Genomic DNA, 48867 nt, shown 5'->3' with positions numbered 1-48867 from the left:
ACCTGCTGGGACGATCTGCTGTCGCCTGCACTGGCAGGGCAGATTGTGATGGCAACTCCGAAAAGCTCGGGTACCTCGTATACTACGCTGGCAACGCTTGTGCAGATGCGCGGCGAGGACAAGGCATGGGAGTATCTCAAAAAGTTAGATCAGAATGTCGGAGCATATTATACTGCATCGAGTACAGAACTGGTTAAACAGGTTAGCACCGGCGATTATGCTGTTGCGATCGTGTTTTATCACGATGGCCGCCGTGCGGTATTGGATGGCTATCCCATTGAGGTGCGCAGTCCGGCAGACGGCACCGGCTATGAGATCGGCGCGTGCGCGCTTGTGCGCAATGCACCTGCAGGAGAACGCGAAAATGCATGTACTTTTCTTGATTGGATGACTTCGGCACGCGGACAGGAGTGCTACATCGAAGCCAAAAGCTGTCGCCTTCCGGCAAACAGCACCGCCCGTGCAGCAGATGGACTGCCGTCGTTGGATGAGCTCAATCTCATTTCCTATGATGCAGAATGGGCAGGAGGAAATCGCAGCCGTCTGGTTCGTTATTTTACAGAGAATATTATAAACCAATATTGAATGCACACCGGCCCACCGGTTCGCAGATAAACTGATTGACGAAGGAGGAATATCAAGGAGTAAAGAATAAGAAAGAAAAAAGAGAGGAGAAATGAAAAAATGAAAAAACTACTTAAGCGTTTATGCTCTGCTATGGTCGCAGCTGTTATGGTCATGACCATGGCGCCGGCTGCATTTGCGGCTGACGGCGGCGCACAGTTCCAGAACGGCCCCTACCTTCTGGCACCAAAGACCAACAGCATGGTCGTCGTATGGGAAAGCACGGAGAAGGTCTCCGCGACCATCGCATACGGCACCGACGAGAGCAAGCTCTGTGACCCGATCAAGGTGGAGATCGACGCAGACGCACCCGACTTCAAGGGCAGCAAGATGAACCTGTTCCACTACAAGCTGGACAACCTGACCCCCGGTACCCGCTACTACTACGAGGTAAAGCTCGAGGGCGGCGCGACCTGCAAGGCCAGCTTCAAGACCCTGAGCGAAAAACCGGATCAGATCCGTCTGATCACCCTGTCGGACTCGCACATTTTTGCGACCCGCGCAGAACTCGATCAGGCCATCAAGGAATTTGACCCCGACCTGCTGCTGCACTGCGGCGACCTTGTAGAAGGCACCGGCGCACAGGCAGAGCAGTTCAGCTTCTGGTTCCAGGGCAAGGTGGAGAACGACTACATCCACTCCTATCCGGTTGTCTATTCCTCCGGCAACCACGATCAGGGCGGTGTATACTTCAACACCTATGTATACTCCATTCAGGATAAAGAATACGGCGCAGAGGTCGAGGGCGACAGCTCCTTCAATTACGCCGGTCTGCACATCGTTACTATGAACAGCAACCCGTGGGGCCTGTTCCAGATGAACTCCGAGGCGACCGGCCAGCAGGCTGACGCAGCCACCATCAAGACCATCGACAACGCGATGAACTGGCTGAAGAAGGATCTGGCGACCGACGCTGCAAAGAACGCCGAGTTCCGCATGATCTTCATGCACCATCCGGTATCGGATGCGTACACCAAGCGTTACATTCCGGCAGTCATTGAGCCGGGCAAGGTAGACCTGCTGCTGTCCGGCCATACACACAGCTATGCGCGCGCGGTATCCAGCGATCCGTCTGTCGGCGCTGGCACCATTTACCTGACCCATCAGGACGCGCGTACCTACAACAAGAAGGGCGACTTCTTCTACATCACCAGCACTCCCGGTTCCGGCGTTCTCGATGTCAAGAACTACGGCGCAACAGCAGCCGGTCAGGACTCCAAGGTAGCCAACGAGACGCTGGTAGCCAAGGACAAGCAGCAGCTTTCGTGGTCGGATATCTCCATCACCCCGAGCGAAGTGCTGTACAACGGCGAAGTCACCGTTACCGCCAAGGTAACGAACAACGGCAAGGGTCTGGCGGCGGCTGTTATCCCGGTCGTGGACAACGGCACCACCCGTTACCTCTACAAGTTCGAGGACGGCATCGTAACGCTCGATCCCGGCAAGTCCGCAACGCTGACCGGCACGCTCCGCATGGAGACGCTGGGCACGCACACCCTCAAGCTGGCGGACAAGACTGTCTCCGTCAACGTAAAGTACCGCCCCGCAACCTTTGACTACACCAACATCCGCACCCAGCAGGGTAACGGCAAGACCAGTGACATGAACAGCAACATCCTGCACATCAAGGCTGATGTCGTCAACATCGGCAACGATGCAGGCACCGGCACCGCTGAGTTCAAGGTAAACGGCGTGACCGTCGGCACCCGCCAGTACACCCTCAAGTCCGGCGAATCCCAGACTGCGGAATTTGCCTACACCTTTGACAAGGCCGGTAAATACGAAGTCACCATCGGCAACGCAAAGCCGGAGACCGTTTACATCGAAGGCTCTATCCAGGGCATGCCGATCGTCAAGGACAAGTCCGGCAATGGCAACAATGCATATATTCACGGTCAGCCGGAATTCGGCACCGATGACAAAGGCAAGCAGACTCTCGTACTCGATGGCAAGCGCGACTATATCGAGATCCCCGACAACGGCGGCTACACCCCCAAGGATGCCATGACCGGTATGATCTGGGCAAACCTGCCGAGCGCAGGCACCACCAAGGGCGGCGTTTCCGAGCTGACCGAGCAGTATGTTGATCTGGACGGCAAGGGCGCTATCCCGGATCACAACCCACTGATGGTCAAGGGCATCGGCCTCGGCTGGGGCACCCCGTATATGTTCCGCATGGCAGTCCGTGAGACCGGCAAGGTGACTTACGGTGTCTGCCTGCTCGACGACAACGGCGAGTTCAGCTGGAACGACGGCAGTGATGACAGCTTCGGCATCAAGAAGGACCAGTGGGTTCAGTACACCAGCGCATTTGATTTTACGACCGGTGGCGACTCCTACGAGAACGAGCTGCACAGCGCACATGTAGACAAGCCCGCTTTTGAGAATGCCCCCATCAAGACTTGGGAAGGCGAGCCGATGTACATCGGTCTGGGCTTCAAAAATACGCTCCAGACCAAGCGCAACCGCGGCATGTATCACACCATGCTGCCGGGCGCAGTATCGCAGGTACGCTTCTACACCTCCAAACTGAGCGAGAACGAAGTGACCGCAGTCCGCAATAATCCGACTTCCGCAGGCGCTTCCAAGAACAGCCTGAAGATCTGGCTGGACTTCGAGGACAGCAATATCGAGACCAGCGGTTCGCACACCACCGAGTGGGTAGAAGCGACCGCCGCACCGACTGCACTGAGCTATAATGCTGCCTTCGCGGGCAAGGCTTCCATCACCGCGACCGTACAGACCTCGGACGACGGCAAGACTGTTAAGGAGGAGAAGTCCGCAGCGCTGACCTCCGGCACCGGCAAGATCGATCTGACCGGCATGGCAGATGCCAAGTATGTCCGCGTTAAGACCGCGTTTGTTTCTGATCTGAACAGCACAGAATCCAGCGTTCCGGTACTCAATGAGTACGCGCTGACCGCTGGTAAGACCAAGATCTGGAATACCCTGACCGACTGGGAAAAGGGCACGTTTGAGGGCGCGGCAGGCCATCAGCCCGGTCACGTTTATCGCAACTATGCCAAGGATTTTGACAACTACGGCACCATCGGTGACGTAGAGGACAGCTCCAAGGCCGGTTTCACCGACGTTGCCAACCACTGGGCCAAGGATGCCATCAACTATGTGATCGACAAGGGCCTGATGAACGGCACCGGCAGCAATACGTTCTCCCCGAATGCGTCCACCACCCGCGGCATGTTGATGACCGTTCTCGCTCGCTATGCAGGCGAGGACACCGCCGGCGGCGCTACTTGGTACGAGAAGGGCATGAACTGGGCGAAGGCCAAGGGCGTTTCCGACGGCACCAACCCGACTGTGAAGATCACCCGCGAGCAGCTTGTCACCATGCTGTATCGCTACGCAGGCTCTCCGAAGGCAGACGGCAAGCTCGACAGCTTCTCCGACGCTGCAAGCGTAAACAGCTACGCTGCAAACGCAATGCAGTGGGCGGTCGCGAACGGCATTGTCAACGGCTTGAACGGCAAGCTGAATCCGCAGAATAACGCAACCCGCGCACAGGTTGCCGCAATCCTCATGCGTTTCTGCGAGATGAGCAAGTAAACCTCATACAGACAAAAAGCACAGCTTCGGCTGTGCTTTTTCTGTTTTTTCTCCATTTTAAGCTATACATTATAAAGGTAGAAGCTCCTGGGATATTCTCAGGAGCTTGCTTTTTGTCCGAAAGGAGAAGCAAAATGCTCAACAATCAAAAATTTCTGACGCGCGGGATAGAAAGCGAGATTCCCGCATGGCTTGTTCATCTTATGTGGCACATGGTCCTGATGATGGAAGTATCCGAGAAGGATTACTTGCAGGTATTCACGCTGACGAAAACACCGACTGGCCAACACATCGTCCACGAGCAGGAGCAGCCGCCGTACCGTTACGAGCTCGATGTACCGTGTGATGATGCAGTAAACGCGAAGGTGTTCGTCATCGACGATTTGACGCATTCTACTATGCTACTCGCTGAAGAATATTAAGATTTACTATACGAAATGGAGGAACAGACAATGAGCGAAACAAGAATTTGTGCAAACTGCGGTGCAGAATACCCAATCGACGAAATGTTCCAAGCGGAAAATGACTGGCTCTGCGAGGATTGCACCGACCGCCTGACCGTAATCTGCGACCACTGCGCCGAGCGGGTCTACGAGGAAAACGCCGTCGAGGACGATACCCACACACTCTGCGACCGCTGCTTTGATGAATACTACGTCCGCTGCGAAGACTGCAACCGCATTATTCATCGTGACCGCGCGTATTGGGATAATGACGACAACGCCTACTGCGCATCCTGCTGGGATGAGCATTGTAACATTATTCACGAGTACAATTACACACCGGATCTTGTATTTCACGGCAAAGGCCTTCGCCATTTCGGCGTTGAGCTTGAAATCGATGACGGCGGCACGGTAAACAGCAATGCGCAGAAGTTGCTTGATATTGCGAACAAGAATGCTGAAAATCTCTACATCAAGACGGACGGCAGTCTGGATGAAGGCTTGGAACTTGTCACTCATCCGATGACGCTTGAGTACCATTTGACTGAAATGCCGTGGGCAGAAGTTCTCCGCAAGGCCCGGAGCATGAATTACCTCAGTCATGCCGCTGGCACCTGCGGACTGCACGTACATATTTCTCGCTTGGCCTTTGGCTGCACCTACGAACAGCAGGAAGCCGCGATTGCCCGTTTACTGTATTTCGTCGAAAAATTCTGGGCAGAATTGCTGCGGTTCAGCCGCCGTACGCAGTCCCAGATGAACCGCTGGGCAGCGCGGTACGGCATCCGCCTCACCCCGTCCGAACAGATGAACCACGCGAAGAATTCCTGTGCCGGACGTTACACGGCGGTCAACCTTACGAACGCGGATACGGTTGAAATCCGTATGTTCCGCGGCACTTTGAAACTCAATACTTTGAAAGCCACCTTGCAGATGGTCAACCATCTCGTCGAGGTGGCTGTTTCTATGTCCGACACTACGGTGCAGGACATGAGCTGGTTTGATTTTCTGGACAACATCACCGAACCCGAACTCATTCAGTATCTCAAAGAACGTCGTCTTTACGTTAACGAACCTGTTAATGCCAATACGGAGGAGGCTTAAAATATGTGCAGTTTATTCGGTTTAATTGATTTCAAAGAGTGCCTCAGCACCCATACGAAGAACAAAATTTTGAATACTCTGGCAAGAGAATGCCAGGTGCGCGGTACGGACGCGACAGGTATTGCCTACAGCTTCAACGGCCGTCTGCGCATTTATAAGCGCCCCCTTCCCGCTCGGAAAATGAAGATTCACATTCCGCACGGCGTAAATATCGTGATGGGTCACACTCGCATGACGACTCAGGGCAATGCACAGTTTAACCAGAATAACCATCCGTTCCTTGGTCATGTTGACAGCGGTACTTTTGCCCTTGCACATAATGGCGTTCTCTGGAACGACAAAGAGCTCCGTATGACGGAAAATATTCCCCAGACGAGCGTAGAAACGGACAGCTATGTTGCCGTTCAACTCTTAGAGAAAAACAAAGCCCTCGACTTCGGCAGCCTGAAATCTATGGCTGAAGCAGTCGAGGGTTCCTTTGTCTTTACGGTTCTGGATAAGAACGATGCTATCTGGTTTGTGGTTGGCGATAACCCGCTGTGCATCATGTTTTACGACGGCTACCTGCTCTACGCTTCCACACAGGAAATCCTGTGCAAGACCATCAAGAAGTTAAAGCTGACCGCACCCTCTGACATTCTGGAGCCAAAGGAGGGCAAGATTATGAAAATTGACCGCAACGGCCGTATCACTACCGGGACCTTCACACCCCACACGACATTCGAGCACTGGTGGCGAAAGTCCCCGTTCTACCGCAGCTATTATGAGGACACGCCGACCAGTTATGACGACCTGTTCAGCGTGGCGAAGGCGTTCGGCGTTACCACGGATGAGGTGCAGGCACTTCTGGACTATGGCTGTTCTGAAGAGGAAATCGAGGAAATGCTGTACGACCCGACCTTGCTCCACGAGATGACCGGCGAACTGCTGTACGCATATTAAGGAAAGGAGATGTTGCTTATGATTCCATTAGGCCCAATTTTCCAGGCTGTAGGCGCGGTGGTCGACTTGATTATCGAGGCCGTTGAAAATTTCTCGGACAGTTGAGGAGGTGAAAAAGTGAACGCAGGAAAAGTCATTCTCGGTGCGCTGACTATTATCGGTCTGCTGGCCGATATCATTGACGATGACTAAACACAAAAATACCGACTCATCAAGAGCCGGTATTTTTTGAGCGTGTCGTTAGGGTATACCCATCTGAAACAACGAAAAACTATGTCAATAGGGTCGCTTTCGGACTTTTGCAATATGTCAGAATGTGCGGCGATCCTATTGACATAAATGAGTTTCAAAGGTATTTTGCATTGATCTTATGCAGGCAATCCTGTAAAGTTGTGCTGCCGTTATAGATAGCAAGGCACATTGCCCGTATTTCATCGGTCATCGGTTGCCCTTACAAAATTGATACAATCACACGATTTCCCCTTTTGTACTCGTGAACGATGAACACTATGTGCATTATGAACGATACGCACAGTGTGCAAGGTGTGTGCATAATCGAATGATAGCTTTTGTGCGCATATCGGCAGGTCTCCTTTCCTAGGATTTAGATATTGTAAACTGGAATTTATCGTTCCTGTATTTCCTTACCGCTGAGGTACTCCACTTCTATTTCAAAAATTTGCACAGCCTTTCCTGCGTGGGCAATTTCCTCATCAACTAACTGCTCGCTGGGATAGTATTTCATTGCAAATCGTTTTAACAGAGTTGTTGCTCTTGCGCCGGATTCTACGAGGTGACATCTGCCGAATACCACAACGCTCTGCACAAACGGTGCCCAATCTTCTTCTTTGATGGTTTCATTTCCATATACCGTGAAACATACTTTGTCACAGGCACGCAGTGCATCTACTTTATGGCCTGCACGTGCTCCATGAAAATAAATTTTCTGCGCATCGTCATCGTAGACATAGTTGATAGGAATTGCATAGGGATATCCGTCATCTCCATTTACGGCAAGAACGCCACGTCGGCTGAACTGCAAAAGAGTCTTTGCCGTGTCGATGCTGATTTCATTTTTCTTTTTACGAATTGTTCTGAACATGACATTGCTCTCCTTCTTACGCTGATGCAAATTCCGATTGAGATTTCACCTGTTTTAAGAGATTTAATAACTGTTATATTTTGTTATTCAATTCTCCGCAAACCCTTGAAAACACTGGATTTGTCGCAGGTGAGCTTTCCCTTATTTTTTCCCTTGTGTTATATCGTCCCATCAGTGTTTATGAACTCTGATAAAGGCAAATACAAGGGCAAAAAAATTATATAAAACAGTATAACATAAAATAAAAAAGTTATAAAATGCAAGCAGCCTGTATGCTTCATTACACACAGGCTGCTTAATCAAATTTATTATAATTGATGAAAAATCGGTTGCATTTTGTCAAAAGTACAAAACTTTTTGAAGCCAAGTGCTTTTAATTCCTGTTATGATACTGAGGATATCCCAGCAATACCTGCTATCCCTGATACCTGATTCTTTCTACCAACGTTTCCTTTTTCAGATTACTGCTTAAAACACAGGAAAGCACAATTTGTAGAATACCAACCAGAAGAATCATAACAAGAATCGGGATAAGAGGAACGTGATAAACGTTCATTCCAAAAATCCCATTATGCTTCGCATAGGAAAACAGTGCATAGCCAAGGGGCAGACCGGCAGCAAGTGCGACGCAGATGGTGCCAACCGTAAAAATCAAGCCCTGTATTTGTAAGCTCAGATTCAACTGCTTATTGGTCATGCCTACCGCTTGCAGCACACCGTATTCCTGCTTCTTCGTGGTGATATTGATGATCATGGTGTTTGCCAGATTCATAAACCCAATGAGACCGACAATTGCCATGAACAGATAGCAGCCAAGCTTCATCATACGGCTTGCGTATTCTGCAGATTGTAACTGTGCATGATAGGTATCCATTTTTATATGCGAAGTATTAGAAATCAAAGTATTCAGACTCTGTTCCACAGATGCAACATCTTTTTTATCACAGTCCACCCACAGATAGCCATAGGCTGTTCCCCTCGGATTCATGGAACGGTATACACCTTCCGGAATGACAAGATAATTGTCCGCGCTTACAAAGGAGCCTGCGATTTTTCCATGATAGGTATAGGTTCCGCTTCCGTTATCAAAGTTGAATGTAATCGGTGCACCCACAGAATACCCGTCAGCTTCCATCCACATGGACCAGCCAAAGAAAACATCCCCGTTTTTGACAGCCTGTGCATAGTCCATGGAACCGATATCGCCATCCCCGCGCATCATTTCAAAATCCTCTTGATTTACGATTGCAACCGGAAATTTTGTTCCGTTCAAATCTGCAGAGACGATTTCTCTCGTCAGTACATCCGTTACACCGGGGATGGATTTGATTTCTTTAATCAAAGAATCATTCAGTGGGTCGTTCTGTAGGATTGTGTCCAGATTATTCTCCGAATAGGCTTCATCATAATTCTGGGAATAATCCAGCTGCAGTTCAAATTGTCCATGATTAACGGAAAGACGTGCTTCATGCTCCGTGTCAATATTCCCAACATAATTAGCGATAATTACAAACAATACACAGGAAAGCCCCATGGTAAGAATCGTAGCGATGGTTCTTTTCGGATTGCCTGTCACATTTGCCATTGCCATGGAGAAAACGGTGACATCTTTTCTGCCTTTTCGTCTGCCCCGTTTTTGCGTTTTGGAGCCGCCAAGATACCGTGTCGCTTCGATGGGTGAAATCCGGGAAACAATTTTCATGGGTTTGCGCAGAGCCAAAACGACCGTAAGAAACGATACAAAAATGCAGATGAGCATAATTGTCAGTGAAAACAGAGGCACCTGATGGTTCTTGATTCCGGACGATACCAGATTTCCCTGCTCCACCAGCCAGTTGAAGCTGACTTTTGCAATCAGGAAACCAAACAGCAGCCCCAGCGGTATCGAAGGAACCGCCAGAAGAAGACCCTCACGAAAGATCAGCTGCTTCATCTGCTTTCTGGTTGCACCCAGCGCCTTGATTTTTCCGTACTCCTGAACCTTCTGGGCGATCCCGACCTGGAAGATATTATAAATGACTACAACGGAAAACAGCACGATTCCGAGGATCAGGGTTCCACAAACCACAATCATTTCATAGCTCGGCTGCAATACCCACTGCAGGTAGAGGTCATTGATGGTCACGTTTTTCTGGTCAATGCCGCAGGAATCCGCGATTTCTTTTATAACAGGCGCAACATTATTCATAGATACATTTGCAGAATCGCTCAAGGTAAAATAGATATTATATTGCCTGTCACCCTCCGCAACACGCTCATTATAAAAATCCTGCGAACCGAATACAACATAGGAAGCCTCGATGGTATATTCATCCCGGTCATATAAAATCCCGCTGACAGTAAATTCCACCGGTGCGTATTCCGACTGCATACCGGAACGGTACTCCAATGTTACGGTGTCTCCGACCTTTACATCATGGTATCCCACTGCATCAAAGAAAGCGCGTCCTGCGGCAATTTCCTGCGCCTTTTCCGGATAGGTACCTTCCTTCAACACATATTCCTGATTATAGGGAAGCATTTTCCTGACCGTTTCATCCGCACTGACAAAGCCGCCATTTTCATTTCCTTTCAGGATGCCCTCCGTACACATGGTGCCGATATCAGATATCTCAGCTCTGCGTTCCACTTCTTTTAATTGCGTATCATCTGCGGCGATAAACAGGCCGTAGTTGCTTCCGTATGAGCTTGCAGCCTGATCCTTCTGTAAGAGGATCAGGCCATTTCCAATTGTACTGATAACGACCAGAAGCATGGTAGTCAGGCAAATCGCCGTCATAATGAGGACACTTCTTGTGCGATTTCTTTTGTCGTTGCTGAATGCGATTTTGCTGATCGTCCTCAATTAAAATCCACCACCTGTCCATCCTCGATGACTAAAATACGGTCAGCAACCTGCGCAATCTCATCATCATGGGTAATCATTACAATCGTCTGTCCATATTTTTTTGCGCTCATTTTCAGCAGCGCGATCACCTCGTCACTTGTCTTGGAATCAAGATTTCCGGTTGGCTCGTCCGCAAGCAAAATCTCCGGTCTGTTTACCAAGGCTCTTGCAATCGCAACGCGCTGCTGCTGTCCTCCGGAGAGGGTATTCGGAAGATTATGAATCCGGTGTTCAAGACCCAGTGTGGTGATAATATCATTGACATAAGCTTTATCCACTTTTTTTCCGTCAAGCCCCAACGGAAGAACGATATTTTCCCACACATTGATGGAGGATACCAGATTGAATGCCTGAAATACAAATCCGATCTTTCTTCTCCGGAAAACGGCAAGCTGATCCTCCTTCATGGAATACAGGTCCTTGTCAGACAAGATCACGCTGCCGCTGGTTGGTGTATCCAGCCCGCCCAGCATATGCAGCAGGGTACTTTTTCCGGAGCCGGATTTTCCGACAATGGCGACAAATTCTCCCTGCTCAATCTGGATATTCACATGATTGACGGCTTTGACCTGATTTTCCCCCGTCCCATAAAATTTGCAAAGCTGATTCGTTTCTAATATCACGCCCACTCCAATGGCCTCCTTTTCTTATTTACCAGCATTGTATCAAAGGAACCTTTCATTTCACTTTCAAAAAGAGAGCAGAAGTCTTACAGATTTGAAAGACTTCTGCTCATCATCTCTACGAAAGTCCATTCTCCGGCAGCTGAATCAAAAAGGTACTTCCTTTTCTGACTTTGCCGGAGGCTACCGTGATTGTCCCACCATGCTGTTCAATAATCTGTCTGGACAGATACAGACCGATACCAGTTCCGCTCTTTTCGCGGACTTCCGGCGCAGTCCCTCTATAAAACCGCTGGAATATTTTATGGTATTCACTCTGCGGGATTCCGATTCCCTGATCCTCGATCTCAATTCTCACAAAGCCGGTTCTTTTTTGTAGACGGATCGTGATTTTTGAATGTTCTGGGCTGTATTTGATGGCATTGTCCAAAACGTTAATGATTGCTTCTCCAAGCCAACGTTTATCCTGCATGAGTGCACAATGCTCCAGTGATTCGTTGCAGTCGAAAATAAGTTCTATCCCTTTCTCCGCTGCCTTTGGATACGTTCGATTTACTGCGGAGATGATCGTATTCATAATGGGAAGTGTTTTCTGATCAAGCTGAATCAAACCTGTCTCCAGTTTGGATATTTCCAGCAGAGACTGCAACAATGTTTCCAATCCGTCCAATGCACTCCGGCAGCGGATGCGAAATTCCTGTTGCTCCGTCTCACTCAGATTGTTCCGCAGCAATATGCTAAAGCAGGTATCCAAGGCTGCAACCGGGGTTTTCAGCTGATGGGAAATGTCGGATACCATTTCCTTTGTGCTTTCCTTCTCCGCTCTGGCTTCCTCTTGCAGCAGCTGGATATGATGTCCGATTGCTTCAAGCTGAAATTTCAGTCTTTCCTGCCCGACAGGATCTTCTGTGTCCGGCACTACCTCAAAGTGATTTTCCCGAAATGCAATCAGGATTTGCTCTAGCTGCTCCAATCGTTTCCGACTTTCTTTCGCCTCAGCTTTCTTCCGGTAAAACAGGAACGTTAGCAAAGACAGACATAGCACTGCACTTGTACAGCCGGTTATCATGATATTCTGCCGGAAGCGTACATAAAACGAAGTCCCTTTGTTTTCCCAGTACCCGTATTGCTCTAATAATTGCTTACCTTGTTCATTGGCTTGATGGTCGTTGCCTTTCAGCCATCCTGCGGCAACATCCATGCCGGTGGTCTCTGCGCCCGCCGCAACTTCTGTCAGGATATCCATTTTACATTGATAATCCTGATAATATAAATAGGTGGTAAAGCAGTTCAATACCGCAAAAAAGAGTAGAACCGGCAGCACCAGTGACAAGGCATCAACCCACTTTTTACGATGTCGTTTCGTCACTGACTTACCTCCTGATTCCATATATACCCAAGCCCGCGGATGTTTTTAATATAAACCGGAGCCGCCGGATCCTCTTCGATTTTCTCCCGAAGCCTTCTGATGTTCACAGCTACCGTATTTTCATCCATAAAATCACCATCCAGATCAAACACGTTTTCTAACAGCTGTGTTTTTGAAAGAATCTGTTTCGGGTTTTGAAGAAAAAAGGACAGCATTTTCAGTTCATTCTTCGTAAGGCTTATTTCTCTTTCCTTTACGAACGCCCTCATCTCTCCGGGGATAAATACGATATCCTTTGAATGAATTTTTGGAGTTCCGGGTTCATTCTTTCTGCGGCGGAAATGAGCCTCGATTTTCAGAAGAAGTACGGAAAGGCTGAACGGTTTCGTCATATAATCGTCCGCACCGGCTTCATATCCCATGACCTGATCTGTCTCCTGATCCAACGCGGTAAGACAGATAATATATACATTTTGACAATTCCGCATCCATCTGACAAGCTCTAATCCGTTTCCATCCGGAAGATTCACATCACAAATGGCAACATCCACATTATTATTACTTGCAATTCTTTTCGCTTTTTTCACTGATTCTGCTGAAAAAACCTCATATCCGGATTTTTTCAGTGAAAATGTAATTCCACGATTTAAATTTTCATCATCTTCAACCACGAGTATACCTGGCACAGCATATGCACCTCTCTTTATTAACTATATATATCAGCTGGGAGATGACTCCCACCTCTATAGGTGGTGAGAATGTATTGATGATTACTCTGCGCTTTTTCCACTGGCTATCCATTCATCAAGTTCAGAACGCTTAAACTTCCAGAGTTTCCCTACACGATGTGCTGGAATGTCTGGTTTTTTCTTTATCCAGTTGCGCAAAGTGACTGTCTTTATTCCTAAATACGCCGCAGCATCATCAATACTTATGTAATTGTCATCCATTAAATTATTATCAATCATATAATCACCTCTGCGGTTTGTGAAATAAACGCAAGTATACATATTATATTATATTTCTTTCTGAATCAATTTTCAAGTAGTTTTCTGATATTTTATAATTTTATTTATTATTTCATTATATTTGTTGATACTTGTTAATTGCGCACACCGAACGATACATAACACCCTTTACACGATAGCTCACCTTGAACGATTACTCTTTTCTGCTATCGTTCATTGTTTGCACCCACTCGTTCTTCCACCTGCTATTTGCTGCTCGTCAAACATCGCAAAAAAGGCAAAAAAAGAAAGCTTCTGAAATCCAGCATTTCAAAAAGCCTTCTATCAAGCGGTTTTAAGCATATTCTGTTGCCTATGCGTATCGTATCTTTGTATCAATCCAATGGTCTTTATTTCTCCAGTCCTTCCATGCGGCAGGACATGGCAATGTTATTAAGAATTTCGGTAATCTTAGTCTGTTGTATATTCGGCATAGTAAGCAATGCGGCATCGGTGTGTTCGCTGACAAACACCAGATCAACCGAATACAGCGAGTCCAGATCATTTTCGACAGCATCGCTGAATTGCGCACGCTGCTGCGCTGTGCAGTCCCAGACCGCAAAATCGTAGTCGCTACGGGCGCGATAATCGCCGCGGGCACGCGAACCGAATAATATCAGTTTCGGCACTCCACAACGGTGCGCTAACTGTTTTACCTGTTCGATTGTCTTATCCATCAGCGTCACCGCCCTTATTATTTCCATTATACCATATATTAAAGGAGAGATACACCATGAAGATTGGCTATATCCGTGTCTGCACCGAGGAACAGAACACAGCTCGGCAGGAAGTCCTGCTGCGCGAACTCGATGTTGACGAGTTATTCATCGATAAGGCAAGCGGTAAGAATGCCGACCGCCCGGAACTGACACGTATGATGAACTATGTCCGGCGCGGCGACACGGTTATTGTCGAGTCCATCAGCCGATTTGCGAGAAACGCGCGCGACCTGCTTGATCTCGTGGAACGACTGACCGAGAAACAAGTAGAATTCGTCAGCCGCAAAGAGGCCATCGACACGACCACGCCCACCGGCAAGTTTATGCTCACCGTGTTCGCCGCAGTCGCGGAACTTGAGCGGGAGTACATCTTGCAGCGCCAACGCGAGGGAATCGCTATTGCTAAGGAACAGGGCAAGTACACCGGCCGCAAGCCGCGGCCCTTGCTGGACAACTTCGAGCGGGTGGTTGCCCGCTGACGGGAAGGAGAGATTACCGCAGTCGAGGCCATGCGGCAAACCGGTCTCAAGCCAAATACTTTCTATCGTCGGTGCTCACGGACTTCTCTGTGCGCAAAATCCACATAACACAACAGCCGGGGCTCTCATAATTGAGAGGCCCGGCTGTCTTTATGCCGAAAAATTTATTTTTTACTTGCTCATCTCGCAGAAGCGCATGAGGATTGCAGCAACTTCTGCGCGGGTTGCGTTATTCTGCGGGTTCAGCTTGCCATTAGAGCCATTGACAATGCCGTTAGCTACTGCCCACTGCATTGCATTTTCAGCGTAGCTGCTGACGCTTGCAGAGTCAGAGAAGTTATCCAGCTTACCGTTTGCGGTTGGAGAACCGGCGTAGCGGTACAGCATGGTGACGAGCTGCTCACGGGTGATGTTGGCGTTCGGGTTCGTGCCGTCGGACACGCCGTTGGTCTTTGCCCACTCCATACCCTTCTCGTACCAGGGCGTGCTGCCAGTTGTATCTTTGCCAGCATAGCGAGCCAGAACCGTCATCAGCATACCACGAGTGGCGGATGTGTTCGGTGCAAAAGAGGTATCCGTTACACCGGAGAACAGACCCTCTGCAACAGTATTTTCAATCGCATTCTGTGCCCAATGGCCTTTGGCATCCGCAAATACTGCGTTTCGCTTTACCTGAACGCCGTCGTAGCTGCGGCTGCCATCTGCATTCAGACTGAAATGCGAGAAGAAATCATTCCAGACCATTTCGGATACTTCAGGCATGTAGGAATGCGGCGAATCTTCAATTACAGTATAGCGGAACAGGGGAATATTCTGATTGTTGTCATATTCGTGCGTGGTGAAACGTCCGTCTACCGTATCTTTTGCCTTACGCGAGGTACCGTTGTAGGTCGTCTAGTAGTTCAGTGCATCATAGGTTTCGGTCGTCGTATCAGCGGCTCACTATTCATGTGCAGCGTTCCGACACCCGGTTCAGCGTCAGCAAGACCGCGATGGCGAATAAAACGACTCGGAACGTACTGACGGTCTGGCTGAAGAACAAGCTGTCCGGTATGGCAGGGCACAAGGTCCTTGTGGTTACATACAAAGGCTACGCGAAAGAGCTTTGGGATGCCCTGAGCGAGTTCCACGATCGTCTGATTCCGCTTCAAGCGGATGACAACAGTGGACCCAAAGAGAGTCTGCCGTATTTCGGAGGCATGAACGGATCGAATCGATACAATGAAGCGGATTGCGTGATTTGTGCCGGTTTGGGCCGTTTCGACTCGGAAGAATATTTCAATCGGGCGCTGGCATTCGATTTCGACGGCAGTGCGTGGGGCGAATTCGAGCAGGCGTGTCTCGATCCGAGTTTCCGGAATACAGACGATCTGGCGTGCGTACAGAAAATGAGAAATCTAACGATGGCGCGCGATCTGGTTCAGCTTGTATTCCGCAGTACGCTGCGCAATCATGGCGGTAAAGAACCAGTTTCTCTGTGGCTGATTCAGCCGCCCGAAGAGGTTGTCATGCGTGTTCGTGAATCGTTCGGAGACTGCCAGCATGACGAGATTGCCGAATTACCGTTCGAATGCTTGTCCGAACTGGCAGTCGGCCGAACCTTTCAAGGAAAACCGACCCATGCCTCAAAGCTGCTCAAATGGCTCGCGGATTGGGACGGTTCCCCAATCTTGATTGCAGAGGTTCAGGGACAGCTCGGTATGAAGCCGGGGCAATGGAAAGAAGCTCGGAAGAACGCGGCTGTCAAGGAAGCGTTCAAGCATATCGAAACCGATGGTTCGGGCAAAAACTGCAAAATCAAGCGTTCTGAAAACGTTGAATGAGCGGCTATATATTATAGCAATGAAGCAGTATAAACCTGTATTGAATTTGGAACAATGCACCTGTAGGAGGGGTAATTATGCAAACCAAAATCCACGAACCGACCCAAATCGTTGAAGTCATGCTCACCCACGCCGAGCAGGCAGACGAGGCGGTCAAGAAGCAGCTCAAGGAGCTGTACGCACAGTACAAGGGCACCAAATACACCGTTGCGGTATTCCTGTCCGGCAAGCGGGATCTGTATGAGGATACGCGCGACCTGCTGCTGTTCAATCGCCGCCGTGCTGCCGAGCGGGCAGTGCAGGCACGCAAGGCGGCAGGTCAGTGAGCACGGTCAGGCAGAGGAGGTTCCGCTTCCTCCTCTGCCAAATTTTTTGCCGCTTGCAATGATGAATGAACTGATATACAATATTATCTACAAAGATATATTTGGATGCAGATATATATGGCGATGGAAATGGCATGACCGGTATGGTTATGGGAAGAAAATAAATGAAAGATATCGAAAATGACGCGATTCAGCTTTTTGAAGATTAAAAAATTCGAGTAGCATGGGACGAACAGCAGGAGAAGCTGAAACAGGCCGTCCTGTGGTTACATCGCAGAACGCCAATGTTTTTCGACAGCAGGTAACGGACATTGTAGTCGATGCGGTAGCTTTGCCGGAACGGAATAAGGAGAAAGATAAGAATGAGTCACGATATCGCCAATCGCGGCGAGATTCTGCTGTACAGCGATGAAAATGGCAGAGAATTTGTCAATGTTATATTCAAAGATGAGACATTCTGGCTGACGCAGAAAGCCATGTCTGAACTGTTTGATTGTACGACAGATAATATCTCACGGCACCTCAAAAACATATTTACGGATGGTGAACTGGACAAGGATTCAGTTACCGAGAAATTCTCGGTAACTGCCGCAGACGGTAAAAACTATCAGACACAGCATTATAACCTTAATGCCATTATCGCAGTCGGCTACCGGGTCAATTCCAAGAAAGCGACTCGATTCCGCCAGTGGGCGACTAAAACGCTCAAGGAGTACATCCAGAAAGGCTTTGTGCTTGAAAAGAACGATGCACAGATGCTTCCTCTGTTCCGAAACTGGAACGATTTTGATTATCACATTGACCTTTCCACCTGCACAAATATTCCGAATGGTCTGCAGAATGCCACATTGACGATCCGAGACCCTAAAAGCAAAAAAATCGTATGGACGCTATCCATATAATCAGCCTCACCGGCAAAGGAGCCACACCATGACCGAAACCTTTAACATAGCGGGCTACACCCGCATTTCCGTCGATGACGAGCTCGACCGTGACAACGTATCTATCGAGAACCAGAAAGCCATCATCGAGGACTTCGTAAAAACGCAGTTCCCGGGCAGCAGCCTGACCTTTTTCGAGGACCGCGACCGCTCAGGCTACACGTTTGAGCAGCGCGAGGGATATCAGAAAATGAGAGAAGGCTTGATGAGCCACAAGTACGACATCCTTATCATCAAGGACTTTTCTCGATTTTCTCGCCGCAACAGCCGCGGATTAGTGGAACTCGAAGACTTGCGCGATGCAGGGGTCCGCATCATCTCCATCGGCGACGGCATTGACTTTCCAAACGACGATGACTGGCTGAAAATCCAGTTTCAGTTCCTCGTCAACGAAATGCCGGTCACGGATACCTCGCGCAAGGTGCGAAACGTCATCAAACGGCGGCAGGCGGACGGCAAATGGCTGTGCGCCGCACCGTACGGCTACATCATCAACAATCAGCAGCAGTTTGAGATTGTACCGACCGAGGCGGACATTGTGCGCCGGATTTACGATCACTACAACAATGATGGCTGGGGCTACAAGAAGATTGCCAACTACCTGACCGAGCAGGGTGTGCCCACACCGCGCATGTCCGAGCAGATGCGCAGGCAGGCTGAGGGCAAGACAACCAAGCGGGAAGTTAAGGCTGCATGGGCGCTTGTGACCGTGCAGGGTATCCTCGATAACGATTTCTACATCGGCACACTGCGCCAGGGCAAGTTTACACGGGCAAAGATCAACGGCAAGGATGTGCGGCGAGACGAGGACGAGCAGATCGTCATCGAGAACCACCATCAGCCGATCATCGACTACCGCACGTTTGCAACCACCCGTGCTCTGCGGGAGAAGCGCACGCGCTCGAACTACCGTGGTATCAAGAAGTACGATAACGTCTACTCGGGCTTCCTTGAGTGCGGCGACTGCGGCGCACCGATGTTCTCGATGAGCCGTTCGGACATCGCTCCGGCGTATACCTGCGGCACCTACCATCGCCGCGGACGAGCGGGCTGCACTAGCCATCATATCCGCGTGGACAAGCTGGACGAGCTTATGCGTCTGTACATCCGCCGTGTGATGGACGGCTCTGCGGAGATGCTCGACAGGCTGAACGCGGAACTGGCCTGCGAGGATAATCAGATCGTGGAAACCGAGCAGTCGGCGGACAATCTGGCCGAGGTGCTGGATGACCTGACAGCAGAACTCAAGGCTACCAAGCGCCAGCGTATCCGCGACATTATGAAGCACCCGGAGAACGAGGAAACACTGGGCGATCTTTATGATGAAATGGAAGCCGAGCTGCAAAGCAAGATCAACGGCCTGAATCACCAGATCGAACTGCTGTCCAACAAGCGCAACACGATCATCGAGGTCAACCGCACGGCCAAGACCGCGCTTGAAGTATTCGATGATCTGCTGCACAAGCCCAAGATGGAGCGCAATGATCTGGAACTCATGATAGACAAGATCACGGTTTACGAGGATCATCTGGAAGTACATCTGCAAAGTGACATTGACGCGCTGCTGCAGAGCACGAGAGAGGAGAACGTCGTAAATTTTAATTCAGGCATCGAAAACAGCGAAAAATGCCGTATTGTCCAGCGTTCGCGCAACCAGAAGGACAAGGTTTTCGATGTCAATGTTATCAGCGGCGGTGACCCCTTGGAAATCTACACCGATCGCGACGGCGAAGTGATTTTCAAGAAATACTCCCCGATGGGAGAGATGGGCGCGGTATCCGCCGAACTGGCGGAGGCTTTGGCGCGTACAGCGGGCATGAGCTGTGCTATCTGCGACAGGGATGCGGTGATTGCGGCAGCAGGCGGTGTGAAAAAGGATATTCTGGAGCGGAGTATCTCATCCGAGCTGGAACAGCTGATGGAACGCCGCGAATGTTACGAGCGCGGTGCGGACGAGCAGCTGGAGGTGCTTATCTCCTCGCAGGACGGCTGCGCGGTGGTTGCGGAGGCGCCGATCATTACAGACGGCGATGTCAGCGGCTGTGTCGCGTTTGTCAGCGAAAAAGAGGACGAAAAGGCGGATGAGGTGCTGCTCAAGCTGTGTCAGTCGGCGGCGCAGTTTTTATCCAAACGCATTGCAGTGTGAAAGGAGCGTTCTCTATATGCACAGGCACGATCACAAAGAGCGTGAGCCAAAGGCCTTCCCGCAGTACGACGATGCGGCGCATATTGACTCGGCAGCAGTGGCCGAGCTGCCGCCGTGGGAGCAGACACGCGAGCCGAAAGGCGATCCCAAAGCAACGGCCTACACGGAGAAATACTGCGAGGAGCAGCACAAATAACAAACGGCGGAACGATACAAATCGTTCCGCCGTTTGGCGTTAAATCATGTATTCGATGGTATTCTCTGCCGTTAGGCGCGTCCGGTCATTAAACAGGAGAATGGCTTCGCGGGTGTCAATCTCGCCAAGCGCGTAAACCTCGTGGGTCTCACGCTCGAAGCAGGGGCGCGGCACGAGCCGGTTGTATTCGCATGGGTGGTCGTACACCATCTGCACGCCGTCCGTATCGAGCGGCTGATCAAGGTAATACGGGTCGAACACGCGCACTATGTCGTTCTCATCAATGCCGGTGAGCGTCACATAGTGCTCTCCGTCGAAGTGCAGGCGCACCACGGCAGCGCCGCCGCAGCGGAGTGCATCGCGCAGACGGCTGTTCTGCCCGAAATTCACCGCCGGACCGGACAGATACTGCGTGGAGATGTGAAGGCGGCCGATCTTGCCGAAGCCGTTCAGCCAGTTGCTGAGGAACATCATCGCTGCACAGGAGGTGCCGCTTTTGCCGCTTACGCCGTCCGAGCCGTAGCAGTCCAGACAGTACAGCATGATGTTGCGGACAGCCTCCGGCGGGATATCCTCGCGCTCAAACAGGAATGCGAGCGCGTTGAGCATGGAGGTTGGACCGCAGTCATATTCGGAAAGCTGGTAGCGCAGCGGATTTTTCATAGGGGAACCTTCTTTCGTGTGGCGTATTCCTACCGGATTACTATATAATAGTAAGGTCAATGCCGATCAATGTCAATACAAATTTGCGGAAAGCGCATATTCATGGTATGATAAGTATGCTTCCCGCCAAAGATAGGGTGGGAAGGAGTGAATCGGCATTGCTAAAACTGATTCATGCGAGTAAAATATATGCTAAGAACGGCATTTGTGCGCTCAATGCGGTCGATCTGACCGTGCAGGACGGTGACTACATTTCGGTGACCGGCGCATCCGGCTCGGGCAAAAGCACACTCATGCACATTCTGGGTCTGCTGGACAGCCTGACCGACGGCGAATACCTGCTCGACGGAGCAGCGGTCGCGCATTTGCCGGCAAAACAGCGGGCGCGTCTGCGCAGTGAGAAGATCGGCTTTGTGTTTCAGCAGTTCCGGCTGCTGACGGGCATGACAGCACTGGAAAATGTCGCGCTGCCGCTGGCGCTGCAGGGCGTTCCGCGGCATGAGCGGAGCGAACGCGCACTGGCGGTTCTGGAGCGCGTTGGCCTGTCTGATCGGGCGAATCACCGGCCGCACCAGCTTTCCGGCGGACAGCAGCAGCGGGTGGCAATCGCACGGGCGGTCGTGACAGAACCGTGCGTGATTCTGGCGGATGAGCCGACCGCAGGACTGGATCCTGCCGCAGCAGACAGCGTGCTGGAGCTGTTTGACCGATTGCATCGGTCGGGGCATACGCTGGTGCTCATCACACACGATGAGCGGGCAGCGCAGTGCGCCGCAAGGCGGATGCATCTTGAAAACGGATGCCTTTTCGGGTGAGATTATCCGGCACCGGATAATCGGGGCACTTGAACCGCACAGGCGGTTCACTCTGTCTGGGCGGAGAGTTCTTCTCTTGAATTAAGCAGAGAGTTGCGCGCTGCGGAGCGCGGGAGATTGCCGCGCCCGCGGTTTCCCTTCCTCTTTGAACTCCTGCCGTTCCCTTATAGTCTCAGTTCTGCAAATTTCGCCGTGCTATCCCAAAGGGAAACGGGAGTTAAGAGGGTAAAAACCGTAGGTGTCTACCCTCTTGCCTCACCGCCGTGGGTACGGCGAATCGCCTGCCGTCCGCAGACGGCAAACTCTTCGCCCGGAAAGACCGTACCGCTTGCGCGGATCGTGTACCCCGCAAAGCCGGTGTGTGAAAATAACACAATCAAACCTAACAGGTTTTCCTATATAGAAGGAGGAAACAAAAATGGACCGTCGGGACAAAACAAACTACTACCTCGACATGGCGCAGGTTGCACTCGAGCGCGGCACCTGTCTGCGCCGCAACTTTGGCGCGGTCATCGTCAAGAACGACGTCATCGTATCCACCGGCTACAACGGTGCGCCGAGAGGTCGTGCCAACTGCATCGACATCGGCACCTGCATTCGTCAGAAGATGGGCATTCCGCGCGGCGAAAGATACGAGTTCTGCCGCTCGGTGCATGCGGAGATGAACGCCATTATTGCCGCTCCGCGTGACCAGATGATCGGCGCGACGCTGTACCTGGTCGGCCGCGATATGTCCACCGGAAAGATCATGTCGGACGCAAACTCCTGCACGATGTGCAAGCGCCTCATCATCAACGCGGGCATTGAGAAGGTGGTTATCCGCCGTGATGTGGATACATACGACACTGTGAACGTGCACGACTGGGTGGAGAATGACGACACGCTCGGCAGCAGCATGGCATACTAAACAGACATCGGAGAGAGAAAAATATGTCAATATTCGATATTTTTAAGAAGTTGGATGAAGAAAAAGCCGCAAAGGCATCCCAGCCGATCGAGTGGATTGTGGTCGGACTGGGCAATCCGGGCGCGAAGTACGACAACACTCGTCACAATGCGGGTTTCCGTGCGCTTGAGGGTTACTGCGCCCGCAGCGGCCAGAAGATCGACCGCATGAAGTTCAAGGCACTGGCGGGTGAGGGTATGCTCGGCGGCAAGCGCGTGCTGTTTCTCAAGCCGCAGACCTTTATGAATCTGTCCGGCGAGGCAGTTCGTGATGCGGCCTCGTTCTACAAAATCCCGCCGGAGCACGTTATTGTGCTGTCGGACGATGTATCGCTCGATGTTGGCACGCTGCGCGTGCGCGCAAAAGGCTCGGCAGGCGGACAGAACGGCCTGAAAAACATTATCTATCATCTGAACAGCGAGGACTTCCCGCGCGTGAAGATCGGCGTCGGCAAAAAGCCGCGTCCGGATTACGACCTTGCAGCGTGGGTGCTCGGCAAGTTCCCGGCGGAGGATCAGAAGGCTATCGACAAGGCGTGCGAGGACGCGGTGAACGCGGCTGCCTGCATCATCGCGGAGGACTGTGCCGCTGCCGCGCAGAAATTCAACGGAAAACGCATCTAAGGAGTTGGTTTTGATGAAAACCGCAGTAGCATATTACTCGCTCGGCGGCACAACGCGGTCGTACGCCCGCGCGGAAGCCAAGGCGCGGAACGCTGATTTGATCGAGCTTACGCCGAAAACGCCGTACAACCGATTCACCGCGTTTGTGCGCGGCTGTTTGGAGGCTGTCAAGCAGAAGGCGGTCGCGCTGGACGGCATGCCGCTGTTTGTCGGCTATGACAGAGTGGTGCTGATGGCGCCGGTCTGGGCGGGCTATCCCGCGCCGCCGTTCAACAGCGCGGTGGAACTGCTGCCGCCCGGTACGGAGGTCGAAGTAATACTGGTTTCCGGCAGCGGAAACAGTGAAAAGAGCAGGGCGAAGGTGCGCCTGCAGATCAAAAAACGCGGCTGTACGCTCACGGCGCAGCGTGACATCCGGGCCAGCCGATGAGCGGAAAGGATATGCGATGAAAGGATATACCTATGTGCTCCGCTGTGCGGATGATACGCTGTACTGCGGCTGGACGAACGATCTGACGGCTCGGCTGGCAGCGCACAACAGCGGAAAAGGTGCGAAATACACGCGCGGACGCGGCCCGGTGACGCTGGTGTACAGCGAAATGTTCGACACGCAGAGCGAGGCCATGCAGCGCGAAGCGGCAATTAAAAAGCTCACGCGGCCGCAGAAGCAGGCGCTGATTGACAGTCAGAACGGCGGAGAACTGCTCACTGTTTACGATGCAGACGGACGCGCCAGCGGAGAACGCCCGCGGGCCGTCGTGCATGCGCAGGGGCTGTCCCACCATGTGTGCCACCTGTGGGTGGTCGGCGAGCGGAATGGCGTGTGCGGTCTGTGGCTGCAGCAGCGGCAGTTTGACCGGCCTTTATTTCCGGGCGGCTTTGATCTGACCTCGACCGGACATATTGACCCGGGTGAAACGCCGCTGACAGGCGTGCTGCGCGAAGCACGGGAGGAGAGCGGACTGCAGCTGACAGCAGCCGACTTGATCGACGGCGGCAGTTATCGTCAGCGCTACTCGCGCGGCGAAGTCGGCTTTGATGATGAGCTGGCGTATACATTTCTGGCGCGTATCGACGGCATTCCGCCGTTCCGGCCCGGCCCGGAGGTCGCGGAGATGCTGTTCGTGCCGCTGGCGGACTTTGCCGCCGCACAGGAGCAGGGCGCATCACTCACCGGTCTGACACCGGACGGACGCACGATGGAGATGCCGAACGAATCCCTTTGCTGTCTGCACACTGAGGAGTGGCAGGGCGCGAAACCGCGTATCGAAGCACTTTTTGACTGAAAAGAACAGCCGCCTCCCACTTGACAATGGGAGGCGGCTGCCCTATAATATCGACATTCATCAATATAGAACCCGAAATCCGCTGTAAAGCAGCGGATTTTTACATTTACTTGACATTTTTCAAAACAAAAAGCTGTCCGAAAGGACAGCTTCTGCTTTACTTGCTGAGTGCGCCGATGATGATATTGACGATCAGACTGATCGCGGCTGCGATCGCGTAGATCGTGCTTTGCTGACGGCACGCCTTTGCCTTGGGATCATCCTGCTTGTCCTCCTGCTCACTGCGTCCGCAGATCATGCCGTAGCGGATCTGCTGCAGGACTGTCAGCGCGGCAAACGCGGCAAACAGCAACAGGAGCAGTCGCTGAACCGTCTGCATCTTAGTGGATGAGGTTCAGGACGATTGCAATGATGACGAAAACAACGCCGACAATCGAGGTCAGACGAGCAAAGATACGGTCGGATGCGCTTGCCTTGCCGGAGCCGTAGAAGGTGTCTGCGGAGCCGGATACAGCGCCCAGACCCTGCTGTGCACCATGCTGGAGCAGAACAACAACGATCAGGAACAGGCTTGCAACGATCATGATGACCGAGAGAGCGATTTGTGCGGTAGTCATAGGTAATTTCCTCCACTGCTTTTCATTTTTCTTATCGCGCATAACGAGACTATGCGCGCAATATGCGTACATGATACTATATCATATTAAATGTACTTTTTCAAGAGGTTTTCCGTATTTTCATCCGGGAATTTGTCTCAGACAAGCGGCTGGAGAATGTTTTTCAGCGAATCGCCCATGCGGTTGGTGTGCACCTTGTGCGTATCAAGATCCACGACCGCCAGACGGATGGACGACCAGCCGTGCTTGCCGCTCTGGTATTTGCGCTCGTCGGACAGCTTTTTCAGCTTTTTGAGCACGGATTTGTCAGTCTCGCCGGCGGCAAGAATGACCGAAAGCAGCGAAAAATCGTGGTTTTCGTCCGGCTTTACCAGCTCGGCGCTGACCTGCTGCGCGTACTTCCACCAGTCATCAAGCGTTTGCTCATCGAGCGAGGGCACGGCGAACAGCAGACGGTATTCGTGTGCGTGGCTCGTGCCGCCGGTCGGCATCAGACCGAGGATTTTGCGGGGCGTGCGGGAGTTGAAAACGCTCAGCAGCGCCGCCATTCGGCCGGAAACCTGCACGTTCTGCTGGGAGCGGAAATGCGGATCCTGCCCGTTCAGCAGCTTGTCGCGCAAGGCAACAAATTCAGTAGAAAAGTCCATAAACAGCCTCGCTTTTTTACAGATCGGCGGGATAATCGCCGTTTTCCGTCATAGCTGCAACGGCAGCGCAGATAGTCGGCTTGTCCTCGCGGTAGGTGACGCCGTACCAGCGGGAATCCGTGGTGAGTACCTTTGCGGTCGCCTTTCCGTCCTTGATGAGCGCGTCCACCGCGAACGGCAGATAATACTCCGCCTTCATCGGATTGTCCGGCAGCTTGCCTGCGAAAAACTCACGAAGGCCGTCATCAAGCGAGGGCAGGAAGGAAGGGGTGAATCCCCAGAGATTGAGCGACACCGGTGTGCCGGGCGCAATCTCACCGGCGGGTGCATCGCCGTCCGCATCGTAGCGGATGACGCCGTCCGCATCGCGGTGAATGGCGGTGCGTTCAATGATATGTGCGAGCAGACCGTTTTCGTCTGCGGTGCATACGCCGCGGGAGACCGTGCCGTTTTCGGTGAGCGTGTTCTCGACCTGATAGCCGACCATGCAGTAGCGGAATTTGTCGTCATCCTGCGCGGAAGCGAGGTAATCATACATTTTGCGGAATGCATCTGCGCCGTAGAAGTCATCCGCGTTGATAACGGCGATCGGGCAGCCGGCAGTCAGCTCCTTTGCACACCACACGGCATGCGCGGTGCCGAGCGGCTTCTCACGGCCCTCCGGCGCGGTCAGGCCGTCCGGCAGATTGTCGAGCGTTTGATAAGCATAGTCCACCTGCATGAAGCGGCGCGCCTTTTTGCCGATGGCGTCCTCGAATGCCTCGTGCAGCTCGGGACGGATGATGAATACCACGCGGTCAAAGCCTGCACGGTGTGCATCGTAGATGGAATAATCGAGCAGAATCTGTCCGTTCGGACCGATCGGGTCGATCTGCTTGAGTCCGCCGTAGCGCGAGCCCATACCTGCCGCCATAATCACCAAAACCGGATTTGCCATAGTCTATATCCTCCTAAAGAACCTTATCTATTTATACAAATAAAGCATTTCATTCATGTTTTTCATACTCTCAAACGGGAATACTCCTTTATTATACAAGAGCGTATCATAAAACACAAGATGTTTGCGGTGCGGGTCTGCTTTTTTGTCGAAAAGCATGAAAATCCCAATGGGGTTCGGGTGATGATTGCAAAGTGTCGGGAAAACTGCTAAAATAAAAACGTATACGTATAGAGAATTTTATTATTAAAACCATATTGTTATAGAGAGGAATATGTTTCGATGCGCAAAACGAAGATTATCTGCACGCTTGGTCCCGCAACTGATGCTGTACTGCCCGAGATGATCAAGGCAGGCATGAATGTTGCCCGTATGAACTTCAGCCACGGCTCTCATGAGGAGCACAAGGCTCGCATGGACGCCGTTAAGGCAGCCCGCAAGGAGCTTGGCATGCCGGTCGGCATTATGCTGGATACCAAGGGTCCGGAGATCCGTACCAAGACCTATAAGGACGGCAAGATCGAGATTGTTGAGGGTCAGGAGTTTACGCTGACCACCCGCGATATCGAGGGTGACAACACCATCGTTTCCATCACCTACGAAGGCCTGCCGAACGACGTTCAGCCGGGCACCCGCATCCTGATCGACGACGGTCTGGTTGCATTCGAGGTTGAGGAGATCAAGAACGGCACCGACATTGTGTGCAAGGCGCTCAACGGCGGCCCGCTCTCCAACCGCAAGTCCATCAACGTACCGGGCATCAAGCTGAACATGAAGTTCGTTTCCGATAAGGACCGTGAGGATATTGAGTTCGGTCTGTCTCAGGACATCGACTTTATCGCTGCTTCCTTCACCCGTTCCGCACAGGACGTCCGCGACATCAAGGAGATCCTCAAGGCACACGGCAAGGAAGATGTTGAGATTATCTGCAAGATCGAGAACATGGAAGGCGTAAACAACGTACAGGAGATTCTCGACGAGGCAAACGGCATCATGGTAGCCCGCGGCGACCTTGGCGTTGAGGTTCCGTTTGAGGAGCTGCCGGAGATCCAGAAGTCCATCATCAAGACCTGCATTTCCCGCGGCAAGCGCGTTGTAACCGCTACCCAGATGCTCGAGTCCATGGCTAAGAACCCGCGCCCGACCCGTGCAGAGGTTTCCGACGTTGCAAACGCTGTTTACGACGGCACCTCCGCTATCATGCTGTCCGGTGAGACCTCTGTCGGCAAGTATCCGGTAGAGACCGTTCGTACCATGAGCCGCATCGCAGAGAACGCAGAGAAGACCATCCACTACGACCGCCGCCGTGTAACCCGTCTTGAGTTCCAGAACATGAATGTAGACGGCGACATGAAGACGCTGGCAATCTCGCACGCGACCTGCTCTACCTCTGCTGATCTGGGCGTTAAGGGCATTGTAGCATTCACCGAGTCCGGTTCTACCGCTCGCGCTGTATCCACCTACCGTCCGGGCGCGCCGATCATCGCCGCTACCCCGAGCGAAAAGACCTTTAACCGCCTGACCATGTCCTGGGGCGTAAAGCCGATTCTGGTTGAAAAGCGCCCGCAGTCCGGCACTGAGCTGTACCATCTGTCCGAGAAGGCAGCGGTAACTGCGCTCGATCTGCGCGTTGGCGACGTTATCACCATCACCGCAGGTATGCCGGTAGGCGAGGTTTACTACACCAATACCCTGCGTGTACACGAACTGACCGAGAAGTCTTTCGAGGACTAACACTATGTCTTTCAAACGCTTGCAGCGTGCATTGTTCCGCACGATGGCCGCTGTTGTGGCGCTAGCAATCCTGTTCTGCATCGGATTGTACGGCTACCGCACGATGTTCGGCTATACCTATGATTCCTCGCTGTCCGATGAAGATCTGGCGGCGAGCGTCACAGCGGACGAAAATATTACGAATATTGCATTGTTCGGTCTGGATACCCGCGAGGGCGACAAGCAGAGCCATTCGGACTGCATGATGATCGTCACCGTGGACAACACGCGCGGCAAGATCAAGCTCATCAGCCTGATGCGCGATTCTCTGGTAGATATCGACGGCTACGGTGAGGACAAGCTGAATGCGGCGTATTTCCGCGGCGGTCCCAGTCTGGCTATCCGCACCATCAACGAGAATTTCGGCACGGATATCAAGGATTACGTTGCCGTAGACTTCGAGCAGCTGGTGCAGATCGTAGACGCGATCGGCGGCGTGGACATCGACGTGCAGAACGATAACGAGCTGAAGGAGCTCAACCGTGTCATCAAGGACTACGGTGCAGAGCGGGGCAAGGAGTTCTCCGGCGTGGAGAAGACCGGACTGCAGACGCTGGACGGCGTGCAGGCGCTGTGCTACGGCCGTATCCGCAAGGGCGACACTGGCGATGACTGGGCACGCGTGGAGCGTCAGAGCGTTGTGCTGAACGCCATCTTCACCAAGCTGCAGAGCGCAAGCGCCACCGAGCTGATCGGCAGCATGCGCAAGCTGGTTCCGTATGTTACGACCTCACTTTCGCCGACTGATATGGCGTCGCTGATCGTCGGCGCGGTCAAGAACGGCATTCCGACACTTGAACACACCCGTATTCCGGTGGATGGCGAGTGGAGCTATTCCGGTAATTCCAGCGAGTTTATTACCTATGATCTGGATGTTGCAGCCGACCATATCCACGCATACATCTATGATGACGCGGATATCGGCAGCGGCACGACCGATGATGATACCGGCACGGACAGCAAGTCCGATACGGATACCGGGACGGATACGACCGATTCGTCCAAGAGCACGGATACCAAGTCGAATACCACTGCGGTGGACCCGGAATCCCTTGTGGAGGAAGGCGGCTGGTACGATTCCGACACCGGTGACTATTATGATTGCGATGGTGACCGATACAGTCTGGACGAAAACGGGAATAAGGTGTATTATTAAACTTGTGATCGTTAGAGAACGAAGCAGGGGACATGACGACGATCATGTCCCCTGTTTTTATATGGAAATAAGTGCTATAAGAAATAGAGAGAAAGAGTACAAACAGAAAGTAGGTAAAAACCGATGTATGTAAAACGAATTCTCCCGAACGGTGTGCGTCTGATTACCGAACGGATCGACAACATGCGCACGGTGTCGGTCGGCATCTGGGTCGGCAACGGCAGCCGATACGAACCCGCAGAGCTCGGCGGCGTATCGCATTTCATCGAGCACATGATCTTCAAGGGCACGGAAAAACGCTCTGCCCGCCATATTGCAATCGCAATCGATGCATTAGGCGGGCAGGCGAATGCATTCACAGATAAGGAATGCACATGCTACTATATGAAGGTTCTGGACAGCCGGCTGAAAAACGCGGTGGCTCTGCTGGCGGATATGTTCCTGCATTCCCGCTTTGCACAGGAGGATCTGGAGCTGGAGCGCGGTGTCGTTCTCGAGGAGATCGACATGTACGAGGACTCTCCGGAGGATGTTGCCATCGACAAGCTGTTCGAGAGCTGCTACAGCGGCTCGGCACTCGGCCGCCCGATCCTCGGTACGGCGGAAACGCTCGAGCCGATGACCTCGGAAACACTGCACAAGTATATGCGCGAATATTACCGTCCGCAGGATACAGTTGTTGCGGTTTCCGGCCATTTTACCGATGAGGATCTCGACTTTATCGAGGAGCTGTTCTCCGAGATGCAGGGCGAGGGCAAAAACGTTATCACACCGGCAGCCTACCAGCCGAGCCTGTTCCTGAGGGATAAGGAGATCGAGCAGAACCACCTGTGCCTGTCCTTCCCGGGCGTATCGCTTGTCAGCGAGGACCGCTTTGCAATGAACCTGCTCAGCTCCATTCTCGGCGGCGGCATGTCGTCCCGCCTGTTCCAGAGCGTGCGCGAGCAGAACGGTCTGTGCTACTCGGTGTACACGTTTACCACACCGCATCTGGATACCGGTCTGCTGTCCATCTACACCGGTCTGGGACAGGAAACCGAGCGCAAGGCGCTCGATCTTATCCTGCGTGAACTCGATGAATTCTGCCAGAACGGACCGGAGCCGGATGAACTGTCGCGCTGCCGCGAGCAGGCCAAGACCACGCTGCTGATGGGGCTGGAGAATACAGGCAACCGCATGATGACCATCGGCCGCAGTGAACTGCTGCGCGGCGAGGTATCCAAGATCGAGGAAGTGCTCGATTCCTACGACCGCGTGACCGCAGATGATATCCTGAACCTTGCCCGCCGTGTGTTCGACCGCTCGAAGGCTTCTCTGGCCGTTGTCGGACAGCCGGACAGCGAGGATACATACCGCGAACTGCTGCGTTGAATCAGCTCTGCACTTGCTTGCAGAGGTAGGTGATCACATCCCGACGGGTGACAATACCGCAGAAGATACCGCGTCCGTCCACTACAGGTACAAAATTCTGCGCTGTGACCAGATCGACCATATCCTCCATGCGTGCATCAATGCTTACCGAGCGGTGGTGTACCCGCAGCTCAACCTGACCGACGGTCAGCTGTTCGAGGGTTTCCTTCGGGTAATGCAGCACCAGCCGCAGAAAATCACCTTCGGTGATCGTTCCGGCGTATTTTCCCTTGGCATCTACCACAGGAATCGCTGTGAAGCCGCTGTGGAGCATGTCGTCAATGGCCTTCTGCACCGGGCAGCTTTCGGTTAAGTAGGAAACCTCTACCTTGGGTTTCAGGAAGAACGAAATATTCATAGTATCGCTCCTTAAAAATTGTAATATAAATCGTAGCAGAGCAGCACCGTGAAGCTGATTCACCGGTGCTGCTTTTGTTACCTCTATTGTACGATAGACAGGAGCGGCGGTCAACTGAAATTTGACATTCCTTACAGATTGTTAACAAATTGCAAAGTTGATATTGTAAAAAATGACGGATAGATAATTCTTATCGTAAGAAATTTAAACGGTATACTTGACTTGAACTCTTTTAACTGCTAAAATGATGAAGTAACAGAAGTGCAAAAGTTCTGTGAAAAGTAAAATTTGAACAAAGAAGGGTTTCCCATGAAGAAGAGATTACTCGCAGCGCTGATGGCTGGCGCCATGGCACTCACGATGACTGCCTGCGGCGGCAGCAGCTCCGGCAGCGATGACAGCAAGGCAGCCTCCGGCAGCGATTCCGGTTCGGCTGGCAGCTATAAGGTAGGCATTGTTCAGCTGGTTCAGCATGAGGCGCTGGATGCGGCTACGCAGGGTTTCCAGGATAAGCTGAAGGAGCTGGTCGAGGCTGACGGCGGTTCGGTTGAATTTGATCCGCAGAATGCTTCCGGCGAGTCCGCAAACTGCACCACGATTGTAAACGGCTTTGTTTCCGAAGGTGTTGACCTGATCATGGCCAATGCTACCGCAGCACTGCAGGCAGCACAGGCCGGCACCTCTGATATTCCGATCCTCGGCACCTCGGTAACCGACTACGGCACCGCACTCGGCGTATCCGACTGGACCGGCAAGACCGGCACCAACATCTCCGGTACTACCGATCTTGCACCGCTCGACGGTCAGGCCGACATGCTCAAGGAGCTGTTCCCGGATGCCAAGAACGTAGGTCTGCTGTACTGCTCCGCTGAGCCGAACTCCAAGTACCAGATCGATACCATCAAGCCGCTGCTTGAGAAGCTGGGTTACACCTGCACCGAGTATGCGTTCACCGACTCCAACGACGTTGCTTCCGTAACGCAGAAGGCTGCTGCGGCAAGCGATGTTATGTATATCCCGACCGATAACACCGCTGCTTCCTGCACCGAGGCAATTGCAAACGTTGTTATCCCGGCAAATGTTCCGGTTATCGCAGGCGAGCAGGGCATCTGCAACGGCTGCGGCGTAGCTACCCTGTCCATTGATTACTACGAGCTGGGCGAGAAGACCGGTGAGATGGCTTACGAGATTCTCGCCAAGGGCGCAAACCCGGGTGATATGGAAGTACAGCCTGCACCGAACTTCACGAAGATGTACAACAAGACTAACTGCGAGAAGCTGGGCATCACCGTTCCGGATGATTACACGGCAATCGAAGGCTAAAAGCTGAAACTTAAAGCACCGTACTTTATGTACGGTGCTTCATTTGTCAATAAAGTCCGTTTTAGCGCTGCTGCCGCTGCCGCGCGGCAGCGCGCATGAAATAGCATTTGCGGCGCAAATGCATGAAAACCGGGGGCGTGTACCTCGGTTTTCATACTTTCAGAGGGAGAAAGTTTCCGCATGGGAACTTTCGGACGTCCGTGTTTTGCAAAGTCAAAACACAGATTGTCGGAAAAACGAAGTTTTTCGACAGTCTCAGCACCGTACTTTATGTACGGTGCTTTTTCATCTGCAGGAGAAATTTTGCGCACGGACGTGCGGTTTTACAGCGAAAATATACGTCAAATTGCCGAAAAATGAGGAAAAGAGCAAATAAAACTTACAATTTGCAGGGAAATGTGCTATAATTATATCAGAAAAAGTGGATGACGGAAACAGAATGAAACGCGATGTGTGAGGAGGCATCTTGATGTATCAGGCAGGAGAGTTCATTGTGTACGGAACCAACAGTGTGTGCCGGGTAGAGTCAATCGGCAAGCCGCCGTTCGAGACCGAGGAGGATAAGCTGTATTATACTCTGGTACCGGTAACGGGCACGGAGACCATCTATATTCCGACGGATTCGCCGGTGTTTACCCGTCCGGTGATCTCCCGCGAAAAAGCAGAGGAACTCATCAACTCTATTCCTGACATCGAAGAGGACCACTTTGTTTGTCACAGCGTCCGCATGGCGAATGAGCATTATCAGGCGGCGCTGCAGAGCCACGACTGCGAGGAGCTTGTGCAGCTGATCAAGACGGTTTACGCCAAGTCGCGCCGGCACGGACGCCGTGTCAGTCAGGTCGATCAGCGCTACCGCAAACGTGCCGAGGAACTGCTTAACAGCGAGCTTTCGGTTGCACTCGGTATTCCGCTCAAGGAAGTTCCGGCGTATATCAATCAGAGGATTGGCAAGCTGGGGAAAAAGACGGCAAAGAAAACTGCAGAATAAATGGAAAAAGAGAGGCTTTGTAGCCTCTCTTTTTCAGTCTGTCAGGAAAACGAAGTTTTCGACAATCCATTTGTTTAAGGCAATACCGCATAATTGAACAAGAGTGATTTGCGAGTAAATTTTGCGTACTGACGAGGCGCAGTTTTGCGGTAATACTTGATGTATTACCGCGAAACTTCGGCAGCGCGGACGGAACTCGCGCAAGGAACCGAAGCCAAAGTCAGGACACAAAATTTCCGCAAAGCACCGCGGCAGTGCGACCGGAGCCTGCACAAGGAGCCGCGGCAGTGCGATCGGAGCCTGCACAAGGAGCCGCCGCTTTAATTGTGCGGTGTTGCCTTAAGAACCGGAGAACCATTTTCGGATCTTCTCGAGGAAACTCGGATGCGGCGCAGGCTGTGCGGCCTGCTTGCGGGCGTTCTCAATGGCCTGCTGCATAAGCAGATTCTGTGCGCAGATGGGGTCCTGCACGGCAGGCTTTTTGCAGTAGGTGCCATCCGGCTGCAGAACACGCGCCTTGACAGTATCGTGCTGCATGGCATAGAGAATATCATGCAGGCGGGTACGGACGGCAGGATCGTCAATCGGACAGGCAATTTCAACACGGCGTTCGGTGTTGCGCGTCATCAGATCGGCGGAGGAGATATACATTTTTTCCTCATCACCGCGGCCGAACACATAAATGCGGGAATGCTCAAGAAAACGTCCGACAATGCTCGTCACTGTGATGTTCTCGGTGTGGCCCGGCACACCGGGCAGCAGGCAGCAGATGCCGCGCACGATCATCTCGACTGTGACGCCTGCGCAGGATGCCTCTCGCAGCTTGGCGATTACATCGATATCGGTCAGCGAATTGAACTTGAGCAGGATGTAGCCGTCCTTGCCTTTGGCAATCTGCTCGTCCATCAGCGCCAGAATGTTGTTTTTCAGGCTGGTCGGCGCGACGAACAGGCGGCTGTAGTGTCCGGACAGGTTGCCGAGCGCCATGTTGTTGAAGAACGCGCCTGCGTCCTGACCGATGCGTTCATCCGCCGTGATGAGCGACACGTCCGTGTACTGCTTGGCGGTTTTCTCGTTGTAGTTGCCGGTGCCGACCTGCGTAATATGGCGGACGGCTCCGCGTTCTCTGCGGGTGATCAGGCAGATTTTGGAGTGCACCTTGTAATCCTCAAAGCCGTAAATGATTTTGCAGCCGGCTTCTTCCATGCGTTCGGACCAGTCGATGTTGTTCTGCTCGTCAAAGCGCGCGCGCAGTTCGATGAGTGCGGTAACGTCCTTGCCGTTTTCGGCGGCAGCACACAGGTATTCGACCAGCTTTGCCTTGCTTGCCAGCCGGTAAATCGTGATGCGGATCGCCAGTACAGCCGGGTCGTTTGCCGCCTCACGAATCATCTGCAGGAACGGCTCCATGCTCTCATACGGATAGGACAGCAGAATATCCCGCTGCAGAGCGGCCTTGAGCAGACTCTGACCGGCAGACAGCATGGCCGGCTGCTGCGGCGTGAAGGGCGCGTCGCTGAGAAACGCACGCTTTTTTTCCGGCAGGTGTTCGCCGAGCGAGAACGCATACCCGAGCTTGAGCGGTGCTGTGCGCGACAGGAAAATCTGTGCATCGCTGACCTCAAAGCGGCTGCGGAAGTGCTCTTTGAAGTGGTCGCTGATGGGACGGTTGATCTCCACGCGCACGACAGCCATGCGGCGGCGCTGCCGCAGCAGCTTTTCCATCTTTTTGCGAAAATCTCCGCCTTCTACGCCGAAGGTCTCATCATCCACCTGAATATCCGCATTGCGGGTAACGCAGAGCACGGTCTTTTCAAGTACATCGTACATTTCGAACACATGGTCAGCGTAGGCGAGCAGAATATCCTCAGTGAGAATATAGCGCGACGGTGTCTCCGGCAGGAACACAACCGGCGGCAGCGATGCGGGCACGGGCAGCAGACCGAGCCGTTCGGTCTTTTTGTGGCTGAGCAGCGCGGCAATATGCAGCACCTTGCCCTCAAGGTGCGGGAACGGATGGTGCGAGTCCACAATCTGCGGCGAGAGAACCGGCGCAATGATATCCTTGAAATACCGCTTGATGTATTTCTGTTCGTCCGGCGCAAGCGAATCCATTGTCAGTCGGCGCAGACCGATCGCACTCAGTTTGCTGTCCACATCGGAGAACGCTGCGTCACGACGTGCATAGAGCGGCTCAACCGCCTTGTAGATCAGATGCAGCTGCTCCTTGGCGGTCAGACCGGATTTGCTGTCGGTATGCTCCTTGTCCACGGCGGCCATGTCGCACAGGCTGCCGACGCGGATCATGAAGAACTCATCCAGATTACTGGTAAAGATTGCGAGAAATTTGAAGCGCTCGAGTAGAGGTACGTTCTCATCCTCCGCCTCGGCGAGCACGCGGGCGTTGAACTGCAGCCACGAAAGCTCACGGTTCTGGGTGTAGCCTTGCTCCCAAATCTTCTGTGTCATATCATATCCCCCTTCGTGCTGGCATACGCCGTCATTTTATAGTTATTATTATACTGCGCTTTTGTAAAGGAACAATGTGTTTCATGTAAAATGTATAAAAAGTTTCTTTCGTCCGCAGGTCTTGCGGGAAATGAAAAGCTCTGTTATACTGGATATAAAATAAGAAGAAAGAGGGAGAAAATCAGATATGATCAACATCTGGCATGACATTGATCCGAGTCGCGTAACGCCGGAGAGCTTTACGGCAGTCATTGAAATTCCGGCAGGCAGCAAGAAAAAGTATGAGCTGGACAAGCAGACCGGTCTGCTGCGGCTGGATCGTATCCTGTATACTTCAACGCATTATCCGGCCAATTACGGCTTTATTCCGCGCACTTATGCGGGTGACGGCGATCCGCTGGATGTGCTCGTGCTGTGCAGTGAAACGCTTGACCCGATGGTCGAGGTGGACTGCTATCCGATCGGCGTGATCCGCATGATTGATGATGATGAGATCGACGATAAGATCATCGCCATTCCGTTCGAGGATCCGAACTGGAACTATTATCATGATATCGACCAGCTGCCGCCGCATCACGGCAACGAGATCGCGCATTTCTTCGAGATTTACAAGAGTCTGGAGCACAAGTACACCGCAACGTCGGACGCGCTGACGCGCTCGGTAGCGGTCAAGGTGCTCAAGGACTGTATCGAGCGATATGAGGTTCATTACTGCGGCAAGTGTCCGAGTAAGGAGTATGAGTCGGAGAAAAAGCGCCTCAAGGAAGAAAAGAAGGAAGCCAAGGAGAAGGAAAAGCTCATTAAGGATATCCGCAAAGGCTAAGTACATAGAGCCGAGGACAGCTTCCGCATCAACGAGCGGCGTGACACGGGTCTCTCCGGGGAGCTTCTCTTGCTCTTTGGGCGAAACCGTGCGTTTGATGCGGCACCCGTTATATGAAAAAACACAGCCATCCATTTGGATGGCTGTGTTTTTTGGAGCAGGGTACGGGAATCGAACCCGCCTCTGTGGCTTGGGAAGCGACCGTTCTACCGATGAACTAACCCTGCAGACAACAGTATTATTGTAAAGGTCTGACGGACTTTTGTCAAGTGTCCGGACGGGGAATCCATGGTGTTTTCACCGCCCAAACTGACAAAAAAGACCGCTGTACAATCATACAGCGGTCTTTCTATTGTTTATCTTACTTGCGGGTCTTAGAGAAATCGCGGCAAGCCGTGCTGCCTCTCCAGGAGTAGCCGGGGTTCTGCATAAACATGGATTCAGCGATCATACCGAGCGTGCGGATGTAATTCTTCTTAGTCATGATAATGAGCCTCCTTTAATCCGTCTTCTGACGGTGCTGCTAACATTTTTTCTGTTCTTTCTGATTACGATATTATTATAGCGCATTTCAGAAAAAACGCAATACGCAATTTCGTTATATTGCATTAAAACCATGAAAAGAATTTGTATAATATCCACAAGAGAAAAGGCGTATGTCTCAAACATACGCCTTGTGTATTGTTACTTTTTGCCGGTATACGGACGAAGGTCCAGCAGAGCACGCTCCACGCTCCAGTAGAAGCCCTGTTCACCGACCATATCATAAATACCGGAGCGGTGCATCATATTCATGGCACTGCTCGGCAGGCCGCACAGTACGATATCCACGCCGTTTTCGTGCAGCGAACGAAGAATATCCATCAGCGCCTGTGCCGCCGAAATATCAATATACGGCACGCCGCGCATGGACAGCAGCAGCGTATCACAGGTGCCGACACGCTCGGTCAGCTGCTCGATGGTGTCGATGTTGGCGAAGATCAGCGGACCGGTGATGTAAGCGACCATTGCGTTGCGGTAACGCTCGTTCAGCGCCTCGTCGTTGTTCTTGATGCGGGACATGTCAACACGCTCGTAGTTGATCTGCAGCTTGGACAGACGGGCAACCATCAGGATCAGACCGAGACCGACACCGACTACGATCGCAACCGTCAGGTCGAATACGATAGTGCAGATCATGGTGACGATAAACTTCGCCATGGCACCCTTGAAGCGGTGGCTGAACATGTACTTGATGGCGTGCCATTCGTTCATGCGCCATGCCGTAACCATCAGCACGCCTGCCAGACCGGCCAGCGGCACATTCTGAATGACCGGCGCGAGCAGAAACATCATGATCAGCAGACCGACCGCATGGAAGATACCGGTCAGACGGGTCTGCGCACCCGAGCGAACTGCTACCGAGGTACGCGCCAGAGCAGCAGTCGCCGGAATGCCGCCGAACATCGGCAGCACCATGTTGCCGACGCCCTGTGCGAACAGCTCCTGATCGTTGTTGAGCTTGACGCCGGTCGCGCGGCCGGCAGACGCACCGCACAGCAGGCTCTCGAGCATGTTCAGCACCGCGATGGAGAACGCCGGTGCCAGCAGAGCAGGAACTGTGTTCCAGTTAATCTGTGCCGGAGACAGACGATCCGGCAGCATGAGCGTTTTCGGAATCTCGCCGACGGTTGCGATATCGAGCTTCAGAATCATCGTTGCCGCAGTTGCGATGATAATGCCGATGAGCGAGGCCGGTACGACCGCGTTCCACTTTTTCGGGAAGAACACCATCAGCAGAACGACAAAAAGCGCGATCAGCGTGGTAGCAATATCCGGATGAAAGCCGAGATCCTTATACGAGATGATCTTCGCAATCGCACTGGCCCCTTCCGAGTGCGTGCCGAAGAAGTTGTCGATCTGACCCATCGCAATGATGACCGCAATACCCGAGGTAAAACCGGTGATAACCGGCGCGGGTACGAAGGCGGTCAGGTTGCCGAGGTGCAGCACAGCCGCAAGGATGAGCAGCGCACCGGCGAGAAAGGTTGCCACGAACATGCCCTGCATGCCGTAGGTCGCGATCAGCGAGCCGAGAATGGCTGCCATCGCACCGGTCGGACCGGAAATCTGATAATAGCCGCCGGTCAGCGCCGAGATGATAAGACCGGCAACAATCGCCGTCACCAGGCCGCAGGCCGCCGTCGCACCGGCCGATACGCCGAACGCCAGTGCCAGAGGCAGCGCCACTGCCGCAACGGTCAGACCAGCCATCAGGTCCTTGGCCAGCTTTTGCCCGTTGTAGCCCTTGAATTCCTGCTGAAGCTGCCGCAAAAATGCAGTTCCCATGATGTTTTTATTCCCCTTTTCGTGATTCTCCCGTACACAGCAAAAAGCAGGGCGGCCAACGGAAAACGTCAGCACCCTGCTTTGTGGTGTACAGGTGTATAGCAACAGTATATCATATGGAAAACGATACAGCAAATAAAAATGGCGGAAAAATAGAAAATTGTGCAAATTGTTGAACATTCTGCGCGGTTATCACGCGAATTTAACCATGCGGAAATTTGACGGGGGACAGGCGTTGCAAAATTCCATCAAACAGCATATAATCTAAGGCATGAGCATGGAAGCATGAAAGGAAATGAAAAGCTATGCATGACGATCTGACCGCACAGGACATTGAAATGATGCAGAAGGAGCTGGACCACCGCAAGCTGGAGCTGATGCCCGAGCTGATCGAGGAGGTCAAGCGCACACGTGCGTTCGGCGACCTGAGTGAAAATTTTGAATACAAAGCCGCCAAGCAGGCGCAGAACCGTAACCGCAGCCGCATCCGCTATCTGGAGCGCATGATTAAATCCGCGCATGTGATTGAGGATAAGGCAGGCGCGGATGAGGTCGGTCTGTTCGATAAGGTGGAACTGCTGTTTGAGGACGATGATGACACGGATACCATTCAGGTAGTAACGACCGTGCGGTGTGATCCGCTGAACGGCAGAATCAGCTGCAAGGCACCGCTCGGTAAGGCGGTGCTCGGCAAAAAGGTCGGTGACCAGGTGGATGTCACCACCGAGGAGGGCGACAGCTATACCGTTGTGATCAAGTCCATCACCAAGGAGAAGGATGATGGGTTGGGACCTATTTTGTAATTGAAAATGGAGAATGGAAAATGAATGCGCGCACCGAAGGCACGGATTAAATAATCGTGCTATGCACGATACCTTCATTCTCCATCCTCGATTCTCTATTTTTCATTATTTAACATGATAAATAAAAACTGCTGCATAAACTTCGGTGCAGCAGTTTTTTTCATGTACTCACAGCCCAAACAGCAGCAGGGCGGCGGTGAGCAGAAACTGTTCCCAGTCCACCACGCCGTCATCGTCCATCAGCAGGAACCACACGATGAGCAGGGCGATCATAGTATCCATATCCAGCCGGACACCCTGCAGACGCGCATTCAGCGTGCGTCCGAGACCGGAAAAGGTGCTGCTCTGCGGCGGCTCGCTTGTTTCCGGTGCGGTCTGCTCTGCGGCGGCAAGATAGCGGTTATACATGGGTCAGCACCTCCTATAAGGCTCGCGGCGCGGTATCGTCTGCAGAGAGGTTCACCTGTCCGAGTGCCGCGCGCGCCATCCGAGCCATGCTGACCAGACGGAGTGCACGGTCGAACTGGCCGGAGACCTCCTCGGCAACGAACGGCTTGAGCGCACCGAGCAGTGCGCGTTTTTCCGGTTTTACGGCATTCTGCCCGCTCTGCGCGATCGCGCCGATGACCGGAAGCGCCTTCTGCATCATTTCGGAAGCAGGGTCATAGGCGTTCTGCGGCTCTGTCTGTGCGGACGGCTGACCGCCGAGCAGGTCGGACACGGTTTTCATCGCGTTCTGCAGTGCTTCCGGGTCGCTCAGCAGCGAGGAAAGCATATCGTTTTCCATGCAAAAGCCTCCTTATTTGCCGAAAATGTGCCGCAGCTGAGCGGCAAGCCGCGCACCCTCGGGTGTCTGCATGAGTTTTTGCGCTGCCTGTGCTGCGCTGCGCATGTCACCTCTTTGCGCGGCTTTTGCGGCCTGTTCCAGCTCATCGGCATGCTGTGCAGACAGCTGCTCGACCGCACGCCTGCCGTCTGCGGTGCCGAGCGCACCGGAAAGCCGTTCGAGTGCTGCATCTCCACCGGCCTGTGCCGCAAGTCTGCGGAGCAGTTCGTTCTGATCCATTCGCGTCCCGTCCTCTCTCATAAGAAGTTGTTTCATGACAGTATATGCCGCCGGGAGGAGAAGTGTGTGCACAGGGGAATAAATTGTGGCTGATCGCAAGAAAATTACTTTACATCACGGGATACTCGGTGTAAAATACAGCTATATATGCGGCGCAGAGAGAGGGAACAACATGAAAGTGCTGATATTTGCAGATTCCCACGGCTATAACATGGCAATGGCCTTTGCGGTAGACAGGGAAGAACCGGATGCGGTCATTCACTTAGGCGATCACGCCGAGGATGCCCGGGAGATCGAGCGTGTGTTCCCGGCTATGCCGATCTGCCGTGTGCGGGGCAACAACGATTTTGATCCCGAAGTGCCGCTGAATGCGGTTGTGACACCGGGCGGCGTGCGGATTTATATCACGCACGGCCACCGTGAGCGTGTCGGCATGCTGTCGAGCGGCATTGTGTCCCAGCGGGCTTACGAGGAGCACTGCGCGCTTGCCTTTTTCGGGCATACGCACCGCATGATGCTCGAGCGGGAGAACGGCGTGTGGGTATGCAATCCGGGCAGCATCAGTCTGCCGCGCGGCGGTCCGGCCAGCTATGCACGGCTGACCATCGAGAACGGACGGGCTACGCTGCTCGAGCTGGTCGATGAGGACGGCAGTCTGCTGCGAAAAGAGAGCCTGTAAGAGAAATAGAAAATTAGGAGAACATTATGCTTTTAGCAATCGACGTAGGCAACACCAACATGGTGTTCGGTTTATATGACGGAGACAAGCTGCGCGGCTCGTTCCGCATTTCCACCAATTCTGAGCGCACCTCGGATGAGCTGGGTATGCTGATCGCGCAGTATTATCACTTCCACGATATCGCCTGTGCGGATACGACTGCGGTCGTTATCGCGTCCGTAGTGCCGCCGGTGATGTACACGCTCATCAACGCCATCCGCAAGTATCTGTTTGTGCAGCCGGTCATTGCAGGCCGCGATGCGGATATCGGCATTGAAAACTGCTATGCCAACCCGCGCGAGGTCGGCGCGGACCGACTGGTCAACGCGGTTTCTGCGGTTCGCAAGTACGGCAAGCCGCTCATCATCGTGGATATCGGCACGGCGACCACCTTTGATGCCATCGACGAGAACGGCGCGTATCAGGGCGGCGCGATTTTCCCGGGTCTGAAGGTGGCAATGGAAGCGCTGTTTCTCAAGGCCTCCAAGCTACCGCGCGTGGACATTGAGCGCCCGAAGAACGCCATCGGCAAGACTACCGTGCAGTCCATGCAGTCCGGTGCGGTGCGCGGCTATGTCGGCGCGCTGACCGGCATTATCACGGATATCCAGAAGGAGCTGGGCGGCAAGGCGAGAGTCGTCGCTACCGGCGGCATGGGCCGCATGATGGCGGAATACTGCGACCTCATCGACGATGTGGACCCGAACCTGACGCTCGAGGGTCTGCGTCTCATCTACGAGAACAACCGCGAGGCGTTTGAAAACCGCAAGCTGGATATGAATAACAGCGTCATCGAGGTGACTGAGGAGGGTGCATGGCAGGAGAACAAATAAGTTAAGCTGCCGTGGAACCGCTTTTTCGGCAAACACAAGTGACTTTCTGCCGAAAACAGTAATTCTGCTGAAAAAACGCAGAAAAAGGCTTGAACTTTTTCAAATCACTGCGGTGAAAAGTGCTTTGCAAAACCGATAGAATGTTGTAAAATAGAAGTGGTTTCGTGTATGCGAACACCACTTCTATTTTTGTTTTTGGGCACGGTGTGGGTTACACCGTGGAGAAGGCTGTGGAAGCCGCAACCACCCATTCTGACGAGAATGGGGCGCGAAAGCGAAAGCCTTTCGCGTCGGGACATAAAGGAGCGAAGGAAACACACATGGGTATGACAATCGCGCAGAAGATTTTGAAAGCGCACTTGGTAGACGGCGAAATGGTACTGGGTCAGGAGATCGGTCTGAAGATCGACCAGACGCTGACGCAGGATGCCACCGGTACGATGGCTTATCTCCAGTTTGAGGCGATGGGCGTCGATCAGGTCAAGACCGAGCGCTCGGTCGCTTACATTGACCACAATACCCTGCAGTCCGGCTTCGAGAATGCGGACGACCACAAATATATCGGTTCTGTCGCTAAGAAGCATGGTATCTACTATTCGAAGGCAGGCAACGGCATCTGCCATCAGGTGCATCTGGAGCGCTTCGGCGCACCGGGCAAGACCCTGATCGGCTCGGACAGCCATACGCCGACCGGCGGCGGCATCGGCATGCTGGCGTTCGGTGCCGGCGGTCTGGACGTTGCAGTCGCAATGGGCGGCGGCGCGTACTACATCCCGATGCCGAAGATGGTTCGCGTCAACCTCGTCGGCAAGCTGTCGCCGTGGGTATCTGCGAAGGACGTTATTCTGGACGTACTGCGCCAGATGACCGTCAAGGGCGGTGTCGGCAAGATCGTAGAGTACGCAGGCGAGGGCGTAAAGACCCTGTCCGTACCGGAGCGTGCCACCATCACCAATATGGGCGCTGAGCTGGGTGCTACCACCTCAATCTTCCCGTCCGACGAGGCAACCAAGAAGTTCCTCGAGGCACAGGGCCGCGGCGACGTATGGGTACCGCTGTCCTCCGACCCGGATGCAGAGTACGACGAGGAGTACACCGTAGACCTGTCCGCGCTGGAGCCGCTGGCTGCTATGCCGCACATGCCGGATAACGTCAAGAAGGTATCCGAAATCGGCGAGATCAAGGTAAACCAGTGCTGCATCGGTTCGTGCACCAACTCCTCTTACTACGACATGATGAAGGTTGCCTCCATCCTCAAGGGCAAGACCGTAAGCCCGGAGGTTTCTCTGACCATCAGCCCCGGCTCCAAGCAGGTATTCAACATGCTGGCGCAGAACGGCGCTCTGGCGGACATCATTTCGGCCGGTGCGCGTATCCTGGAGTGCGCCTGCGGTCCCTGCATCGGCATGGGTCAGTCGCCGGAGTCCGGCGGCGTATCGCTGCGTACCTTCAACCGCAACTTTGAGGGCCGTTCCGGCACCCAGGATGCACAGATCTTCCTCGTATCTCCGGAGGTTGCAGCAGCGTCTGCACTGACCGGTGTGCTGACCGATCCGCGCACCCTCGGCGAGATGCCGGAGATCGAAATGCCTGAGCATTTCACTATCAACGACAACATGATCGTAAAGCCGGCCGAGAATCCGGCTGAGGTCGAGGTCGTTCGCGGCCCGAACATCAAGCCCTTCCCGCTGGGCAAGGCGCTCGAGGCATCCTACACCGGCAAGGTCGTTCTCAAGACCGAGGATAACATCACCACCGACCACATCCTGCCGGCCGGCGCAAAGCTGCTGCCGTATCGCTCGAACGTGCCGTACTACTCCAACTACTGCTTTATCAACGTCGATCCGGAGTTTCCGTCCCGCTGCAAGGAGCAGGGCGGCGGCGTAATTGTCGGCGGCGCAAACTACGGTCAGGGCTCGTCCCGTGAGCATGCAGCACTCGTTCCGCTGTATCTGGGCGTAAAGGCTGTACTGTGCAAGTCCTTCGCACGAATTCACAAGGCAAATCTGGTCAACTCCGGTATCATCCCGCTGACCTTTGCCGATCCGGCGGACTACGATGCAATCAATCTGCTGGATGAAATCTCTCTGCCGAACGTGCTCGAGGAAGTAAAGAACGGCGAGCAGGTCACCGTTGTTTGCGGCGGCAAGACCTTCAAGGCCGACTGTGAGGTTTCCGAGCGCCAGCGTCACGCACTGCTTGCAGGCGGCACGCTGCTGTATGCACGTCAGCAGAACAAGTAAGTCAAGACCTTATGCCGACCGGAGAGCCAGGCGGGTTCTCCAGTCGGACTTGACAGCCATATTTTCTTTTGTTAAAATAATATCAATGGTGTAGGAGGACAAAACTATGTCTATCGACCAGTCTGTTCTGGATAAATTTGAGGCAGTTGTAGAGAGCCAGCGCAAGCGTATCATGGATATGAAGGCGCAGGACGATTTTATTGATTACTCCAAGCTGGACAAGCTGATTATCGGCGTGTGCGGCGGCGACGGCATCGGCCCGATGATCACCGGCATGGCACAGCACGCGCTGGAGGTTCTGCTGGCAGACAAGGTAAAGGCCGGCAAGGTGGAGTTCCGCGTGATCGACGGCCTGACCATCGAGCGCCGTGCTGAACTCGGCTGCGCTATCCCGCCTGACGTTATGGAAGAGCTGAAGAAGTGCCACGTTATCCTGAAGGGCCCCACCACGACCCCGCGCAAGGGCGATCCGTGGCCGAACGTAGAGTCCGCAAACGTTGCAATGCGCAAGGGTCTCGACCTGTTTGCCAACGTGCGCCCGGTAAAGGTGCCGGAGCTGGGTATCGACTGGACGTTCTACCGTGAGAACACCGAGGGCGGCTACGCTGTCGGCTCTCAGGGCGTACAGATTGATGACGATCTGTTCATCGACTTCACCGTTGCTACCTCGCAGGGCTGTGAGCGTATCGCTCGTCTGGCATTCGACTATGCACGCAAGACCGGCAAGAACCGCGTTTCCTGCGTCACCAAGGCGAATATCATCAAAACCACCGACGGCAAGTTCCTCGATACCTGCCAGAAGGTAGCCAAGGAGTATCCGGAAGTACAGTTTGATGACTGGTACATCGACATCATGACCGCAAAGCTGCTCGACGACAAGCGCCGCCGCGACTTTAAGGTCGTTGTACTGCCGAACCTGTACGGCGACATCATCACCGACGAGGCCGCTGAGATCCAGGGCGGTGTTGGTACGGCTGGCTCTGCCAATATCGGCAAGCGCTATGCGATGTTCGAGGCAATTCACGGCTCTGCGCCGCGTATGGTACAGGAAGGCCGCGCAAAGTACGCGGATCCGTCCTCCGTACTGCGTGCAGCCGTTATGCTGCTTGAGCACATCGGTGAAATCGAACTGGCAAAGAAGCTCGACCGCGCACTTGATATCTGCATGGTAGAGGAGCGCAAGGTTGTTGTTACCGGTCGTGATACCGGTGCAACCGCGCAGGAATTTACCGACTATGTGCTGGATACCATCGCTAAGCTGTAATTTACACGAGAATAGAATTTGAGAGAGGGAGAGAGTCTGTGGAACGCAAGCAAGAGGTTTCCAAAGCGGTAATTCAGCGATTGCCTCGCTATTATCGGAATATTTGTGAGCTGAAGGCTGAAGGGGAGCAGCGTATCTCCTCCAAAGCACTGGCAGAGCGCATGGGACTGACCGCTTCGCAGATTCGTCAGGACTTTAACTGTTTCGGCGGCTTTGGTCAGCAGGGCTACGGCTATAATATCGACAAACTGCAGGAGGAGCTGGGTGCGATCATGGGTCTGCGGACCGGCCGCACGGCGATTCTGCTGGGTGCCGGCAACCTCGGTCGTGCATTGCTCAATAACTTTAACTTTTCTGCCAGCGGCTTTGAGTTGCTGTGTGCGTTTGACGCAAATCCGCAGCTCATCGGTCAGCGCTTTGGCGGCCATGAGGTGCGCAGCGCGGATACGCTTGCGGAGTTCATCGAGTGCAACAAGCCGGATGTGGCAGTGCTCACCATTCCGCGAGGAGATGCTCCGCGTATTGCACGCGGTCTGGTAGAGCGCGGTATCCGCGGCCTGTGGAATTTCACCGGCGAGGACCTTCATCTGGAGGGACTGGGCGTTCCGGTCGAAAACGTGCACCTGTCGGACAGCCTGATGACGCTGTGTCATCTGGTCGGCGCAGCGGATGAGAAAAGAGAACAGAACCTGTAAAACGAAAGGGAGTATCTTTGGATACTCCCTTTTTGTGCGAAAAAGCCGCTATCCAATGGATGAGCGGCTTTTGTGTTACATTTTGTCCAGATAATACGGTGTTGTCTGGTATACATAGTAGTTGACCCAGTTGGTGTAGAACAGGTTGGCATGTGCCTTCCAGGTCACCAGCACGTCCTCGTTGGGATCGTCGTTGCGGAAGTAATGACGCGGCACCTCCGGGTTCATGCCCTTGGCCAGATCACGCTCATACTCTTTTTTGAGCGTGTCGGCGTCGTACTCGCCGTGGCCGAGTACAAAGATCTGACGGCCGTTCATCGCCTCTACGATGTGCACACCGGCTTCATGCGACTCTGCGAGAATGGTCAGACGCTCGTCTTTGCGGATGTCGGCGGCACGCACCTCGGTGTGGCGCGAGTGCGGTGCGCAGAAGATATCATCAAAGCCGCGCAGCAGCGGCTCCTTCGGCCGCAGAACATGGTGCTTGAAAATGCCGGACATTTTCTCGGGGAGCATGTACTTCGGAATACCGTAGTGATAATACAGACCGGCCTGCGCTCCCCAACAGATGTGCAGCGTGGAATGAACGTGCGTTTTAGTCCAGTCCATAATCTCGGTCAGTTCCTTCCAGTATTCGACTTCCTCGAACGGCATGGTCTCCACCGGCGCACCGGTGATGATAAAACCGTCATACTTCTGGTCGCGGATATCGTCGAATGTCTTGTAAAAGGTGAGAAGATGATCCTCCGGCGTATTTTTGGAATGGTACGTTTCGGTCTGGATCAGATCGACCTCGATCTGGATCGGCGTGTTGGATAAACAGCGCAGAATCTGGGTCTCGGTAATGATTTTCAATGGCATCAGGTTGAGCAAGCCGATGCGAAGAGGACGAATGTCCTGTGTCGCGGCACGGTGTTCGGTCATAACGAAAATGTTTTCGCTCTCCAATACGGCGCGTGCCGGTAGACTGTCGGCTATCTTGATAGGCAAGCCGACACCTCCTTTTTCTCTTCACAAATCTTTATATAATATATTCAGTATAGCAGATTTACGGCGGTATCTCAAGGGTTTGCATAAAATGCAGAAAAATGAAAAATAGTTATTGACAAAACAGGGGGGACGATGGTATCCTAAATAAGCTGTTTTCAAACAGCGGTTCAGCGTACCAAAAAGAATTTGAAAAAAGTTCTTGACAAATGGTGAAAAGTTTGGTATCCTGAATAGGCTGTTTCGACAGCGGTCAAAATAGAATCGAGTCGATGAACGAAGATTGATTGAAAAATAAATCGAAAAAAGTTCTTGACAAACGCTTCTGGTTTTGATATACTAAATAAGCTGTTGATGAGCAGTTAAGAACAACGAAAAGTTGTGAAAACTCTTTAAAAACAGCAGATTGTACCTTGTAAATTAAACAACGATGTGCTTAAACTTTTGTTCGATATGAACAAGGTTGTAGTGCGAACCTGAAATTTCGAGAGTTTTTTACTCTTGGTAAATCGCTGGAAGTCACAACTCCAGTTAAAACAAAGTGACACGTCAGACTCTAAAGTCGATTAAATGAACTTCGGTTCTTTTAATACAATTTTTAGAGAGTTTGATCCTGGCTCAGGATGAACGCTGGCGGCGTGCCTAACACATGCAAGTCGAACGGAGTCGTTTTGGAAAATCCTTCGGGATTGGAATTCTCGACTTAGTGGCGGACGGGTGAGTAACGCGTGAGCAATCTGCCTTTAAGAGGGGGATAACAGTCGGAAACGGCTGCTAATACCGCATAAAGCATCAAAT

The 48867-nt window shown here is 52.9% G+C and carries 50 protein-coding genes, 1 tRNA gene, 1 rRNA gene and 1 pseudogene; 29 read left to right on the top strand and 24 right to left on the bottom strand.

Features of this window, described 5'->3' with window-relative positions; all coding sequences use genetic code 11:
* The 5 genes from C7386_RS11635 to C7386_RS11615 form a co-directional block, all read left to right on the top strand.
* Positions 1-585, top strand: a 585-nt coding sequence (locus C7386_RS11635; RefSeq protein ID WP_116705586.1) for an extracellular solute-binding protein, incomplete at its 5' end; no start/stop codon positions are given.
* Between the two features lie 99 nt (positions 586-684).
* Positions 685-4188 (top strand): S-layer homology domain-containing protein, encoded by a 3504-nt coding sequence (locus C7386_RS11630; protein ID WP_116705585.1) that lies wholly within the window; start codon positions 685-687, stop codon positions 4186-4188.
* Positions 4189-4322: 134 nt separating this feature from the next.
* Positions 4323-4610, top strand: coding sequence for a DUF960 family protein (locus tag C7386_RS11625; RefSeq protein ID WP_116705584.1), 288 nt, complete (start codon positions 4323-4325; stop codon positions 4608-4610).
* Positions 4611-4640: 30 nt separating this feature from the next.
* Positions 4641-5735, top strand: a complete 1095-nt coding sequence (locus tag C7386_RS11620; RefSeq protein ID WP_110436035.1) for an amidoligase family protein — start codon at positions 4641-4643, stop codon at positions 5733-5735.
* Between the two features lie 3 nt (positions 5736-5738).
* The gene (locus C7386_RS11615; RefSeq protein ID WP_110436036.1) at positions 5739-6677 is read left to right on the top strand and encodes a class II glutamine amidotransferase; all 939 of its coding nucleotides are present in this window, start codon (positions 5739-5741) and stop codon (positions 6675-6677) included.
* Between the two features lie 625 nt (positions 6678-7302).
* On the opposite strand, the gene C7386_RS11610 is transcribed toward C7386_RS11615, so the two are convergent.
* The 7 genes from C7386_RS11610 to C7386_RS11580 form a co-directional block, all read right to left on the bottom strand.
* Complete coding sequence (locus C7386_RS11610; protein WP_110436037.1) at positions 7303-7779, bottom strand: pyridoxamine 5'-phosphate oxidase family protein; 477 nt, start codon at positions 7777-7779, stop codon at positions 7303-7305.
* A 415-nt stretch (positions 7780-8194) separates the two neighbouring features.
* On the bottom strand, positions 8195-10624 hold the full coding sequence (locus C7386_RS11605) for an ABC transporter permease (RefSeq protein ID WP_110436038.1): 2430 nt from the start codon (positions 10622-10624) through the stop codon (positions 8195-8197).
* On the bottom strand, positions 10621-11295 hold the full coding sequence (locus C7386_RS11600; RefSeq protein ID WP_110436039.1) for an ABC transporter ATP-binding protein: 675 nt from the start codon (positions 11293-11295) through the stop codon (positions 10621-10623). The genes C7386_RS11605 and C7386_RS11600 overlap by 4 nt, the downstream gene beginning before the upstream one ends.
* 112 nt (positions 11296-11407) lie before the next feature.
* A complete protein-coding gene (locus C7386_RS11595; RefSeq protein WP_286050292.1) occupies positions 11408-12658 on the bottom strand; it encodes a sensor histidine kinase in 1251 nt (416 codons plus the stop codon).
* Positions 12655-13344: a response regulator transcription factor gene (locus C7386_RS11590; protein ID WP_110436041.1), complete on the bottom strand. Its 690-nt coding sequence runs from the start codon at positions 13342-13344 to the stop codon at positions 12655-12657. Before C7386_RS11590 ends, C7386_RS11595 begins: the two co-directional genes overlap by 4 nt.
* An 84-nt stretch (positions 13345-13428) precedes the next feature.
* A complete protein-coding gene (locus C7386_RS11585; RefSeq protein WP_165815547.1) occupies positions 13429-13626 on the bottom strand; it encodes a helix-turn-helix domain-containing protein in 198 nt (65 codons plus the stop codon).
* Between the two features lie 389 nt (positions 13627-14015).
* A complete protein-coding gene (locus tag C7386_RS11580) occupies positions 14016-14342 on the bottom strand; it encodes a nucleotidyltransferase family protein (RefSeq protein WP_165815546.1) in 327 nt (108 codons plus the stop codon).
* Between the two features lie 56 nt (positions 14343-14398).
* Here C7386_RS11580 and C7386_RS11575 point away from each other — a divergent pair.
* Positions 14399-14971 (top strand): annotated as a pseudogene (locus tag C7386_RS11575) (recombinase family protein).
* Between the two features lie 63 nt (positions 14972-15034).
* Here C7386_RS11575 and C7386_RS11570 read toward each other — a convergent pair.
* On the bottom strand, positions 15035-15625 hold the full coding sequence (locus C7386_RS11570; RefSeq protein ID WP_110436043.1) for an S-layer homology domain-containing protein: 591 nt from the start codon (positions 15623-15625) through the stop codon (positions 15035-15037).
* A 188-nt stretch (positions 15626-15813) separates the two neighbouring features.
* Here C7386_RS11570 and C7386_RS11565 point away from each other — a divergent pair, with 188 nt between their 5' ends.
* The 5 genes from C7386_RS11565 (at position 15814) to C7386_RS11545 (ending at position 20295) form a co-directional block, all read left to right on the top strand.
* On the top strand, positions 15814-16686 hold the full coding sequence (locus tag C7386_RS11565; RefSeq protein WP_165815545.1) for a hypothetical protein: 873 nt from the start codon (positions 15814-15816) through the stop codon (positions 16684-16686).
* Between the two features lie 77 nt (positions 16687-16763).
* Positions 16764-17012: a hypothetical protein gene (locus tag C7386_RS11560; protein ID WP_110436045.1), complete on the top strand. Its 249-nt coding sequence runs from the start codon at positions 16764-16766 to the stop codon at positions 17010-17012.
* 362 nt (positions 17013-17374) lie between these two features.
* A complete protein-coding gene (locus tag C7386_RS11555) occupies positions 17375-17914 on the top strand; it encodes a virulence RhuM family protein (protein ID WP_110436046.1) in 540 nt (179 codons plus the stop codon).
* A gap of 28 nt (positions 17915-17942) precedes the next feature.
* Positions 17943-20099 carry a stage V sporulation T C-terminal domain-containing protein gene (locus tag C7386_RS11550; RefSeq protein ID WP_110436047.1) on the top strand — a complete coding sequence of 719 codons (2157 nt, stop codon included), beginning with the start codon at positions 17943-17945 and terminating at the stop codon, positions 20097-20099.
* A 16-nt stretch (positions 20100-20115) separates the two neighbouring features.
* The gene (locus C7386_RS11545; RefSeq protein ID WP_110436048.1) at positions 20116-20295 is read left to right on the top strand and encodes a hypothetical protein; all 180 of its coding nucleotides are present in this window, start codon (positions 20116-20118) and stop codon (positions 20293-20295) included.
* Between the two features lie 39 nt (positions 20296-20334).
* Here C7386_RS11545 and C7386_RS11540 read toward each other — a convergent pair whose 3' ends face one another.
* On the bottom strand, positions 20335-20958 hold the full coding sequence (locus C7386_RS11540; protein WP_110436049.1) for a C39 family peptidase: 624 nt from the start codon (positions 20956-20958) through the stop codon (positions 20335-20337).
* Positions 20959-21116: 158 nt separating this feature from the next.
* Between C7386_RS11540 and C7386_RS11535 the strand changes: the two genes are divergently transcribed.
* Positions 21117-21773: an ABC transporter ATP-binding protein gene (locus C7386_RS11535; protein ID WP_207655876.1), complete on the top strand. Its 657-nt coding sequence runs from the start codon at positions 21117-21119 to the stop codon at positions 21771-21773.
* Positions 21774-22015: 242 nt separating this feature from the next.
* Here the strand turns inward: C7386_RS11535 and C7386_RS13845 are convergent, their stop codons facing one another.
* Positions 22016-22147 (bottom strand): hypothetical protein, encoded by a 132-nt coding sequence (locus C7386_RS13845; protein ID WP_318261301.1) that lies wholly within the window; start codon positions 22145-22147, stop codon positions 22016-22018.
* 44 nt (positions 22148-22191) lie between these two features.
* Between C7386_RS13845 and C7386_RS11530 the strand changes: the two genes are divergently transcribed.
* From C7386_RS11530 to C7386_RS13945, 4 genes are read left to right on the top strand one after another with little or no spacing between them, the layout of a single operon-like run.
* Positions 22192-22680: a deoxycytidylate deaminase gene (locus C7386_RS11530; protein WP_110436051.1), complete on the top strand. Its 489-nt coding sequence runs from the start codon at positions 22192-22194 to the stop codon at positions 22678-22680.
* A 23-nt stretch (positions 22681-22703) separates the two neighbouring features.
* Entirely contained in the window at positions 22704-23342 is a 639-nt protein-coding gene (pth, locus tag C7386_RS11525; RefSeq protein ID WP_110436052.1) for an aminoacyl-tRNA hydrolase, read from the top strand.
* A 13-nt stretch (positions 23343-23355) separates the two neighbouring features.
* Positions 23356-23772, top strand: coding sequence for a flavodoxin (locus C7386_RS11520; RefSeq protein ID WP_110436053.1), 417 nt, complete (start codon positions 23356-23358; stop codon positions 23770-23772).
* Between the two features lie 16 nt (positions 23773-23788).
* Positions 23789-24628 carry a GIY-YIG nuclease family protein gene (locus tag C7386_RS13945; RefSeq protein ID WP_116705583.1) on the top strand — a complete coding sequence of 280 codons (840 nt, stop codon included), beginning with the start codon at positions 23789-23791 and terminating at the stop codon, positions 24626-24628.
* Between the two features lie 157 nt (positions 24629-24785).
* Here C7386_RS13945 and C7386_RS11510 read toward each other — a convergent pair whose 3' ends face one another.
* The 4 genes from C7386_RS11510 to C7386_RS11495 form a co-directional block, all read right to left on the bottom strand.
* Complete coding sequence (locus tag C7386_RS11510; protein WP_110436054.1) at positions 24786-25007, bottom strand: hypothetical protein; 222 nt, start codon at positions 25005-25007, stop codon at positions 24786-24788.
* A 1-nt stretch (position 25008) separates the two neighbouring features.
* Positions 25009-25245, bottom strand: a complete 237-nt coding sequence (gene secG / locus C7386_RS11505; protein WP_110436055.1) for a preprotein translocase subunit SecG — start codon at positions 25243-25245, stop codon at positions 25009-25011.
* Positions 25246-25382: 137 nt separating this feature from the next.
* On the bottom strand, positions 25383-25892 hold the full coding sequence (locus C7386_RS11500) for a DUF8052 family protein (RefSeq protein ID WP_110436056.1): 510 nt from the start codon (positions 25890-25892) through the stop codon (positions 25383-25385).
* A 16-nt stretch (positions 25893-25908) separates the two neighbouring features.
* Positions 25909-26829: a nucleotidyltransferase family protein gene (locus tag C7386_RS11495; protein ID WP_110436057.1), complete on the bottom strand. Its 921-nt coding sequence runs from the start codon at positions 26827-26829 to the stop codon at positions 25909-25911.
* Positions 26830-27111: 282 nt separating this feature from the next.
* On the opposite strand from C7386_RS11495, the gene pyk reads away from it, so the two are divergent.
* From pyk to C7386_RS11480, 3 genes are all read left to right on the top strand, one after another.
* A complete protein-coding gene (gene pyk / locus C7386_RS11490; protein WP_110436058.1) occupies positions 27112-28563 on the top strand; it encodes a pyruvate kinase in 1452 nt (483 codons plus the stop codon).
* Positions 28564-28567: 4 nt separating this feature from the next.
* Complete coding sequence (locus tag C7386_RS11485; protein ID WP_110436059.1) at positions 28568-29758, top strand: LCP family protein; 1191 nt, start codon at positions 28568-28570, stop codon at positions 29756-29758.
* A gap of 123 nt (positions 29759-29881) precedes the next feature.
* The gene (locus C7386_RS11480; RefSeq protein WP_110436060.1) at positions 29882-31129 is read left to right on the top strand and encodes a M16 family metallopeptidase; all 1248 of its coding nucleotides are present in this window, start codon (positions 29882-29884) and stop codon (positions 31127-31129) included.
* A gap of 1 nt (position 31130) precedes the next feature.
* Here C7386_RS11480 and C7386_RS11475 read toward each other — a convergent pair whose 3' ends face one another.
* Entirely contained in the window at positions 31131-31526 is a 396-nt protein-coding gene (locus C7386_RS11475) for a CBS domain-containing protein (RefSeq protein WP_110436061.1), read from the bottom strand.
* Between the two features lie 309 nt (positions 31527-31835).
* Here C7386_RS11475 and C7386_RS11470 point away from each other — a divergent pair, with 309 nt between their 5' ends.
* Positions 31836-32849, top strand: a complete 1014-nt coding sequence (locus tag C7386_RS11470) for an ABC transporter substrate-binding protein (RefSeq protein WP_110436062.1) — start codon at positions 31836-31838, stop codon at positions 32847-32849.
* On the opposite strand, the gene C7386_RS13520 is transcribed toward C7386_RS11470, so the two are convergent.
* Entirely contained in the window at positions 32846-33160 is a 315-nt protein-coding gene (locus C7386_RS13520; RefSeq protein WP_165815544.1) for a hypothetical protein, read from the bottom strand. The two genes, C7386_RS11470 and C7386_RS13520, sit on opposite strands and share 4 nt — an antisense overlap.
* A gap of 158 nt (positions 33161-33318) precedes the next feature.
* On the opposite strand from C7386_RS13520, the gene C7386_RS11465 reads away from it, so the two are divergent.
* Positions 33319-33840: a CarD family transcriptional regulator gene (locus C7386_RS11465; RefSeq protein WP_110436063.1), complete on the top strand. Its 522-nt coding sequence runs from the start codon at positions 33319-33321 to the stop codon at positions 33838-33840.
* 339 nt (positions 33841-34179) lie between these two features.
* Here C7386_RS11465 and ppk1 read toward each other — a convergent pair whose 3' ends face one another.
* Positions 34180-36309, bottom strand: coding sequence for a polyphosphate kinase 1 (ppk1, locus tag C7386_RS11460; RefSeq protein WP_110436064.1), 2130 nt, complete (start codon positions 36307-36309; stop codon positions 34180-34182).
* 190 nt (positions 36310-36499) lie between these two features.
* On the opposite strand from ppk1, the gene C7386_RS11455 reads away from it, so the two are divergent.
* Positions 36500-37132 carry an inorganic diphosphatase gene (locus C7386_RS11455; protein ID WP_110437185.1) on the top strand — a complete coding sequence of 211 codons (633 nt, stop codon included), beginning with the start codon at positions 36500-36502 and terminating at the stop codon, positions 37130-37132.
* Between the two features lie 153 nt (positions 37133-37285).
* Here C7386_RS11455 and C7386_RS11450 read toward each other — a convergent pair.
* From C7386_RS11450 to C7386_RS11445, 3 genes are all read right to left on the bottom strand, one after another.
* A tRNA-Gly gene (locus C7386_RS11450) sits at positions 37286-37359 on the bottom strand.
* Positions 37360-37493: 134 nt separating this feature from the next.
* Positions 37494-37616, bottom strand: coding sequence for a hypothetical protein (locus C7386_RS13830; protein WP_256372251.1), 123 nt, complete (start codon positions 37614-37616; stop codon positions 37494-37496).
* A 200-nt stretch (positions 37617-37816) separates the two neighbouring features.
* On the bottom strand, positions 37817-39460 hold the full coding sequence (locus C7386_RS11445) for a SulP family inorganic anion transporter (protein WP_110436065.1): 1644 nt from the start codon (positions 39458-39460) through the stop codon (positions 37817-37819).
* A 305-nt stretch (positions 39461-39765) separates the two neighbouring features.
* On the opposite strand from C7386_RS11445, the gene C7386_RS11440 reads away from it, so the two are divergent.
* Positions 39766-40263: a GreA/GreB family elongation factor gene (locus tag C7386_RS11440; protein WP_116705582.1), complete on the top strand. Its 498-nt coding sequence runs from the start codon at positions 39766-39768 to the stop codon at positions 40261-40263.
* A 168-nt stretch (positions 40264-40431) separates the two neighbouring features.
* Here C7386_RS11440 and C7386_RS11435 read toward each other — a convergent pair whose 3' ends face one another.
* From C7386_RS11435 to C7386_RS11425, 3 genes are read right to left on the bottom strand one after another with little or no spacing between them, the layout of a single operon-like run.
* Complete coding sequence (locus C7386_RS11435; RefSeq protein WP_116705581.1) at positions 40432-40671, bottom strand: hypothetical protein; 240 nt, start codon at positions 40669-40671, stop codon at positions 40432-40434.
* A 13-nt stretch (positions 40672-40684) separates the two neighbouring features.
* On the bottom strand, positions 40685-41050 hold the full coding sequence (locus tag C7386_RS11430) for a hypothetical protein (RefSeq protein WP_110436068.1): 366 nt from the start codon (positions 41048-41050) through the stop codon (positions 40685-40687).
* 12 nt (positions 41051-41062) lie between these two features.
* The gene (locus C7386_RS11425) at positions 41063-41329 is read right to left on the bottom strand and encodes a hypothetical protein (RefSeq protein WP_116705580.1); all 267 of its coding nucleotides are present in this window, start codon (positions 41327-41329) and stop codon (positions 41063-41065) included.
* A 172-nt stretch (positions 41330-41501) separates the two neighbouring features.
* Here C7386_RS11425 and C7386_RS11420 point away from each other — a divergent pair, with 172 nt between their 5' ends.
* The 5 genes from C7386_RS11420 (at position 41502) to C7386_RS11400 (ending at position 47082) form a co-directional block, all read left to right on the top strand.
* Complete coding sequence (locus C7386_RS11420) at positions 41502-42008, top strand: metallophosphoesterase family protein (protein WP_116705579.1); 507 nt, start codon at positions 41502-41504, stop codon at positions 42006-42008.
* A 26-nt stretch (positions 42009-42034) separates the two neighbouring features.
* Positions 42035-42880: a type III pantothenate kinase gene (locus C7386_RS11415; protein ID WP_116705578.1), complete on the top strand. Its 846-nt coding sequence runs from the start codon at positions 42035-42037 to the stop codon at positions 42878-42880.
* Positions 42881-43200: 320 nt separating this feature from the next.
* Complete coding sequence (locus C7386_RS11410; RefSeq protein WP_110436072.1) at positions 43201-45123, top strand: aconitate hydratase; 1923 nt, start codon at positions 43201-43203, stop codon at positions 45121-45123.
* A gap of 106 nt (positions 45124-45229) precedes the next feature.
* Positions 45230-46387 (top strand): isocitrate/isopropylmalate family dehydrogenase, encoded by a 1158-nt coding sequence (locus C7386_RS11405; RefSeq protein ID WP_110436073.1) that lies wholly within the window; start codon positions 45230-45232, stop codon positions 46385-46387.
* Positions 46388-46425: 38 nt separating this feature from the next.
* Positions 46426-47082, top strand: a complete 657-nt coding sequence (locus C7386_RS11400; RefSeq protein ID WP_110436074.1) for a redox-sensing transcriptional repressor Rex — start codon at positions 46426-46428, stop codon at positions 47080-47082.
* A 75-nt stretch (positions 47083-47157) separates the two neighbouring features.
* Here the strand turns inward: C7386_RS11400 and metA are convergent, their stop codons facing one another.
* Positions 47158-48072, bottom strand: coding sequence for a homoserine O-acetyltransferase MetA (gene metA / locus C7386_RS11395; protein WP_110436075.1), 915 nt, complete (start codon positions 48070-48072; stop codon positions 47158-47160).
* A gap of 592 nt (positions 48073-48664) precedes the next feature.
* Here metA and C7386_RS11390 point away from each other — a divergent pair.
* Positions 48665-48867, top strand: a 16S ribosomal RNA gene (locus C7386_RS11390); the annotation flags it as partial.

This window comes from Agathobaculum butyriciproducens (assembly GCA_003096535.1).
In the GTDB taxonomy this organism is placed as follows: Bacteria; Bacillota; Clostridia; order Oscillospirales; family Butyricicoccaceae; genus Agathobaculum; species Agathobaculum butyriciproducens.
This window is presented reverse-complemented; position numbering and strand designations above follow the sequence as displayed.

Bases quoted from the DNA above. Each gene is read 5' to 3' on its own strand.
- C7386_RS11630 (WP_116705585.1), top strand. From the start codon at position 685: ATGAAAAAACTACTTAAGCGTTTATGCTCTGCTATGGTCGCAGCTGTT.
- C7386_RS11625 (WP_116705584.1), top strand. From the start codon at position 4,323: ATGCTCAACAATCAAAAATTTCTGACGCGCGGGATAGAAAGCGAGATT.
- C7386_RS11620 (WP_110436035.1), top strand. From the start codon at position 4,641: ATGAGCGAAACAAGAATTTGTGCAAACTGCGGTGCAGAATACCCAATC.
- C7386_RS11615 (WP_110436036.1), top strand. From the start codon at position 5,739: ATGTGCAGTTTATTCGGTTTAATTGATTTCAAAGAGTGCCTCAGCACC.
- C7386_RS11610 (WP_110436037.1), bottom strand. From the start codon at position 7,779: ATGTTCAGAACAATTCGTAAAAAGAAAAATGAAATCAGCATCGACACG.
- C7386_RS11585 (WP_165815547.1), bottom strand. From the start codon at position 13,626: ATGATTGATAATAATTTAATGGATGACAATTACATAAGTATTGATGAT.
- C7386_RS11580 (WP_165815546.1), bottom strand. From the start codon at position 14,342: ATGGATAAGACAATCGAACAGGTAAAACAGTTAGCGCACCGTTGTGGA.
- C7386_RS11570 (WP_110436043.1), bottom strand. From the start codon at position 15,625: ATGCCTGAAGTATCCGAAATGGTCTGGAATGATTTCTTCTCGCATTTC.
- C7386_RS11560 (WP_110436045.1), top strand. From the start codon at position 16,764: ATGCAAACCAAAATCCACGAACCGACCCAAATCGTTGAAGTCATGCTC.
- C7386_RS11555 (WP_110436046.1), top strand. From the start codon at position 17,375: ATGAGTCACGATATCGCCAATCGCGGCGAGATTCTGCTGTACAGCGAT.
- C7386_RS11550 (WP_110436047.1), top strand. From the start codon at position 17,943: ATGACCGAAACCTTTAACATAGCGGGCTACACCCGCATTTCCGTCGAT.
- C7386_RS11545 (WP_110436048.1), top strand. From the start codon at position 20,116: ATGCACAGGCACGATCACAAAGAGCGTGAGCCAAAGGCCTTCCCGCAG.
- C7386_RS11540 (WP_110436049.1), bottom strand. From the start codon at position 20,958: ATGAAAAATCCGCTGCGCTACCAGCTTTCCGAATATGACTGCGGTCCA.
- C7386_RS11530 (WP_110436051.1), top strand. From the start codon at position 22,192: ATGGACCGTCGGGACAAAACAAACTACTACCTCGACATGGCGCAGGTT.
- pth (WP_110436052.1), top strand. From the start codon at position 22,704: ATGTCAATATTCGATATTTTTAAGAAGTTGGATGAAGAAAAAGCCGCA.
- C7386_RS11520 (WP_110436053.1), top strand. From the start codon at position 23,356: ATGAAAACCGCAGTAGCATATTACTCGCTCGGCGGCACAACGCGGTCG.
- C7386_RS13945 (WP_116705583.1), top strand. From the start codon at position 23,789: ATGAAAGGATATACCTATGTGCTCCGCTGTGCGGATGATACGCTGTAC.
- C7386_RS11510 (WP_110436054.1), bottom strand. From the start codon at position 25,007: ATGCAGACGGTTCAGCGACTGCTCCTGTTGCTGTTTGCCGCGTTTGCC.
- secG (WP_110436055.1), bottom strand. From the start codon at position 25,245: ATGACTACCGCACAAATCGCTCTCTCGGTCATCATGATCGTTGCAAGC.
- C7386_RS11500 (WP_110436056.1), bottom strand. From the start codon at position 25,892: ATGGACTTTTCTACTGAATTTGTTGCCTTGCGCGACAAGCTGCTGAAC.
- C7386_RS11495 (WP_110436057.1), bottom strand. From the start codon at position 26,829: ATGGCAAATCCGGTTTTGGTGATTATGGCGGCAGGTATGGGCTCGCGC.
- pyk (WP_110436058.1), top strand. From the start codon at position 27,112: ATGCGCAAAACGAAGATTATCTGCACGCTTGGTCCCGCAACTGATGCT.
- C7386_RS11485 (WP_110436059.1), top strand. From the start codon at position 28,568: ATGTCTTTCAAACGCTTGCAGCGTGCATTGTTCCGCACGATGGCCGCT.
- C7386_RS11480 (WP_110436060.1), top strand. From the start codon at position 29,882: ATGTATGTAAAACGAATTCTCCCGAACGGTGTGCGTCTGATTACCGAA.
- C7386_RS11475 (WP_110436061.1), bottom strand. From the start codon at position 31,526: ATGAATATTTCGTTCTTCCTGAAACCCAAGGTAGAGGTTTCCTACTTA.
- C7386_RS11470 (WP_110436062.1), top strand. From the start codon at position 31,836: ATGAAGAAGAGATTACTCGCAGCGCTGATGGCTGGCGCCATGGCACTC.
- C7386_RS11465 (WP_110436063.1), top strand. From the start codon at position 33,319: ATGTATCAGGCAGGAGAGTTCATTGTGTACGGAACCAACAGTGTGTGC.
- ppk1 (WP_110436064.1), bottom strand. From the start codon at position 36,309: ATGACACAGAAGATTTGGGAGCAAGGCTACACCCAGAACCGTGAGCTT.
- C7386_RS13830 (WP_256372251.1), bottom strand. From the start codon at position 37,616: ATGACTAAGAAGAATTACATCCGCACGCTCGGTATGATCGCTGAATCC.
- C7386_RS11445 (WP_110436065.1), bottom strand. From the start codon at position 39,460: ATGGGAACTGCATTTTTGCGGCAGCTTCAGCAGGAATTCAAGGGCTAC.
- C7386_RS11440 (WP_116705582.1), top strand. From the start codon at position 39,766: ATGCATGACGATCTGACCGCACAGGACATTGAAATGATGCAGAAGGAG.
- C7386_RS11435 (WP_116705581.1), bottom strand. From the start codon at position 40,671: ATGTATAACCGCTATCTTGCCGCCGCAGAGCAGACCGCACCGGAAACA.
- C7386_RS11430 (WP_110436068.1), bottom strand. From the start codon at position 41,050: ATGGAAAACGATATGCTTTCCTCGCTGCTGAGCGACCCGGAAGCACTG.
- C7386_RS11425 (WP_116705580.1), bottom strand. From the start codon at position 41,329: ATGGATCAGAACGAACTGCTCCGCAGACTTGCGGCACAGGCCGGTGGA.
- C7386_RS11420 (WP_116705579.1), top strand. From the start codon at position 41,502: ATGAAAGTGCTGATATTTGCAGATTCCCACGGCTATAACATGGCAATG.
- C7386_RS11415 (WP_116705578.1), top strand. From the start codon at position 42,035: ATGCTTTTAGCAATCGACGTAGGCAACACCAACATGGTGTTCGGTTTA.
- C7386_RS11410 (WP_110436072.1), top strand. From the start codon at position 43,201: ATGGGTATGACAATCGCGCAGAAGATTTTGAAAGCGCACTTGGTAGAC.
- C7386_RS11405 (WP_110436073.1), top strand. From the start codon at position 45,230: ATGTCTATCGACCAGTCTGTTCTGGATAAATTTGAGGCAGTTGTAGAG.